This is a genomic window from Fuchsiella alkaliacetigena (genome assembly GCF_023227765.1).
In the GTDB taxonomy this organism is placed as follows: domain Bacteria; phylum Bacillota; class Halanaerobiia; order Halobacteroidales; family Acetohalobiaceae; genus Fuchsiella; species Fuchsiella alkaliacetigena.
This window is the reverse complement of the sequence record NZ_JALKBZ010000012.1, coordinates 1-57671: the sequence shown is the minus strand read 5'-3', so window position 1 is coordinate 57671 and position 57671 is coordinate 1. Positions and strand designations below refer to the sequence as shown.

The 57671-nt window shown below is 36.9% G+C and carries 57 protein-coding genes and 2 other annotated features (1 of these 59 running past the window's edge); of the genes, 2 read left to right on the top strand and 55 right to left on the bottom strand.

What is annotated here, in order from left to right:
• The 15 genes from dnaG to MWH30_RS05265 form a co-directional block, all read right to left on the bottom strand.
• On the bottom strand, nt 1-127 hold the beginning of the coding sequence (gene dnaG, locus MWH30_RS05335) for a DNA primase (protein ID WP_248663029.1). 1778 nt of this gene lie to the left of the window's left edge; the window shows 127 of its 1905 coding nt (coding positions 1-127); its start codon is at nt 125-127; the stop codon falls past the left edge of the window.
• A 19-nt stretch (nt 128-146) separates the two neighbouring features.
• Entirely contained in the window at nt 147-581 is a 435-nt protein-coding gene (locus MWH30_RS05330; protein ID WP_248663028.1) for a YaiI/YqxD family protein, read from the bottom strand.
• Between the two features lie 139 nt (nt 582-720).
• Complete coding sequence (locus MWH30_RS05325) at nt 721-1731, bottom strand: deoxyguanosinetriphosphate triphosphohydrolase (RefSeq protein ID WP_248663027.1); 1011 nt, start codon at nt 1729-1731, stop codon at nt 721-723.
• 2 nt (nt 1732-1733) lie between these two features.
• Nucleotides 1734-2327 carry a flavodoxin family protein gene (locus MWH30_RS05320; RefSeq protein ID WP_248663026.1) on the bottom strand — a complete coding sequence of 198 codons (594 nt, stop codon included), beginning with the start codon at nt 2325-2327 and terminating at the stop codon, nt 1734-1736.
• Nucleotides 2328-2472: 145 nt separating this feature from the next.
• Complete coding sequence (gene ppdK / locus MWH30_RS05315; RefSeq protein WP_248663025.1) at nt 2473-5118, bottom strand: pyruvate, phosphate dikinase; 2646 nt, start codon at nt 5116-5118, stop codon at nt 2473-2475.
• A gap of 1 nt (nt 5119) precedes the next feature.
• Entirely contained in the window at nt 5120-6121 is a 1002-nt protein-coding gene (glpX, locus tag MWH30_RS05310) for a class II fructose-bisphosphatase (RefSeq protein WP_248663024.1), read from the bottom strand.
• The gene (locus tag MWH30_RS05305) at nt 6122-6943 is read right to left on the bottom strand and encodes a pyruvate, water dikinase regulatory protein (RefSeq protein ID WP_248663023.1); all 822 of its coding nucleotides are present in this window, start codon (nt 6941-6943) and stop codon (nt 6122-6124) included. It lies immediately after the preceding gene.
• 15 nt (nt 6944-6958) lie between these two features.
• Nucleotides 6959-7609: a transcriptional regulator CcpN gene (gene ccpN / locus MWH30_RS13925; protein ID WP_504925960.1), complete on the bottom strand. Its 651-nt coding sequence runs from the start codon at nt 7607-7609 to the stop codon at nt 6959-6961.
• 269 nt (nt 7610-7878) lie between these two features.
• Nucleotides 7879-8682, bottom strand: a complete 804-nt coding sequence (locus MWH30_RS05295; RefSeq protein ID WP_248663022.1) for a pyruvate, water dikinase regulatory protein — start codon at nt 8680-8682, stop codon at nt 7879-7881.
• A gap of 25 nt (nt 8683-8707) precedes the next feature.
• Nucleotides 8708-10792 (bottom strand): glycine--tRNA ligase subunit beta, encoded by a 2085-nt coding sequence (glyS, locus tag MWH30_RS05290; RefSeq protein ID WP_248663021.1) that lies wholly within the window; start codon nt 10790-10792, stop codon nt 8708-8710.
• Nucleotide 10793: 1 nt separating this feature from the next.
• The gene (glyQ, locus tag MWH30_RS05285; RefSeq protein ID WP_248663020.1) at nt 10794-11675 is read right to left on the bottom strand and encodes a glycine--tRNA ligase subunit alpha; all 882 of its coding nucleotides are present in this window, start codon (nt 11673-11675) and stop codon (nt 10794-10796) included.
• A 68-nt stretch (nt 11676-11743) separates the two neighbouring features.
• Nucleotides 11744-11915 (bottom strand) — a binding site (T-box leader).
• Between the two features lie 97 nt (nt 11916-12012).
• Nucleotides 12013-12774, bottom strand: coding sequence for a DNA repair protein RecO (gene recO, locus MWH30_RS05280; RefSeq protein ID WP_248663019.1), 762 nt, complete (start codon nt 12772-12774; stop codon nt 12013-12015).
• 165 nt (nt 12775-12939) lie between these two features.
• A complete protein-coding gene (locus tag MWH30_RS05275) occupies nt 12940-13440 on the bottom strand; it encodes a Spy/CpxP family protein refolding chaperone (protein WP_248663018.1) in 501 nt (166 codons plus the stop codon).
• Nucleotides 13441-13530: 90 nt separating this feature from the next.
• Complete coding sequence (locus MWH30_RS05270) at nt 13531-15393, bottom strand: HAMP domain-containing sensor histidine kinase (RefSeq protein WP_248663017.1); 1863 nt, start codon at nt 15391-15393, stop codon at nt 13531-13533.
• Nucleotides 15386-16087 (bottom strand): response regulator transcription factor, encoded by a 702-nt coding sequence (locus tag MWH30_RS05265; RefSeq protein ID WP_248663016.1) that lies wholly within the window; start codon nt 16085-16087, stop codon nt 15386-15388. The genes MWH30_RS05270 and MWH30_RS05265 overlap by 8 nt, the downstream gene beginning before the upstream one ends.
• Nucleotides 16088-16233: 146 nt before the next feature.
• On the opposite strand from MWH30_RS05265, the gene MWH30_RS05260 reads away from it, so the two are divergent.
• A complete protein-coding gene (locus MWH30_RS05260; protein WP_248663015.1) occupies nt 16234-16983 on the top strand; it encodes a PHP domain-containing protein in 750 nt (249 codons plus the stop codon).
• A gap of 269 nt (nt 16984-17252) precedes the next feature.
• The gene (locus MWH30_RS05255) at nt 17253-17783 is read left to right on the top strand and encodes an FxLYD domain-containing protein (protein ID WP_248663014.1); all 531 of its coding nucleotides are present in this window, start codon (nt 17253-17255) and stop codon (nt 17781-17783) included.
• Between the two features lie 83 nt (nt 17784-17866).
• Here the strand turns inward: MWH30_RS05255 and deoC are convergent, their stop codons facing one another.
• From deoC to MWH30_RS05055, 40 genes are all read right to left on the bottom strand, one after another.
• Nucleotides 17867-18571 (bottom strand): deoxyribose-phosphate aldolase, encoded by a 705-nt coding sequence (deoC, locus tag MWH30_RS05250; RefSeq protein ID WP_248663013.1) that lies wholly within the window; start codon nt 18569-18571, stop codon nt 17867-17869.
• Between the two features lie 41 nt (nt 18572-18612).
• Nucleotides 18613-19521: a GTPase Era gene (gene era / locus MWH30_RS05245; RefSeq protein ID WP_248663012.1), complete on the bottom strand. Its 909-nt coding sequence runs from the start codon at nt 19519-19521 to the stop codon at nt 18613-18615.
• The gene (locus MWH30_RS05240; RefSeq protein ID WP_248663011.1) at nt 19521-20000 is read right to left on the bottom strand and encodes a GNAT family N-acetyltransferase; all 480 of its coding nucleotides are present in this window, start codon (nt 19998-20000) and stop codon (nt 19521-19523) included. Before MWH30_RS05240 ends, era begins: the two co-directional genes overlap by 1 nt.
• A gap of 3 nt (nt 20001-20003) precedes the next feature.
• Nucleotides 20004-20408: a cytidine deaminase gene (locus MWH30_RS05235; RefSeq protein WP_248663010.1), complete on the bottom strand. Its 405-nt coding sequence runs from the start codon at nt 20406-20408 to the stop codon at nt 20004-20006.
• A 27-nt stretch (nt 20409-20435) separates the two neighbouring features.
• A complete protein-coding gene (locus MWH30_RS05230) occupies nt 20436-21038 on the bottom strand; it encodes a DUF502 domain-containing protein (RefSeq protein ID WP_248663009.1) in 603 nt (200 codons plus the stop codon).
• 24 nt (nt 21039-21062) lie between these two features.
• On the bottom strand, nt 21063-22349 hold the full coding sequence (locus tag MWH30_RS05225) for a hemolysin family protein (protein WP_248663008.1): 1287 nt from the start codon (nt 22347-22349) through the stop codon (nt 21063-21065).
• Nucleotides 22350-22394: 45 nt separating this feature from the next.
• Complete coding sequence (locus MWH30_RS05220) at nt 22395-22853, bottom strand: diacylglycerol kinase family protein (protein WP_248663007.1); 459 nt, start codon at nt 22851-22853, stop codon at nt 22395-22397.
• The gene (gene ybeY / locus MWH30_RS05215) at nt 22850-23278 is read right to left on the bottom strand and encodes an rRNA maturation RNase YbeY (protein WP_248663006.1); all 429 of its coding nucleotides are present in this window, start codon (nt 23276-23278) and stop codon (nt 22850-22852) included. Before ybeY ends, MWH30_RS05220 begins: the two co-directional genes overlap by 4 nt.
• Complete coding sequence (locus MWH30_RS05210; protein ID WP_248663005.1) at nt 23259-25484, bottom strand: HD family phosphohydrolase; 2226 nt, start codon at nt 25482-25484, stop codon at nt 23259-23261. Before MWH30_RS05210 ends, ybeY begins: the two co-directional genes overlap by 20 nt.
• A 19-nt stretch (nt 25485-25503) precedes the next feature.
• A complete protein-coding gene (locus MWH30_RS05205; protein WP_248663004.1) occupies nt 25504-26454 on the bottom strand; it encodes a PhoH family protein in 951 nt (316 codons plus the stop codon).
• A 9-nt stretch (nt 26455-26463) separates the two neighbouring features.
• On the bottom strand, nt 26464-27675 hold the full coding sequence (gene yqfD / locus MWH30_RS05200) for a sporulation protein YqfD (protein WP_248663003.1): 1212 nt from the start codon (nt 27673-27675) through the stop codon (nt 26464-26466).
• 12 nt (nt 27676-27687) lie between these two features.
• Nucleotides 27688-27969, bottom strand: coding sequence for a sporulation protein YqfC (yqfC, locus tag MWH30_RS05195; protein WP_248663002.1), 282 nt, complete (start codon nt 27967-27969; stop codon nt 27688-27690).
• Nucleotides 27970-28157: 188 nt separating this feature from the next.
• Nucleotides 28158-28745: a molybdenum cofactor guanylyltransferase gene (gene mobA / locus MWH30_RS05190; protein WP_248663001.1), complete on the bottom strand. Its 588-nt coding sequence runs from the start codon at nt 28743-28745 to the stop codon at nt 28158-28160.
• Nucleotides 28746-28764: 19 nt separating this feature from the next.
• A complete protein-coding gene (locus MWH30_RS05185; RefSeq protein WP_248663000.1) occupies nt 28765-29805 on the bottom strand; it encodes an FAD:protein FMN transferase in 1041 nt (346 codons plus the stop codon).
• Nucleotides 29806-29870: 65 nt separating this feature from the next.
• Nucleotides 29871-30407, bottom strand: a complete 537-nt coding sequence (locus tag MWH30_RS05180; RefSeq protein WP_248662999.1) for a hypothetical protein — start codon at nt 30405-30407, stop codon at nt 29871-29873.
• 108 nt (nt 30408-30515) lie between these two features.
• Nucleotides 30516-31817 (bottom strand): glutamate-1-semialdehyde 2,1-aminomutase, encoded by a 1302-nt coding sequence (hemL, locus tag MWH30_RS05175; RefSeq protein WP_248662998.1) that lies wholly within the window; start codon nt 31815-31817, stop codon nt 30516-30518.
• Between the two features lie 20 nt (nt 31818-31837).
• Nucleotides 31838-32329, bottom strand: a complete 492-nt coding sequence (gene ahbB, locus MWH30_RS05170; protein ID WP_248662997.1) for a siroheme decarboxylase subunit beta — start codon at nt 32327-32329, stop codon at nt 31838-31840.
• Entirely contained in the window at nt 32319-32816 is a 498-nt protein-coding gene (gene ahbA / locus MWH30_RS05165; protein ID WP_248662996.1) for a siroheme decarboxylase subunit alpha, read from the bottom strand. Before ahbA ends, ahbB begins: the two co-directional genes overlap by 11 nt.
• Complete coding sequence (gene nirJ2 / locus MWH30_RS05160) at nt 32809-33807, bottom strand: putative heme d1 biosynthesis radical SAM protein NirJ2 (RefSeq protein WP_248662995.1); 999 nt, start codon at nt 33805-33807, stop codon at nt 32809-32811. The genes ahbA and nirJ2 overlap by 8 nt, the downstream gene beginning before the upstream one ends.
• A 3-nt stretch (nt 33808-33810) precedes the next feature.
• The gene (gene hemB / locus MWH30_RS05155; protein WP_248662994.1) at nt 33811-34797 is read right to left on the bottom strand and encodes a porphobilinogen synthase; all 987 of its coding nucleotides are present in this window, start codon (nt 34795-34797) and stop codon (nt 33811-33813) included.
• Nucleotides 34790-35986 (bottom strand): putative heme d1 biosynthesis radical SAM protein NirJ1, encoded by a 1197-nt coding sequence (nirJ1, locus tag MWH30_RS05150; protein ID WP_248662993.1) that lies wholly within the window; start codon nt 35984-35986, stop codon nt 34790-34792. The genes hemB and nirJ1 overlap by 8 nt, the downstream gene beginning before the upstream one ends.
• 368 nt (nt 35987-36354) lie before the next feature.
• The gene (gene cobA, locus MWH30_RS05145; protein ID WP_248662992.1) at nt 36355-37860 is read right to left on the bottom strand and encodes a uroporphyrinogen-III C-methyltransferase; all 1506 of its coding nucleotides are present in this window, start codon (nt 37858-37860) and stop codon (nt 36355-36357) included.
• The gene (gene hemC, locus MWH30_RS05140) at nt 37860-38804 is read right to left on the bottom strand and encodes a hydroxymethylbilane synthase (protein WP_248662991.1); all 945 of its coding nucleotides are present in this window, start codon (nt 38802-38804) and stop codon (nt 37860-37862) included. The genes cobA and hemC overlap by 1 nt, the downstream gene beginning before the upstream one ends.
• 533 nt (nt 38805-39337) lie before the next feature.
• Nucleotides 39338-40021 (bottom strand): precorrin-2 dehydrogenase/sirohydrochlorin ferrochelatase family protein, encoded by a 684-nt coding sequence (locus tag MWH30_RS05135; protein ID WP_248662990.1) that lies wholly within the window; start codon nt 40019-40021, stop codon nt 39338-39340.
• A gap of 38 nt (nt 40022-40059) precedes the next feature.
• The gene (locus MWH30_RS05130; protein ID WP_248662989.1) at nt 40060-40464 is read right to left on the bottom strand and encodes a cytochrome c-type biogenesis protein; all 405 of its coding nucleotides are present in this window, start codon (nt 40462-40464) and stop codon (nt 40060-40062) included.
• A gap of 246 nt (nt 40465-40710) precedes the next feature.
• Nucleotides 40711-41541, bottom strand: a complete 831-nt coding sequence (ccsB, locus tag MWH30_RS05125) for a c-type cytochrome biogenesis protein CcsB (protein WP_248662988.1) — start codon at nt 41539-41541, stop codon at nt 40711-40713.
• A gap of 1 nt (nt 41542) precedes the next feature.
• Nucleotides 41543-42820: a glutamyl-tRNA reductase gene (hemA, locus tag MWH30_RS05120; RefSeq protein ID WP_248662987.1), complete on the bottom strand. Its 1278-nt coding sequence runs from the start codon at nt 42818-42820 to the stop codon at nt 41543-41545.
• Nucleotides 42821-42975: 155 nt separating this feature from the next.
• Entirely contained in the window at nt 42976-43704 is a 729-nt protein-coding gene (locus MWH30_RS05115; RefSeq protein ID WP_248662986.1) for a NapC/NirT family cytochrome c, read from the bottom strand.
• Nucleotides 43705-43837: 133 nt separating this feature from the next.
• Nucleotides 43838-44848, bottom strand: coding sequence for a polyprenyl synthetase family protein (locus MWH30_RS05110; protein ID WP_248662985.1), 1011 nt, complete (start codon nt 44846-44848; stop codon nt 43838-43840).
• A gap of 8 nt (nt 44849-44856) precedes the next feature.
• The gene (ubiE, locus tag MWH30_RS05105; protein ID WP_248662984.1) at nt 44857-45603 is read right to left on the bottom strand and encodes a bifunctional demethylmenaquinone methyltransferase/2-methoxy-6-polyprenyl-1,4-benzoquinol methylase UbiE; all 747 of its coding nucleotides are present in this window, start codon (nt 45601-45603) and stop codon (nt 44857-44859) included.
• Between the two features lie 168 nt (nt 45604-45771).
• Nucleotides 45772-45951 carry a DUF362 domain-containing protein gene (locus MWH30_RS05100; RefSeq protein WP_248662983.1) on the bottom strand — a complete coding sequence of 60 codons (180 nt, stop codon included), beginning with the start codon at nt 45949-45951 and terminating at the stop codon, nt 45772-45774.
• A gap of 38 nt (nt 45952-45989) precedes the next feature.
• The gene (locus tag MWH30_RS05095) at nt 45990-47297 is read right to left on the bottom strand and encodes an RnfABCDGE type electron transport complex subunit B (RefSeq protein ID WP_248662982.1); all 1308 of its coding nucleotides are present in this window, start codon (nt 47295-47297) and stop codon (nt 45990-45992) included.
• A gap of 91 nt (nt 47298-47388) precedes the next feature.
• Entirely contained in the window at nt 47389-47967 is a 579-nt protein-coding gene (rsxA, locus tag MWH30_RS05090; RefSeq protein ID WP_248662981.1) for an electron transport complex subunit RsxA, read from the bottom strand.
• A 55-nt stretch (nt 47968-48022) separates the two neighbouring features.
• The gene (gene rsxE / locus MWH30_RS05085; protein WP_248662980.1) at nt 48023-48604 is read right to left on the bottom strand and encodes an electron transport complex subunit RsxE; all 582 of its coding nucleotides are present in this window, start codon (nt 48602-48604) and stop codon (nt 48023-48025) included.
• A 22-nt stretch (nt 48605-48626) separates the two neighbouring features.
• Nucleotides 48627-49583 (bottom strand): RnfABCDGE type electron transport complex subunit G, encoded by a 957-nt coding sequence (locus MWH30_RS05080; RefSeq protein ID WP_248662979.1) that lies wholly within the window; start codon nt 49581-49583, stop codon nt 48627-48629.
• On the bottom strand, nt 49583-50494 hold the full coding sequence (locus MWH30_RS05075) for an RnfABCDGE type electron transport complex subunit D (protein WP_248662978.1): 912 nt from the start codon (nt 50492-50494) through the stop codon (nt 49583-49585). The genes MWH30_RS05080 and MWH30_RS05075 overlap by 1 nt, the downstream gene beginning before the upstream one ends.
• A gap of 11 nt (nt 50495-50505) precedes the next feature.
• The gene (gene rsxC, locus MWH30_RS05070; protein WP_248662977.1) at nt 50506-51885 is read right to left on the bottom strand and encodes an electron transport complex subunit RsxC; all 1380 of its coding nucleotides are present in this window, start codon (nt 51883-51885) and stop codon (nt 50506-50508) included.
• A gap of 293 nt (nt 51886-52178) precedes the next feature.
• The gene (locus MWH30_RS05065) at nt 52179-52679 is read right to left on the bottom strand and encodes an SPOR domain-containing protein (RefSeq protein ID WP_248662976.1); all 501 of its coding nucleotides are present in this window, start codon (nt 52677-52679) and stop codon (nt 52179-52181) included.
• Nucleotides 52680-52781: 102 nt separating this feature from the next.
• A complete protein-coding gene (locus MWH30_RS05060) occupies nt 52782-54077 on the bottom strand; it encodes a bifunctional folylpolyglutamate synthase/dihydrofolate synthase (RefSeq protein ID WP_248662975.1) in 1296 nt (431 codons plus the stop codon).
• Nucleotides 54078-54570: 493 nt separating this feature from the next.
• Complete coding sequence (locus tag MWH30_RS05055; protein WP_248662974.1) at nt 54571-57222, bottom strand: valine--tRNA ligase; 2652 nt, start codon at nt 57220-57222, stop codon at nt 54571-54573.
• A gap of 55 nt (nt 57223-57277) precedes the next feature.
• Nucleotides 57278-57503: a binding site (T-box leader), on the bottom strand.
• Nucleotides 57504-57671: the final 168 nt, after the last annotated feature.

Sequence of the window (57671 nt, the reverse complement as noted above, 5' to 3'; positions counted from 1 at the left end):
CGTGAAAAGGACACAGTCCCTTATAGTTTTTACCTGCTTTTTCTAAACGCAGATACTCAGAAACTACATCTATAATATCATTAGTCTCCCGAACTTGATCTATAAAGTCTTCATCGATATACGCCAATCTAATTCACCCTTAATTTCTATAATAATATCTTGAAATTATCTATAAATCTATTTTTGTCTATTTGTGAATATTTATGAGACCCTTTAATATACTCACCACCTCGTCTCAACTTAGCAGTATGATGTCTCTTAGCTAAGAGATAGTCTATATTATTATCATCAAAAATCTTTCCTCGAGGTGAAATAACCTGTACCTGCTTAGGTAATAAAAGGGCAGCTAAACCATAGTCTTGAGTAACAACTAAATCACCCTTTTTAGCTAAATTGACTATCTTCATATCCACCGCTTCTGGGCAACTATCAACTGTAATAGACTTTACAAAATCATTATCATACTTAGCAGACCAATGAGCTAAGCTACTAATAAATAATACTTGGCAGTTAGCCTTAGCAGCTAAATCGATAATTAAGTCTTTAATCGGACAAGAGTCTCCATCAACCAAAATCCTCATTTATTCAAAACTCCTTTAAAAATTATACAGCAATAAGAAAATTTCGAGAAAAATTCTTAAACTCCTGCTTATTTAGTAATAAAAATAAAAATAATTCTGTATTCAAGTTTATCTTTTCCAATATATATAAATCTATACATTAACTAGGCCAAGCTTGAGGTAAAAATAACTCTTGGGCCTTATTTAAAGCATATCTATCGGTCATTCCTGCTATATAATCAATCACTATTCTATCCAGTTCAAAATCCCCTAACTTATTTCTAAACTCCGTTGGCAACCTTTGGGGGTTTTGATTATAATAATTAAAAAACTTTTTCAAAAGATTTTTGACCTTATCCTCCTCTTCTTTAGCCTGAGAACCGATATATACTTCAGCATACAGGAAGTCACGCAAATTATTAGTAGCTTTTTTTACAGTAGGACTCATTTGAATTTGCTTAGCTTGATAGCTATTCTCTACTATATCCCTGACCATTCTATTAATTCTTAGTGAATGGCTTTGACCTAAAACTTCTAAAGCAGATTGAGGAAGATCAGATTTAGAAATAATTCCTCCTCGCAAAGCATCGTCAATATCATGGTTTATATAAGCAATTCGATCAGCTATTTTAACAATTTCCCCTTCTAATGTGATAGGTTTTTGCTTGCCAGTATGGTTTAATATTCCATCTCTTACTTCATAGGTCAAATTAAGTCCTAAATAAGCCGCTTTCTTAAACTCTAACAGCTTTACTACTCTCAAACTATGCTGATTATGCTCAAAACCCGGAGTATAAACTTCATCCAAAGCCTCTTCTCCAGCGTGCCCAAAGGGAGTATGGCCCAGGTCATGGGCCAAAGCTATAGCCTCCGTCAAATCTTCATTTAAAGCTAAAGCTTTAGCAATACCACGCGCTACCTGGGCTACTTCCAAAGTATGAGTTAGACGAGTCCGATAGTGATCACCCTCAGGGGCAATAAAAACTTGAGTTTTATGCTTTAAACGTCGAAAAGCCTTAGAATGTATAATTCTATCTCTATCTCGTTGAAAAACAGTCCGCAGTTCACACTGTTCTTCTGAATGTTCTCTTCCTTTACTATTAATACTTAAAGCAGCCTGGGCAGCTAAGTTTTTTACTTCTAACTCCTCTAATCTCTGGCGATAATGCATATTTAGCGAAGTTCACTAGTGGCTTTAGCTACTTTAGCTACCCTTCTACCAATAATTTCTGCTCTCTCTTGAGCTTCACTATCATCAGCAGCCATTATTCGACCGGCAGCTCCTTGATGTCCAGAATCGCTTTCGCTATCACCATCACCTACAACTATCATCCCTTGCACTAACATCATATCGTGAATAGCCTTTAAAGTAGTCTCTTGACCTCCAAATCTAGCCGCTCCAATAGCTAAGGCGCCTCCAACTGTATTTAATAAGCCCTGTTCTTGTCTTAAGTTTCTGGTCATATCCCAAAAGGACTTCAACTGAGCACTTACAGTACCAAAATAAACTGGGCTACCTACAAGCAAACCATCAGCTTCTGCTAATAATTGATACTGTTCTTCTAAAGCAGTATCCTGATAACAGTCAGCACTACAAGGATGTGAACAAGCAGTACAATAAGGTTTAGCTAGTTCTGATAAGCTCTCAGCAGCCGAAATCAGCTTTGTCTCTGCTCCATCATCCTCTGCTGCTACCAAAGCCTTATTTAACAGCAGACTAGTATTTCCATCGTCGTTCGGACTACCATTTAAGCCTACAATCAGCATTAAAAATCATCCTTTCACTTTTGGATTTTTACATACCATGTTTATATTATTATTACAAGATAATAATCAGAACTCCTTTAAAAAAAGAAAAATATAGAAAAGAGATAAGGTGCTGCACCTTATCTCCCTTCCAATAGTTCTTTAATTACTCACTTTGAATCTTAGCTTGAGCAGCAGCTAAACGAGCTACTGGCGCTCGATAAGGTGAGCAACTTACATAATCTAAACCATACTCTTGACAGTAAGCAATAGATTCTGCTTCGCCTCCGTGCTCACCACAAATTCCTACCTTTAAGTCATCATTAACTGCTTTACCATCTTTAGCAGCCATTTTAACCAACTTACCTACTCCCTTATTATCTAAAGTAATAAAGGGATTAGCTTCGATAATCTCTTCATCTACATAATAATGTAAGAACTTACTTTCAGCATCATCACGGCTGAAGCCAAAAGTAGTCTGAGTTAGGTCGTTAGTACCAAAGGAGAAGAAGTCTGCCTCTTTAGCTATCTCAGCAGCAGTTAAACAGGCTCTAGGTAGCTCAATCATAGTACCTACTTTATAATCTAACTCCTGTCCAGCTTCTGCCAATAACTGATCAATCTCCTCCTCTACTTGTTCTCTTAAAATTTTAAATTCATTCACATGAGTAACTAAAGGAATCATAATTTCCGGTTCTACAGCAGCTCCTTCTTCTAGTAACTTCAAAGCCGCTTTGAAAACAGCTCTAACCTGCATTTTATAAATTTCTGGAATCATAATTCCCAATCTACAGCCTCTAAAGCCTAACATAGGGTTAGATTCACTCATATTTTTTACCTTGCGTAATAGTTCTTCTTTTTCTCTCAACTTCTCCTGCTTACCTTCAATCCGCAGTTCAGTGACCTCTTCAATTAATTCTGGTAAATCAGGTAAAAATTCATGCAAAGGCGGATCTAAAAGCCTAACCGTTACTGGTGCCCCTTGCATAGCTCTAAAGATCTCTTCAAAATCACTACACTGCATCGGCTCCAGCTTAGCTAAAGCCTCTTCAGCTTCAGCATCAGATTCACTGAGGATTAACTTCTGCACAATAGGCACTCTATCGGCAGCCATAAACATATGCTCCGTTCGACAAAGCCCAATCCCTTCAGCTCCAAACTCTAAAGCTTGACTGGAATCAGGGCCCGTATCAGCATTAGCTCTAACTCCTAAATCTCTAATTTCATCGGCCCATTCAAGTAGCTGCTGACACTCCTCACTCAAGTTAGGTTCAATCATATCCACATGGCCTACCATTACCTCACCAGTACCACCATTAATGGTAATATGATCTCCTTTATTGATAGTTTGGCCTCCAGCACTAAACTCCTGAGCCTCAAAGTCTATCTTCACAGCTTCACAACCACAGACACAAGGCTTGCCCATTCCTCGAGCTACCACTGCCGCATGACTAGTCATTCCCCCGCGAGTAGTCAATACTCCTTGAGCAGCTAAAACACCGTGGATATCTTCCGGAGTAGTTTCTAAGGTAATCAGTACTACCTTCTCACCTTCTTCAGCTAATCTTTCAGCTTCATCAGCAGAAAAAACCGCCTTTCCGGCAGCCGCCCCTGGAGAAGCCGGTAAGCCTTTAGCAATCACCTCAGTTTCAGCATCAGGATCAATCTGACTATGTAGTATTTTCTCAATATGTTCTGGCTCTACTCGCAATAAAGCCTCTTCTTCATCTATTAATCCTTCAGCTACCATATCAGCAGCTATCTTAATAGCAGCTTTAGCCGTTCTTTTACCGGTTCTAGTCTGTAACAGATATAGATTTCCTTTTTCAATCGTAAACTCTATATCCTGCATATCTTGATAGTGCTCTTCTAAAGTTTCCGTTACTTCTACTAGCTGTTCATAAACCTCTGGTAAAGAGTCAGCTAAACTACTGATAGACTTAGGAGTTCTAATTCCAGCTACTACATCCTCACCCTGAGCATTTAATAAGTACTCACCATAGAGCTCATTCGCTCCAGTAGATGGATCACGAGTAAAGACTACTCCTGTTCCTGAATCATCTCCCATATTTCCAAATACCATTGTCTGAATACTAACAGCAGTTCCTAAATCATGATCGATATCATGAGCATCCCGATAAACTATAGCTCGTTTATTATTCCAAGAACTAAATACAGCTTCCACAGCAGTAATTAACTGCTCCATCGGATCTTGAGGAAAATCAATTCCAGCTTCTTGCTTAATAATACCTTTAAATCTACTTACTAACTCCTGTAAATCTTCCACAGTTAAATCTAAATCATCATCAGCTCCCACCTCATTCTTCAACTCATCCAATTTTCTACCAAATTTATGGGAGTCTATTTTCAACACTACATTTCCAAACATTTGAATAAATCTTCGATAACAGTCATAAGCAAAACGTTCATCTTCAGTTTCCTTAGCTAAGCCCTGCACAGATTTATCATTCAAACCTAGGTTTAAAACAGTATCCATCATGCCGGGCATAGAAATAATTGCTCCAGAACGTACTGATAATAGTAAAGGATCATTGTCATCTCCAAAGTTTTTATCCGTCTTTTCCTCTAACTCTTTTAAGTATTCTTCAATACCTGCTTCTAAAAAGTCCGGTAGTTCTTCTCCTTTTTCAAAGTAAAGATTACAGGCTTCAGTAGTAATAGTCATCCCCGGCGGTACCGGCAGATCTAAGCTAGTCATTTCTCCTAAACTAGCTCCCTTACCTCCTAAAATTGGTTTTAAGTCTAAGGATGCTTCCTCAAATGAATAGATGTACTTTTTGTCTGATGTCACTTTAATTATTCACTCCTTCTTTAGATTTACGAATCCCATTTTGAAAGTAATTAGGTTTTTGTTTAATCTTATGCTGAGCTTTGATATTCCTGACAGTCCCAGTTTTGCTCCTCATCACTATAGAGTGAGTTTCTGCTCTCTCTCCTCCATAGTACTGCACACCTCTTAATAATTCACCATTAGTGATGCCAGTCACTGAGAACATAGCGTCATCACCTTGTACTAAGTCTTCAACGCCAAAAATCTGCTCTATATCTTCAATCCCCATTGCTAAAGCTTTTTCAGTCTCAGCTTGATTACGGGGTGCTAGACGAGCCTGCATATCTCCACCTAAGCATTTTAGAGCAGCAGCAGTTAAAACTCCCTCCGGAGCTCCACCGGTTCCAATCAGCATATCAACTCCTGTATGTTCTAAGGCTGTAGCAATTGCTCCAGCCACATCACCATCACTGATCAACTTAATTCTAGCTCCTGCTTCTCTAACCTCTTTTATGATTTCTCTATGTCTATCTCTATCCAGTAAAATTACTGTCATATCAGTAACCTTCTTACCTTTAGCTTCAGCTACAGATTTTAAATTCTCAGTAGGTGAAGCATCAAGATCAATTGCTCCTTTAGCATCGGGCCCGGTTGCTACCTTCTCCATATACATATCCGGAGCATTGAGCAGATTACCTTTAGGAGCAGCAGCCACTACAGCTAAAGAGTTAGGTAATCCCTTAGCTACCAAAGTAGTACCTTCTACTGGATCTACAGCAATATCTAGCTCTATAGATTCACCACAACCCACACACTCTCCAGTGTACAGCATCGGTGCCTCATCTTTTTCACCTTCTCCAATCACTACAGTACCTTTGATATTGACCGTATCAAAAACGGCTCGCATTGCATCTACAGCAGCCTGATCAGCTCCTTCTTTATCTCCTTTCCCCATCCAAGGAGCAGCAGCTAAAGCAGCAGCCTCTGTTACTCTTACAAATTCTAAGGTTAATTCTCTCTCCATTTATAACTCACTCCTCTCAGCTAATATCTCACTAGCTGTTTCCTCAATAGATTTATTGGTTACATTAATTATCAAGCAGCCTAACTTCCTCATTAAACTTTCAGCATAGTCCAACTCATCTAAAATCCTGTCAACTTTTGCGTAAGCAGCTCCACTATTAAAACGCATAGACTTCAATCTTTGTTGTCGAATTTCTTTTAAAACTGGAGCATCAATAGTCAAACCTACCATTTTTTTGGAAGGTATCTCAAATAACTCTGGCGGGGGATCTACCTCGGGAACTATAGGATAATTAGCAGCCTTATAGCCTCGATGAGCTAAGTACATACTTAAAGGAGTCTTGGAAGTCCTAGAAACACCAACTATTACAATATCTGCTTCTTTTACTTTTTTCATATCCTTACCGTCATCGCATCTAATAGCAAATTCTATGCAAGCAATCCTCTCAAAGTATTCCTGATCTAGCTGATGATTTAAGCCTGGTTTCAATTTAGGCTGCTGACCTAAAAGTTGGGAAAACTTAAGCAAAGCCGGGCCCATTAAATCTAAAATAGGAATTTCATATTTAGCAGCCATTTTAGTTAAATACTCACATAATTCAGGTAAAACTATAGTATAAACTATCAATACATTTTCCTGTCTAGCCCTAGCAATTATTTCCGATAACTTAGCAATACTAGTTACATTAATAAATTTTTTAAACCCTACTTCATCACTATCAAACTGACTAACTACAGCATCAACTACAGTTTCAGCAGTTTTACCTATAGAGTCTGAAACAATATATACAGTTAATTCATCATTTTTTTGATCGCTTAGCAAAGACTCTTCCCCTCCTTAAGTATCCAAAGCAAAGTCAACAAAAGCTTTAGTAATATCGGTTTTGCTAACTCTTCCCACTACTTTAAGTTTTCCATCATCTTCAGCCTTTGATTCAGCATTTAAATTTTCAACTACAGGCAAAGAATCTACTTCATAATCCACAATTCTTTGAGCAGCTGTTAAAATAGTGTTTTCAGCACTAACAGTAATTATATTAGGCATTCTAGTCATCACTATACTGACTGGAATCTGGTTTATATCAGTTTCTCCAATCATTATTTTAAGTAGATCCTTTCTGGAAATAACTCCAGCTAAAGCTTCATCCTGTTCACCTATTACAAATAAAGAGCCAACATCCTCTAAAAAAAGAGTTACTATAGCTTCATAAACTGAAGTTTCCTCTTTAATAATTGTAGGTACTGACTTAATTTCAGCTACTTTTTGACTATACAATTCATCAAGATCTTTTAAATATAAGCTATTATGAGTACAAAAATAACCCACATTTGGTTTAGCTTCTAAAATACTGGCCATAGTTAATACTGATAGGTCAGAGCGGAGGGCACCTCGAGTTAAATCTAACTTTTCGGCTATCTTTTGGCTAGTAATAGGTTCATTATTTTTTACTATCTCTATTATCTCCTTTTGTCTTTCGCTTAAATTAATTTCTATCCCCCCTAGTATTAAAATGTATGCTGAATTAATTAGTTAAATGAATATATCGTGTACATTACTTAAGAATACAGCACAAAAAAGAATATTATATTTAATCCTTTTATATATTTAATACTATATTTAAGTAACTTTTCCTGCTTATTAAAACAGGTTTTCAAAAAATATTATAATTATGCATCATAATAGCTCTTTGTAAAAAAATCAAAGAAGCAAAACTAATAACTTCTCAGTTACTAGTTTTGCTATATAAAAAAATAATTTCATTTGTTAATCAACCCTAAAATCTGATTTGCTGATTCTTCTACGGACTTATTAGTTACATCGATTATGGGACAACCAATCTTACCCATAATCCGATTAGCATAGTTTAATTCACGATTAATTCTTTTTAAAGAAGCATAGTCAGAAGTTAAGTTTAATCCCATTCCCTTTAACCTAATCATCCTAATCTCATTTAACTGTCGCGGATTAATTGTTAAACCTATTACCTTGCGTCTAGGGTTAGAAAATAAGATATCCGGAGGATCCACTTCCGGTACTAACGGAATATTAGCTACTTTATAGCCTCGGTAAGCTAAATAAATAGATAAAGGTGTCTTTGAAGTTCGAGAAACTCCTACTAAAACAATATCGGCTTTTTTAATTCCAGCAACATCGTTTCGATCATCATATTTAACCGTAAACTCAATAGCGTCTATTTTATCGAAGTACTCCTGATCTAGCTTACGCATCAAGCCTGCTTCTAACTTTGGAGAGCTCTCCAACACTTTGCTTAGAGATTCCATCATCGGGCCCATAATATCTACATACTCTATTTGCGCTTCCTCAGCTTTAGTAATTAACTGTTCTTTAAATTCAGGATCAATTAAGGTAAAAACTAAAATACTTCTTTCATTCTTAGCTTCCAGAATTATTCGTTCTATATCATAAATACTATCCACATAAGAAAACTTCTTAGTTTTAACTGCAACCGAACTATTAAACTGGCTAAGTGCAGCTTGAACAACCTGTCTGGCTGTTTCACCAATGGAGTCAGAAATAATAAAAACGGTAGCTTTATCCATCCTTTATCAACTCCTAACAGAGCTTTTAATCCTCTACGATCTGGCCTAGATCAGCCACCTCCATAAAGATATTAACTACTTTTTTCAATAAAGCTAAACGATTATCTTTAATCTCCTCCTTATCAGCCATCACCATTACTGAATTGAAAAAGTTATCAATTGCTGGCTGTAGTTTAACTAATTCACTCATAGCCTCAACATAGTCCTGTTGAGCTACTAAAGAATCTAAGCTTTCCTTAGTATCTAAATAAGCAGTATAAAGCTCCTGCTCAGCTGCATCAACAAATAGTTCCTGATTTATCTCTTCAGTTTGAGCCTTAGTTGCTAAATTACCAGCTCTATTATAAGCTGTAATCAAGTTTTCAAACTGATCCTGAGTCCTAAACTCCATCAAGGCCTGAGCCCTAAGCAGAGTATCATTTAAATCACTAAAATTCGTAGCTAAAACAGCAGCTCTAACATCATAACGAATCCCTTCAGCTTCCATGATCCTCTCCATGCGCTGCTTAAAGAAGTTCAGCACCTCACTTCTCACTTCATCAGCATTTCGCTTTAGCTTATCATTATTAACTAATAACTCTAAGGCTTTATCTATTAAATCAGCTAAGTTAAGAGGAAGTTCAGCAGTCAAAATAATCTTGGCAATACCCTGAGCTTGTCGGCGCAGAGCATAAGGATCTTGAGAACCAGTAGGTATCAAACCAACTCCAAAGCAACCCACAATATTATCAATTTTATCAGCTATGCTAACTAATTTACCAGCAGTACTGGCCGGCAATTCATCATCAGCAGAACGAGGTAAATAATGTTCAAAGATAGCCTCAGCTACTGCTTGTTTTTCACCAGCTAGCTTAGCATACTCCCGGCCCATAACTCCTTGCAGTTTAGGAAACTCCGTTACCATCTCCGTAACCAAATCAGCTTTAGAAAGATAAGCTGCCCGCTTTACTGACTCCACCTCTGCTTGAGCTAAATCAAGGTTTTGAGCAAATTTCTCACTCAACTCCACCATTCTCTCTACTTTTTCGTAGATAGTTCCTAAGTCTTCCTGAAAAATAACTCCTTTTAACTGTTCTACTCGCTGAGCAAAGTCCTGCTGTTGATCTTCAGCATAGAAAAACTTAGCGTCTGCTAATCTGGCCCTTAAAACCTTCTCGTTTCCTTCGCGCACCTTATCTATATAGTCAGCAGAACCGTTTCTAACTGTAATAAAACGAGGCTTCAATTCTCCCTCTTCATCAATCACTGGAAAATAACGCTGATGTTCACGCATAGAAGTAATTAAAACCTCACGCGGCAACTCCAAAAACTCTTGATCAAAGCTACCCATTAAAGCTGTAGGATACTCTACTAAGTAGTTAACCTCTGTCAATAAGTCTTCCTGAATTAAGACCTCTCCTTCAACTTCTGCCTCTAATTCCTTGATCTGCTCTACAATCATAGTTTCTCTTTTTTGCTGATCGACTATTACCTGCTCCTCTTCTAAAGTAGCAAAATAATCATCAATAGAAGCAATTTCAATCTCACCTTGACTGAGAAAACGATGGCCTATAGTATAGTCAGCTGATTGGACACCTGCTAACTCGAAGTCTATCCTTTCTTCACCATAAAAGGCTAAAAGCCACCTAATCGGTCTTACAAACTGCATTTCCTGATCTCCCCAGCGCATAGTCTGAGCAAAGTTTAGCGCCTTAATCAACTTAACTAAAAGCTCCGGCAACAGCTGAGCAGTTTCCTGCCCCTCTTCGGTAGATACAGCAAATAAATACTCTCCATTCTCAGTATCCCTAACCTCTAACTCATCCACACTCAGTCCTTGTCCTCTAGCAAAACCCTGAGCTGCTTGAGTAGGATCACCATTTTCATCGAAGGCAATATTTTTAGCTGGCCCTCGAATCTCTTCAGTTAAATCCTGCTGAGTAGAATCAACTCCCTTCACCAACAGAGTTAAACGGCGTGGAGTCCCATAAACCTCTATAGCATCGATCTCAATCCGCTGTTGAGCAAATAAACGCTGACTATGCTTCTCTAGTTCTGCAAAAGCCGGCTCCATAAATCCAGCTGGAATCTCTTCAGTACCAATCTCCAATAATAAGTCCTTTTTACTCACTTTACTTCCTCCTTTCTTGTTTCAGTAAAGGATGTCCCATAGCTTCCCTTTGCTCCACATAAGCTTGGGCACATAGATTAGCTAAATCTCTAACTCGTTTAATATAGCTTGTCCGTTCAGTAACGCTAATTGCTCCTCGAGCATCCAATAAATTAAAGGTATGGGAACACTTTAATACGTATTCATAGGCCGGCAACACTAAATCAGCCTCTACAGTTCGTTTAGCTTCAGCTTCATAAAGATCAAAAAGCTTTAATAGAGTATCTACATTGGCCGTTTCAAAGTTATAAGTAGAGTGTTCAACCTCTCCTTGATGATGTACATCTCCATAACTAATTCCAGCTACCCACTCAATATCGAATACACTATCCACATCCTGAAGATAAACTGCTATTCTCTCCAAACCATAAGTGATTTCTACTGAAATGGGCTTCATATCAAAACCGCCTACCTGCTGAAAATATGTAAACTGAGTAATCTCCATACCGTCCAACCAAACTTCCCAACCTAGGCCCCAAGCACCTAAAGTAGGGGCTTCCCAGTTATCTTCTACAAAGCGGATATCATGCTGCAAGGGATCAATTCCTAAGGCTTCTAGGCTCTCCAAATAAATCTCCTGAATATCATCAGGAGAAGGCTTCATAATTACCTGGTACTGATAGTAATGCTGAAGTCGATTAGGATTTTCTCCGTAACGACCATCGGTTGGCCGCCGACTAGGCTCAACATAGGCTACATTCCAATCCTCAGGGCCCAAAGCTCTTAAAGTAGTAGCAGGATTCATAGTTCCAGCTCCCACTTCAATATCATAGGGCTGCTGAATAATGCAGTCCTGTGCGGCCCAAAACTCATTTAAAGCATGGATCATATCCTGAAAGTTCATCTTCTCAACTCCTCCTTAATTTATTATTAAACACAAAAACCTCATCGCTGATAGTCAGCAATCTCACTATCAGGGACGAGGTTTCCCGCGGTTCCACCCTGCTTAGCCGCCTACGAAAGACGGCCCACTCAGTATTACTGCTCCAAAGCGCCCTTCACCAAGCAATTATACTAGGCTTCCACCTTCCCTAGCTCGCTTTAATAATTAACTCCGGCTACTCTTCTTCTTCAACGCAAGCATATCGATTTGTCTTAAATATATCAGACCTGTTAACTATTGTCAATATTAATTTCTACTTAGTTCTACAGACTAATTTTTCAATACTAATCTATATTTTTTAATTACTTCCCTGAGCATTTAAAACTCGAATAAAGTCCAAAGTCTTCAATGGTTTTTCTAAAATAGACTGTAAGTAATTAGGAATTACTTTAGCTAATTGCTGCCTAGACTTAACAGGTAACTTTAATCTATTTAAATGACGATAATCAATCTCCAATAAGCGATTCATAATAGCTACTGAACCTTTACTTAAATACATAGCATACTGATCCTTAGCACTACAATCTCCACAAATAACTCCTCCTTGTTGAGAGCTAAATTTAAGTTTAGTTAACTCCTCCAAAGCTGTATCGCATTCTACACAACATTTAAGCTCTGGTTGATAACCCAATAATCTAAGTAGTCTTAATTCAAAAAATCTAACTACCAACATTAAATTTTCTTCTTTACTTAAAAGATTTAAACTAGTTAATAACAGAGCAAATAAAGCTTGATCTCTTTCCTGATCAACTGTAAGTTCATTAACTAACTCAGCTAAATAGGAAGCGTAACTCATCTGCCACAGGTCAGCTCTCAAATCAGCAAAAGACTTTAAAACTCTCACCTGATTTACTTTAGCTAAAGACTTGCCCTGATAAAGCTGTAACTGATTATGAGTAAATACTTCCATAGCTCCAGCCAAACGGCTGCGAGTCTTACGCACTCCCTTAGCTACCGCTCTTACCTTACCCCGCTCTTTAGTATATAAAATAGCTATCTTATCTGCTTCTCCTAACTCATAGTGTCTAAGTACGATTGCTTCTGTTTGATAGAGGGACATTAAAATCAATCCTTTACTTTTTAAGTGTTCATTTGTAGTTTTCTGGGAAAATTAATAAATCCCTCTTTTTCAAAGTTAGTATTCCTCAATTGATTAATTACTATTCTATTAAAATTAGGCTACCCCTGAAAGAATAGCCTAATGTCTTAAAAGTTATTTATTTAGCTACCTTAATAGAGATCCCCTACTGCTTCTGCCTCTGGTATAATCTTCATCACAGTATAAACAGCTTGAGCGATCCAATTTTTCTAACTGTTCAGCAGTCAATATTTCTCTTAAAGATAAGCGTTGTTCATCTTTTAATTCCATCAATTCAGCTCTTAATCCATCAATCTCATTTTGTAAACTTCTTAATTCGCCATCACTTGCCTCGCTATCATAGTAAAGCTCACGCAGTTGAGCTCTTTTATCCCACATCTCTTCTCTAACTAATTCCGACTTTTCATAGTACTCAATCTTTAAATCTTCAAGTTCTCTTTCCTGTTCTTCTGTTAAATTTAAATCTTCTCCATCTAATCTACTCCGTCCTCTATCACAGTCTACCCCTCTCATTCCATAATCTCTACCCATCATTCCCTGACCTCTACTACCAATTCTAGCAAAAGCTAATGAAGAGAGACCTAAAACCAATACTAAAATTAAAACTACACTTACAGTTTTTTTCATAATTAACTCCTCCTTATTTTCAATTTCTAAATATAGTATAAGGCAAAGTTATTAAGAAAGCATTAAGGAATCCCTAAGATTTCTTTAAGATTACTTTACAACTTTAGGTAAAGTAATCTTAAATTCAGTTCCTACTCCTTCTTCACTAGCCACCTCTATCTTAGCATTCAATCCTTCTATTATCTCTTTCACAATAGCTAAACCTAAACCGGTACCTTGCTTATCTGAACCCCGGGCCCGATCCACTTGATGAAATCTCTCCCAGATATAAGGCAGTTCTGAATCAGAAATTCCAATCCCATTATCAATGATCTTAACTTCAACCTCCTCTTCAGTCCCAGTAATACTAATCTCTATTTTACCTTCAGTTTCTGTAAACTTAATTGCATTACTGAGCAGGTTAATAAATACTTCCTGTAACCTATCATAATCCGTCTCAATTATCAGCTCTTCTTCACCCTCGATAATAACCTCTCTTTTTCCAAGCTCAGACTCCAAATTAACCACTACCGACTCAATTAAAGAAGTTAACTTTACCTTCTCCAACTCAAACTCAATCTGTCCCGACTGCAATTGAGCCAAATCAAGGATATCAGTCACTAGCCTAGTCATCCGATCAGTTTCACTCAATACTCGTTGCAAATAATCCCGTTGCAGCTCTACATCCTCCACCAAACCATCTAAAATAGCCTCTAAATAGCCCTGAATAGCCGTTAAAGGAGTCTTCAACTCATGGGAAACATTAGCCACAAACAGTCTCCGCATTTGATCCAGCTTTCTAATCTGAGTTAGATCCCTAACTAATAAGATAGCTCCCCATAAACTATCATCACTCTTTTTAACCGGGGCCCCGTGAGCTAGAATAACTTTATCCTGCCACTCAAACTCCTCTTTTAACTCCTCTTTCTCTGTCAAGACTGCTTCAGTTAAATCAATCAGTTCTTCAGCTAAGAATGATGCTGGAGCCTGCTCTAAAATCTCAGCTTCAATATCAAATATTTTCTTCAATCTAGGATTAGCTAATAGAACTTTTCGTTCTACCGAAACTCCTAATACACCTTCCCCCATACTATTTAGCATACTTCTCATTCTACTCTTTTCAGTATTTAAAGCATTAATATTTTCAGATAGTCTAGCCGAAAGATAATTAAAGCTTTCTCCTAACTCGCCAATTTCATCCCCAGGTAAGTTTTCTATTTTAGTAGCAAAGTTTCCTCCCGCCATCTGTTGAGCCTTTATCTTCATTTCCTTTACTGGTTGACTAATTCCTTTAGAAATAAAGTAACCCAATAGCAAGGCTAAGAAAACCGCTCCTAAAGTCACCTGTAAAGTTAAATTTCTAACCTTTAACACCGTTTCTTGTAGACCTTCCACCGGAGATATTAAAAAAAGAGCCACTTCCGTGGAAAGAGGAAAAGCCACCCCAATAATAGATTCATCCACCAACTTACTATCACTACGAAAGCTTACCCGCTCTCCTGTTAAAGCCTTTTCCAACTCACTTTCTAAATCTGTTAATCTTTCAGTTACACAACAGCTATCACCTTCCTGCTGCTCAGAAAAACCAAAGTCCAACTCCGATTCTCGTCGCCCTCTTCCTCTCATATCTCCTCGTTCTTCTCTCATGCTTCCTCCATGATGTTCTTTCATCATTCTTTGCATTCTAATTCCTTGATTAATAATCTCGCTTTCTTTATTAACTAGCAATAAACTAGTATCCACTAAGTCTTCAGCTATCATTAATAGTTCACTAAGTTCTGCTTCCTGAGCTCTTTCTTGTTGATAAGATAATAGCTGAGTTACCATCTCTCCTTTATCGAGCAGTTCTTCTTCTTTAGCCTGTACAAAATAATCCTCTAAATACTGCGGTAATAAAGTCAGCAGAACTAATAAAATTAAAATAGGGATTATAATATAACTACCCATAATTTTAGTAAATAATCTATTAATCATTTTGAGGCACCTCAAACTTGTAACCTACTCCCCAAACAGTACTAATATAGCCTAGTTCTAACTTATCTCGTAACCAGTTAACATGAACATCTACAGTTCTCATATCTCCATAGTAGTCTATTCCCCAAACCTTTTCACATAAACGCTCCCGTTTAAATACCTGATTAGGATTTTGAGCCAAAAGTAATAAAAGTTCATACTCTTTAGGGGATAGCTTTACTACTTCACCCTGAACCTCCACTTTGCGTTCTTTAGTATTAATTCGCAATTGCGGATATTCTATTAACTCAGAAGAGCTTTTTTCCTCCCCTAAACCCACTTCACCTTTACTTACCCTTTTTAAAATCACTTTTACTCTAGCTACTACTTCGCGAGGACTAAAAGGTTTAGTAACATAGTCATCGGCTCCAATCTCCAAACCCAAAACTCGGTCAAACTCTTCTCCGCGCGCCGATAAAAGGATAATCGGCACCTCACTTTTCTTACGCAACTTTTTACAAACTTCTAAGCCATCTAATTTAGGCATCATAATATCAAGAATAATCAAATCAATTTCAAACTCTTTCGCCTTTTTAATTGCTTCTTCGCCATCCCGAGCTACAACTAAGTCATAATTTTCCTTTTGCAAATAAAGACTCAAAATTTCAATTACATTTTCATCATCATCTACAATTAAAATCTGCTTCTCATTCATTAAAAACCCACCTTCAAAGTCTTAATATTAATAATTGAACTTATTATAGCAGAAAGATATTAAGAAATCATTAAGAAAAATATTTGTAAAACAGTCTTATTATTGATATAATATAAAAAAGATTATATATAAAAGAGGAGAATAAAATGCTAGAAAACAGCAAAGTTCCGGCTCTATTCAAAAAATCCTTACCTTTTTTCAAAAGTTCTTTACCTAGTAAGGCTTGGTCTTATTTAGACTTTCATCTGCATACTGATGACACTGATGGCTTAATTACCACTGATTTTCTAAAAGGTTTTTTAAAAAATAAGCCTCATTTAATATCTATCACTGATCATAATTCAATTAATAGTTGTTTGGAACTATATTCAACTCCAGGCCTTAATATCATTCCTGGCATAGAAGTAGGATGTAGAGACGGTTTTGAATTTTTAATTTATTTTGAAAAGATTGAAGATTTAGAAAAATTTTATATCAATAGTGTAGAACCTGTTAAACATAGTTATAAAATTGCTAGGACTAATGCAGCCTATCCTTATTTTTTAAAAGAAGCTAGAAAGTATGATTCTTTTATTGTAATTCCTCATATTGCTGGGGTAGCTCAAAAAAATTACTTACAAAATAAGGATTATATCCATCAAGTTACAGCTCAAGTAGATGGCATAGAAACATATAACCACTCTATTCCTAGGAGTAGAAATCGCAAAGCAAAAAGAGTGCGTGAAATTAGAGGTAAGTTTGCTACTTTTGGCAGCGATGCTCATATTGAACAAGAAGTTATATCTTTTTATAAATTTCAAAATAGTAGCTTTTCTAAGTTAGCTTATTTTAAAAAGAATATCTTCAATATTTGTGCAGTGCTACTCTTGTTTGGCAAGCATCTCCATCTCTATTAAAAATCTACTATCCAAAATAACTATATAAATACAGGTAGGTCTTTCTTAAGAAAGACCTACCTGTATTTATATCTAAAAAGCAGCTTATTAATGAAAGCTCAATTCGAGATATTTCTATCAAGCTAATTAAAATCCTAACAGATAACTAAAATAAAACTTTATTAACTATAAAAAATAATATATAATTATAGTAATGATTGGAACTTCATGAAGGGGTCGACTACTATATATGTTGCTAAAAAATATTTTAACAAAAGGAAGTGGAGCTTATGAAAAAAAGACTAGTTTTAGTTACCATCTCTATTATCCTTGTTTCCAGCCTTACTGCTTTAGCTCAAATAGCACTTTTCATCAGCACTGAAGAAGGTAAATTAAAATCAAGCCCAAACGGAGAAACAATAGTTAAACTAAAACAAGGAACAGAAGTAAGGGCTTTAAGAACTCAAGGTGACTGGGTCAGAGTAAGCGTAGAAGGTTGGTTGCATAAAGATTCAATTACTATGGATCCAGAAGCAATTGAAGAGCCTAAAGAAGAAGTTAAAGAGGATTTTAGTTATGAAAACTTAGAACTTAAATCGCTCCACGGTACAGCACAGATTAAAGGGAAGATCAAAAATCAATCAGGACGTGATTATAGTCAAATCACCTTCGTAGTTAATGCTTATAATAATAGTGGCAGAAAAATCGGTAATGGTTACATTACCTTTAGAGACTTTAAAGATGGAGAAATCAAAGACTTTCAAACCCGATTAGGAGCTAGATATTCTCAAGTTGACAGCTATGAAATTAAAGTTCAATAAAGCAAAAAATCAAAGAACAGCGGAGGGAACTTGAAAATAGTCCCTCCTTTATTTAGTTTTCAAACTCATGCATTTAATAGATATTACTCTTCTTCCTCAGCTTCTACTCTTCTTTTTCCAGTTACAATATCAATTCCGCTACTAGCTCCAATTCTATTAGCCCCAGCATCTAACATATCCAAAGCCTCATCAAAATTTCTAATACCCCCACTAGCCTTAACTCCAATACCTCGACCTACAGTTTTCCGAATTAAACTCACATCTTCCACAGTAGCTCCCTCGGGAGCAAAGCCTGTAGAAGTTTTAATGAAATCAGCTCCTACTTCTTTAGCTATCTTACTAACTTCCACTTTTTGCTGATCAGTTAAATAATAAGTTTCTAAAATCACCTTAGTTATTACATCCTTAGTCACTCCGGCTATCTTAGTAGCATCTACTACCGCCTTTATTTCATCGCGAACTATGTCCAGTTCACCTGATTTAACAGCTCCTACATTAATTACCATATCAACCTCTTGCGCTCCATTTCGAAGAGCATTTTTAGTCTCAAAAGCTTTAACCTCTGGAGTAGCAGCTCCTAAAGGAAAACTAATCACTGTACAAACCTTAACTGAACTTTCCTCTAAAAGTTTAGCTGCCAGGGGTACAAAAGCAGGACTAACACAGACAGAAGCAAACTTATATTCCTCTGCTTCTTCACACTTCTTTTTCACCTCTGCTACTGTAGCATCTGCTTTCAAAATAGTATAATCGATCATCTTAGCCATATCTTTAGGTTTAATCGCCATAATTATCAACTCCCCCACTGATCATTTAATTTATTAATAAATTAACCTCGATAACCTAACATTTTCAAGGCCTCATCCTTATCGCGCCAATCTTTTTTAACTTTAACCCATAAATCCAAATAAACCTGTGTTCCCAAAACTTTTTCTATATCATGACGAGCTCTCTTGCCTACTTCTTTAAGCATTTTACCATTTTTGCCGATAATAATCCCTTTTTGTGAATTGCGCTCTACATATATATTAGCACTAACATAAATTAACTCACCATTTTTACGCTCCTCCATCTGTATAATCTCCACAGCCACTGCATAAGGAATCTCTTCTCTAGTTAGATACATAATCTTTTCTCTAACTATTTCAGTAATGATAAACTGTTCAATTTGATCGGTTATCATATCCTCGGGATAATACATCGGCCCTTCCGGTAGTAGTTCCACCATTCTCTCTGTCAACTGCTCAACATTATGACCTGTCTTGGCAGAAATAGGAATTAAATCAGCATAATTACCTAACTGCTCTCCCTTTTCTATTATAGTAGCTAATTTAGCTTTGGAAATGCTATCTATCTTATTTAAAACCATAATCACCGGAGTATCTAAACCCGTTAAATGTTGATTTATTTTCTTATCTAAAGTTCTAATCCCCTGCTTAACATCGACTAAAAACAGTACCAAATCAATCTTATTTAAAGAACGATAGGCTACCTCAACTAAATACTCCCCCATATTATCTTCCGGAGTATGAATCCCGGGCGTATCAATAAAAATCAGTTGAGCATCATCTCTAGTTAAGATACATTGAATTTTATTACGAGTAGTCTGCGGTTTAGGAGTAGTAATTACTATCTTCTGACCAATTAATCTATTAATTAAAGTAGACTTACCTACATTAGGTCTACCTATTACAGTTATAAAACCAGACTTAAAATCATCTTTTTGTTCTAACTCCATTATTTTTCACTCCATCCATCTGTTGATAGTTCTAAACTCATTACTAATCTAGGTTCATTTCTACCGTATTCGGCTGAACGATACTCTTCCTCTGCAAAGCCAAACTTATCCTTATAAAGATGATAAGCTACTTTATTATCGGGAGCTACAGTTAATTCCACTCTTTTGAAATCCTGCTGAACCAGCCAATTAAGAGTATAATCCAACAGTTTAGTACCTAGGCCTTGTCCCTTATACTCTGACTTAATAGAAAAGCCAAATATATAGGCTAATTCGGGACTGCTAAAGTCTCTTAATAACTCCAAAAGGCCTATTGGCTCCTTTTGATTATAAAGCACAAATACTCGACCGTGATTAATAAAAGGCACTAAGTGCCATTTATTTAAAGCTCCTACTCCAAAAGCTTCTGTTTCTAAAGCTACTAATTGATCCAACAGCTCCTGCTCATAGTCTGTCAATAGTTCAATCTGATAATTCATAACCTACTCTAAATCCTCTTTAGCAAAAGGAGTAGTTAATAACTCTGCTAATTCTTTAATTAACACATCTCCTTTTAGGTTAGCCATAATCACCTGTAATTTACCAACTCTAAACTCAGCCATAACCTGTAAACAAGCTCCGCAAGGAATACAAGGGCCCGCAGTAGCCCCAACTACAGCCACAGCTTCAATTTCAACTTCCTGCTCAGAAATAGCCTTAAAGATAGCCGTCCGCTCAGCACAGTTACTTAAGCCATAAGCAGCATTCTCAATATTACAACCAGAGTATATACTTCCCTGCTTGGTTAATGCTGCTGCTCCCACAGCAAAATCTGAATAAGGCGCATAAGCTGCTTGGCGAGCTTCCTTAGCAACAGCTATTAACTCTTTTACTAACTCTTTTTCCATTCTATCTTTCCTCCAGTCTGACTATTACTAGCTAATATTAACCTTATCGGAAGACGCTACAGTTCCCCCAGAAATAATAAACTTCAAACCTTCTTCAATAGTCATGTCTAAATATATAACCTCCTCCTTAGGAACTAAAATCAACATTCCCGAAGTAGGATTAGGAGTAGTAGGAATAAAAATATTTACTACTTGTTGAGGGGTTTTTGTTTGAACCTCACCTGCATTACAACTAGTCAAAAAACCTACCTGATAAAGCCCCTCCTTGGGATACTCTACCATCACCACTTCTCTAAAAGCCGTTTTATTTTTCCTAAACAGAGCATTAATAATCTGCTGAACCGTTATATATATATTTCTAATTAAAGGAATCCTAGTTAGTAGCTGTTCCCCAAAGCTAATCAACTTTCTGCCTAGTACATTAGTACCAATAGCTCCGACCCCAATAATAAAACCTAAAGTTAATACAAAACCTAATCCATAAATGGAGCGCCCTATAATAAGTTCGAAGATAGGTCTTAAAAAGCCATCTACAGCTGTAAACACAGTAGTTACTATATAGATAGTCACCAGTAAAGGTAATAAAATAATCAAACCAGTAATCAGATAGTTCCTCAGCACCTTTAACATCAATACTGCCTCCTAATTAAAAAACTACTCTTCAATCTGCTCAATTGCTTGCTCAGTTCCTGTATCAATAATTCTTACTTTAGAAATTCGGCGCTGAATAGTCTCCTCAATAATCAAAGTTAGACCTTCAAAAGTAATTTCCTCTCCTTGCTCAGGTACATAGCCTAAAATGCTAAGAATAAAACCACTGATTGTATCGTAGTCTTCTGCTGGCAAATCTACATTCAAAGCCGAATTCACCTCTGCAATTCCTGCTCTAGCATCTACTATAATTTCTTGCTGCTCTTTAATAGTCTTAACTTGTTTTTCCTCTTCATCATATTCATCCTGAATATCACCTACAATTTCCTCTAATAGATCTTCAATAGTAACTAAACCTTCAGTCCCTCCATACTCATCGAGAATAATAGCCATATGAATTTTTTCCTTTCTAAGTTCAGTTAATAATGTATCCACTTCTTTACTTTCTGGAATATAATAAACTGGCCGCATAATTTTTTTGATATCCACTGCTTGGTCTGTATTAAAAAATTCAAGTAGATCTTTAGCATAAACAATGCCTACTATGTTATCTATAGTCTCGTTATAAACTGGTACTCGCGAATAACCCTTATCTACAATAATATCTACCAGTTCATTAATAGGTGTATTAATTTCTACACAGACTATATCTATTCTAGGTACCATAATCTCTTTTACTATAGTATCATCAAAGTCGAAAATACTGTTAATCATTTCCTTTTCGTCGCTTTCAATTACTCCTTCTCTCTCTCCCACAGTTACAAACTTCCTGATTTCTTCTTCAGTCACTAAAGGTTCCTTACGATAAGGTTCTCCTCCTAAAGCTCTAATTATGAAGCTAGTAATAAAAGTCAAAATCTTTATTAAAGGAGTTAAGAGCATAGAGAATATCTCTATATATCTAGCCACAGCCATAGAAGCTAATTCAGAGTTCTGAGTAGCAAAAGACTTAGGCGTTATTTCCCCAAAAATAAGAATAAATAAGGTAACTCCACCGGTAGCAATCCCTATTCCTGTAGAACCAAATATTTCAATAGCTAAAGCAGTAGCAATAGCTGAGGCAGCTACATTTACCAAATTATTTCCTACTAAAATAGTAGTCAACAGTCTATCGGGATTATCCAGTAATTTATCCACAGTTTCAGCCTTCTTATTACCCTCCTGGGCCAGATGTTTGATTTTAACTCTATTTACTGACATCAAAGCTGTTTCTGAACCCGAAAAAAATCCTGAAAGAATAAATAAAAGCCCTAAAGCAATTAATTCAAAAATCTGTCCCAAACTATCCATTTCAGCCCCCCCTGATCAAACTAAATTCTGCGAAAATAAGCTTGATTAATCTAAAAATTTTAAAAAAAGTTTAGCTAGCAATACTAACAGTAGTCCCGATAAGAAAATATACTTAAACAAATTTAAATCAACTACTAATAACTCATTTAACTTATCGAAAAAGACTAAATAAGCAACTACCACAGCATTCACAGAAGCTACTAGCACTGCTCCTGCTCCAATATCTTTAGCTAATTTAGCCTCCCTTTTAAATTCATCAATATAAAGATCAACTGCATACTCCACAGCAGTATTCATCAGTTCAGCCACTATAACTAAAGTAATAGTCAATAGCAAAACTAGCACCTCTAAACTACTAAGCTCTAAGCGCCAAGCTAAAAATAATACCAAAGCTGTAGCTAAAAAATGAATTCGCAAGTTCTGTTCCGAGCTTAAGGCCTTGATAATTCCAGTTAAAGCATAGTTAAAGCTCTCCCCTAAAGTCTTAATATTAAAAAACTTCATTCTCTACTCAAGTCCAGTTCAGCCAGTATCTGCTCTTCTTTTTTTCGCATTACCCTTTTGCTTTGCTGATCTTGATGGTCATAACCTAATAAATGTAACATTCCGTGCACAGTCAAAAAACCTACTTCTCTAGCTAAAGAATGTCCGTATTCTCGAGCCTGACTCTCAGCTCTGGGTAAAGAAATAATAATATCTCCCAAAAGCTCATCATCTTGCGGAAAGGAAAGCACATCTGTAACCTGATCTTGCTGACGATACCTTTTATTTAACCTTTGAATGTGCTCATTGTCAACTAAAGCTACACTAACTTCACCTGTACTTATAGACTCCTCCTGAGCAGTATTAGTAATAAGCTCAACAATCAAAGCTTCTAGCTTAGGATCAACCTTTAGTTCATCTTGCAAGTTATTGATCATTACTTCCATTTTCTTCTTGCCCCTCCATTTCTTCAGCTAAACTATCCGGATACTCTACTCGGTTATGAAAAATCCCGGTTAAAATATTGACAAAGGAATTAATTATTTTATCCAAATCTTTAAGTGTCAAGTCAGACTCATCTAATTGGCCATCAGCCAGCTTACCTTTAATTATCTCTCTTACTAAAGCTTCTATCCTATCTGGATTAGAATGAACTTCAGTTCTAGAACGAGTAGTAGCCTCTACCACATCAGCCAACATAACTATAGCTGCTTCCTTAGTTTGTGGTTTAGGGCCTTCATAAACAAAGTTTTCCTTTTTTACATTATCATACTTATCATCGTGCAGAGCTTCTTCATAAAAGAAAGAAACCAAGCTTTTAGCATGATGCTGTTCAATAATATCGATTACACTTTTAGGCAGATGATACTTTCTAGCTAGCTCTACCCCATCCTTAACATGAGAAGTAATTATTAAAGTACTCAAATTCGGTGATAGCTTGGAATGAGGATTCTCAGGGCCCAATTGATTTTCACTGAAAAAATAAGGTCGCTTAATCTTACCCACATCATGATAGTAAGCCCCTACTCTAACTAACAAAGAATCAGCCTCTACAACATCAGCTGCTGCTTCAGCCAGATTACCAACAATTATGCTATGATGATAGCTACCCGGAGCCTCCACCAATAACTTTTTCAATAAAGGTTGATTTGGATTGGAAAGCTCCAATAATTTAACTGGAGAAACAATGCCAAAAGTGTTCTCCAAATAAGGTAAAAGTCCATTAGTTACCACAGCCGAAATTACACCATTTAGTATACCCAAAGCTACTAACTTTAAAGTCAGTACCAAGTCTACAGGCGGTATGCTTAATTGAAAGGCTAAAATAGTCAAAGCACTAGCACCACTAACATAAAAACCGGCTCTTACTAAGTCAGAGCGCTGGCTTACTTTGGTCACACTATACACCCCAGCCAAACCACCAATTAAGAGCACTGCCACATCAACCATGCCCCCATTTACTACTATACCCACTAAAAAACTAATAGCTAAAGTAACCATAATTGCTAAATCATACTTGGTCAAAACAGTTAATAACATAGCCAGTCCAGCCACCGGTACTAAATAAGCAGGTTTCTCAATAGGAAAGAAGGTCATTATCTTAGCAAATAGAAGAATTAAAATAGGCAAAATACCTAATAAAGCCACTACTCCTTCATCAGCTAAAACTTCCCGCTGATACTGGTATAAATAGATCACAAAAATAGTAATAAAGATAAACACCACTAAAGTCAAACCGATAATTATCAAAAAAGTAAGTTCGTCCTCTCGAGCTATCTCTAGCTCCTCTAATAAATCCATCTTTTGTTGAGTCACTGTCTCGCCTTCACTAACTATAGATTGACCTTGTTCAATAATCTCTTTTACAGGCTCTACTTCTTCTCTAGCCTCAGCTTTTAACTCTTCAGTCTTTTCTAAATCTAAAATTAAATTTGCTTGCAACAAGTTATTTCCTAACTCTTCAATCACATATCTATAACGACTAGTGATCGGCAAGTCCTCAACTTCTTGACTGAGTTCTTCCTGTGCTTCCTCTAGTTGATCACTCTTGATCCCAGCTTCAAAATAACTATTAATAATTTCTTTAGTCTTCTCTTCTACATACTCAAAGGTCTCAAGATCAGCCAATAAAAGATAACGTATCACTTTATCAGGAATATAAAAATCAATATTTTCTTCAACTATATCTAATTTATTAGCTAAAGATAATGATTCTTTGAATTCCATTTCATTTTCCAACTGCAGCTCTGTCAATTCTTCTAATGAAGGTAACTCTTCAGTTTTTAACTCAACTTCAAAAGTTTCATTTAGCAGCTTGATTAATTTAAAAAAATCGCTTAGTTTAGCTTCAACCTCCGTTCTTACTTCTTTATCTTCAATATAAACACTTTCAATTTTTTCAGCAGCTTCAGCTCTGCGCTCTTCAGTTCTTTCTTCATCTATAAACTCCACAGTATGAGGAGCAACTATCTCTTCAGGGCTCGGCTCTCCCACCTGTAAAGACTTCTGATCAGGAATAAAATCGATAGTTAAAATTAGGGTTAAGACCACAAAAACTACTATAATCCAAATCCAGCGCTTAACCGATTCATCTTGTTGAAAGTTAAATTCACTATTTGCAACTTTTTCTTTAATTTCATCTAAAAAACCCATAGCTCCACTCCTTAAATTGTTAAGCTTGAGTTTCATAAGCTTCAATTATTTTTTGCACCAATCGATGTCGAACTACATCACGATTAGTTAAATAGATAAATTCGATTCCTTCTATATCAGCTAACAGCTTCCGCACCTGATTTAAACCTGAAGTCTGTCTAGTAGATAGATCGATTTGAGTCACATCACCAGTAATTACTGCCTTTGAATTAACTCCCAATCGCGTTAAAAACATCTTCATCTGCGCAGAAGTAGTATTTTGAGCCTCATCTAAAATCACAAAAGAGTCTTTGAGAGTTCGACCTCGCATATAAGCTAAAGGAGCAATCTCAATTACCTCTTGCTCCAATAGTTCATTTACCTTTTTAGCTCCTAATATACTGTACAAACTATCATAAAGCGGTCGTAAATAAGGATCTACCTTTTCCTGTAAATCCCCTGGTAAAAATCCTAACTCTTCTCCAGCTTCAATGGCAGGCCTAGTTAAAATAATTCTTTTTACTTTGTTACTTATCAAGGCCTTAGTAGCCATCACCACCGCTAAAAACGTCTTCCCGGTACCAGCCGGCCCAATTCCAAAAACAATATCCTTCTCTCGCATTGCATCTATATAGACCTTCTGCCCCCAAGTCTTAGCCTTAATCTTTTCACCTTGATAGGTAACCTGTACTACATCAGCATATATATCTGCTAATTTAAATTTATCTTCCTTAGCTAAGTCAGTAGCATACTTAATTTCTCGTTTATCTAAACTATTATCCTTTACTACTTTACTAAGCTCCTCAAATAAATTAACAGCTTGTTCTACCTTAAACTTATCTTTTCCTTTAATTTTAACTTTATTACTTCGAGCAAATATCTCAACCTCAAGCTCTTCTTCAATCACTCTTAAGTTTTCATCCTGCTTTCCAAATATCTTTCTAGCAATTTCATTAGTTGCCAAAGTTATCTCTTTTTGATACAAAACCAATATAACCTCCTAATGGATATTTTTTTGTTCTCCTATTTCCTCTTTAGTAGTAATCAATACTCTAACCTGCACTGATTCAGCAGATTCTTCTGTAGATAGTACCTCAAACTTTTTATCTATAACTGCCGCCTCTTCATCTGCCGTAGCTAATATTCTTTCTTCAGCCTGTTTAAAAGCTAACTCTTTAGCTTCTTCATAACTCAGTCGTTCATTTAACTCTCTTAGCTCTATATATCTTCTTCTAATTATTTCGATAGGAAAATCGATATTCCTCCATAACGATAAAGATTTAAGCTCCTCTTCTACTTTAAAATTAGCAAAAGGAGGCTTATCGGGCCCGGAAAGAGAAATTTCTCTATCACCCAAGCGCAGCTTAAAGCTATCAACTACTCTGCTAGTCTGCTGTTGATAAAATCTATTTAAAGCTACTTCATTATGTTCTTCATACCAAACTTTAGCTCTAACTATTCCTTCAGCCATTACCCTTTTAGTCTCTATAGGCTCCAACTCTTCCTGCTCTTCTTCAAGTTGAGGATAAACCTTTACTTCGCCGCTAATTAGCTTTTCGCCAAGCTCCACCATTTCTCCTTCTTCTACCACCGCTTGACCCTCTAAAACAATCAATTCCTCAATTAAGCCAGACTTTTTAGCTACCACATCAGCTTGTTCTACTTCCTGCTCCGGTAAAGCTTCCTTTTCAGCTACTTCAACTAATAGTTTTGTTCCTTTAAGCTCCACATCAGCCCAAGAAATTTGGGGATGTTGATTAAGTTGCTCCTCCACCGTTTCTAAGTCTACCCTATACTTCAATACCCCTTGCTCAAAGCCTGCCTCTGCTAATAAGGTAATTATTTCATCCTCACTTAACTCTTCTAAACCTTTAATCTCAAGCAACCAAATAAAAGAAGAAAGAATATAAATAGTTAAAACTGCAGTAGCTAAGCCTACTATCAAACCCTTTCTAACTTTAAAACGCTTTAATAAAAAAGGGAGTCCTTCTTTAGCTTCTATACTAACTTGACAGTTTGCTTTCCTTACCATCTTTCTAATTTTTTTAAAATCACTAGCCTTCAACTTAGCAAGAAAATAATCATTTTCTTGACTAATATCCCAAACTTGTAACTCACTTCTAATCAAATAATTAATTAATTTCTCAACTCCATAGCCTTCAATCTTAATAATCACGTAACCTTTAAAATAGTATAGGAGATTTGAAAGCAAATAAACCCCTCCTTAATACTTAAACTCAACATTTGTTATCTGCCCATTAATTTCAACTGTTTCTTTAGTCAGTTTTTTAATAATCAGCTCCTCACCCAAAATAACTAACTGTCCTTGATAAATTCTAATTCTAATCAGCTCCCGTCCATACTCTATAATTCCACAGTGGTTTTCCAAATTTAACTCGAAATTACCTAGCATAAATATTCTAGGTTCATCAAGTACTACATCCTTCGGAAGTTCAAAAACATCTGCAAACTTATTTTTAAACTTATCGCTTAAACTATTTTTCAATCCCTCACCTCCAAAGGCTTTTGTACTAACCTTATGCTTAGAATAGTTTAATAATCACTGTAAATTATTGAATAGCCGACAAAATTATAAAATTGGAGGAATAATAAAACTGATTAAATAAAAATTATCTATAGCTACATAAAAGAAGCTATTTACTTATATAAGTAAATAGCTTCCAAAAAAGTGGATTATTCGTTTTCAGTTAGTAAATCCAAAGCTTGCTGATAGTCCTGCCTATTATTAACATTGAAAAAGGAGTTAAGCTGTGGATCAATACTTCTAATCTTTTCTTCTTCAATATACTTAACATCTATTTGATCCCAAAAATCTATAATTTTAAACTTACCTTTAGCAATAGCCTTTTCAATTTTAGGAACACAGCTCTGACTATAAATAGTATGCAAAGGCTCTAACTTGCCATCTATTTTCGGTACCAAAACATCGACTACTGGTTGCTTTAACATATATCTCACTAAGTCTAAATTCAATAAAGGCATATCACAGGCTACTATAAAGTTATATTGATCCTCACTAACCTTTAAGGCAGCATGGATTCCACTTAAAGGTCCTTGATGCTCAAACTCATCAATTGCTAGTTGTACATCATAATCGCTATAAAGTTCAGGCTGCTTAGTAGCTACAATTACATCCTTAAATAAAATACTCAATTTATCTATTAAGTGTTGAATCATCGTCTTATTACCTAATTTCATTAGCGGTTTATTAGCTCCTTCCATCCTAGAGCTTTTACCACCGGAAAGTATTATCCCTGCCATTCTTTAATCTACTCCTTTCTTACTCAGCCTTTAACTTTTCAAAACCTTGACTCTGCCATATCTCAAGCTCCTCAGTGATAATCATACCTTCTAAGTGTTCTTTACTTTCAATGTACTCCTTAGCCTCTTCAAAGCCCATAATAAATAAAGCTGTAGATAAAAGATCAACTTCCATTAAAGTAGTATCTGTAATTACAGTTACACTAGCTAAACCTCGCACCGGATAACCAGTTTTAGCATCTAATATATGATGGTACATTTCACCGTCTTCTTCAAAATAACGTTCATAATCACCAGAAGTAGCCATACTAAAGTCAGCCCCTCTAACTGCAGTCACATACTGTCCTCCAAATTCATTGTCAGCAAATTTATCGCTCTCTGGTCTAGGATTCCTAATAGCTACTGTCCATTCTTCCCCATCAGGTCTAGTCCCTAAAGCTCTGATATCACCTGCTCCAATTAGTGCCGATTCAATTCCATATTCTTTTAAAGTTTCAATCCCTTGCTCGATAATATATCCTTTAGATGCTCCTCCTAAATCAAGTCTCATTCCTTCCCGAGCCAACATTACCGTACTTGCTTCTTCATCGATAATTATATCTTCATAGTTAACTAACTCTAGCCTCTCAGTTATTTCTTCTTCACTAGGAACTCCTGGAGTACCACTACCAAAACCCCATAAGTTTAAAACAGGAGCAATAGTTACATCAAATCCGCCTTGGCTTAGCTCTCCATATTCTTTAGCATTTTGAATTATAAATAAAACCTCTTCGTCTACCTCAACTGCTTTTTGACCAGCCTGTCTATTTATTTCATTCAGCTGATTATCATCTCGATTAATATCAATCTTATCAGCAAGTTCGCGCATCCTTCTCAACGAGGCTTCAACTGCCTCTTCAGCATCTTCACCACTAACCCTGATATTAACTACAGTATCCATTAAGAATTCCTGTACTTCATGATCCTCAACTGATGGCGAAGATGTCCGCCAAAACCCAACTGCCAAAACTGCAAGCACAAATAAAGTAGCTAAAACTACTGGTATTTTTTTATTTTTCATGTTTACACCCCTAATTTTAATAGTTTAACATCTATATCTTATCATAACTGAAGCTAATAATCTAATTAAGTGTTAGCTCTATCCTCCTTAACTAATACTACCAAATTCCCGAGCTGCATAGAAAATAAATTAATCAAAGTAAAGCTTAAAATAATTATCAATACTTGAGTATCAGAGATAGCAACTAAAAAACTAGCTACTACTGTATCAATACTGCTTACAATGGATAAACTTAGTAAATCCATTAGCTGTTTATTTCCTTTTAAATTTCTTAAAACAGAGCTTTTATTTCTACTCCCTTGGGCTAATCTTTTTTGAATATTAAAGCCGATTTTTGATTTACTAGCTATGCTTAAGTAAAACATAATACTACTAAATAATAATAAAGCTACACTAAACAACTTAGCCAATTCTACTCCCAATAATGAAACTACTCCTTTACCTAAAAAAACAGCTAAACTAAATAGCAATAGATTATAAAGTCCAATCAATAACAGATTACGTCTATTGATTTTCCCCCACAGCTGTTGATACACTGCTCCAGCATAAAAGTTATCAATGCTCACCAATAAAGCTAATAAGAAAATAGTAGATAGTTGCAAGTTTAGCCCTCCCCTATGCGCCTAAGCTATAATATTATATGTTCGGCATAGGAGAATGTGTCAGCAAAATAAAGACCCGGGCTCAACAGGGCCCAGGCCTAAATTCTACTATTTACTTTCTTCAACCGCTTTTAGAGCCGAATAATTAGCTTCTATAGTTTTAGTAATATCTTCTTCAGTATGAGCTAAAGAAATAAACCCAGCTTCAAACTGAGAACAGCCTAGATAAATACCTGCCTCTAACATCTTCCTAAAGTAAAGAGCAAAGGCTTCGGTATCACAAGCTTTTACCGTCTGATAGTCAGTTACCTCTTCTTCAGTGAAGAAAAGACTGAACATCGCCCCTTCTCGAGACTGATAATAATTAAGCCCTAGCTCTTCCAAATTATCCTTAATTCCTTGATTCAGTTGAGCCGACTTCTCTTCTAACTGCTCATAAACTCCTGGCTCTTGAAGTAACTTTAAAGTTTCAATCCCAGCCGTCATAGCTAAAGGATTTCCCGATAAGGTTCCTGCCTGATAAACAGGACCATCAGGAGCAATATGATCCATTACTTCCTCTTTACCACCATAAGCACCTACCGGTAATCCTCCACCAATAATCTTACCTAAACAGGTGAGATCTGGAGTTACATCATACTTCTCCTGTACTCCTCCGTAAGCCACTCTAAAGCCAGTCATTACCTCATCAAAGATCAATAAGGCTCCATTATCTTCGGTAACTTCTCTCAAACCTTCTAAATAACCCTCTTGGGGCTTAATTACTCCCATATTACCTGTTACTGGTTCTAAAATAATAGCTGCTATATCTTCACCGTACTTCTCAAAAATAGCTTCTATAGCTCCTAAATCATTAAAAGGAGCAGCAATAGTTTGTTGAGCAATACTCTCTGGCACTCCCGGACTGCCAGGAATCCCCAAAGTAGTAATTCCTGAACCAGCATCAATTAGCAGACTATCACCATGCCCGTGATAACAACCAGTTATCTTAATAATCTTATCTCGGCCTGTATAACCTCTAGCCAAGCGTAAAGCACTCATGGTAGCCTCAGTACCTGAGTTAACCATTCGTACCTTCTCAATAGAAGGTACAGCCTCTACCACCAGTTCAGCCATTTCCGTCTCTAATTCTGTAGGTGTCCCAAAGCTAGTTCCTTTAGCTGTAGCTGCTTGTACTGCTTCTACTACCTGCGGATGAGCATGGCCTAAAATCATGGGGCCCCAAGAAGCAACATAGTCGATATATTCATTACCATCAGCATCCCGAAGCTTAGAACCCTCAGCTTCTTCGATAAAAATAGGCTCAGCCCCTACAGAACTAAAAGCCCTAACTGGACTATTAACACCTCCGGGAATACTCTTTTTAGCAGCAGTAAATAATTCCTGTGATTTTTCCGTTTCTATATTCATAATTATTAACATCCTCCTCTCTAATTACTATCTTCTTCACAAAAGTACTTCATACTTACTTTCTTTAACTCTTCGGTACTATATAAAACTCTATAGTCTTTAATTCCCGTTTTCTGAGAAATCTCCTCCAAAATACCCTCAACTTCTGCTTGACTTTGCCCGTGTACCATACTAAACAGGTTATAAGGCCAATCGGGATAAGTAGGACGCTCATAAACATGGCTTATCTTTTGATAGCTAGCCATTACTGCTCCCACCTCTTCTATTTTCTCAGCAGGAACAATCCAAGCTCCCATCCCATTAAACTCATAACCTGCCTGGCGATGATAAAGAATAACTCCTAAACGTCTCAACTTACCTTCTTGCTTAAGTTTCCTTAATCTATCCAATAACTCCTCTTCACTAATTTCCAATCGTTGAGCAATCTCTAAATATGGTCTTTCTACTAAAGGTAACTCTGCTTGTACTTCCCTAATAATAGCTTTATCTAACTCATCAATTTCAACTGCCATTCTCTTCCCCCCGATCCTGCTCCTTGCTCTGCATATCCAGATTTACACCTAATTTATATAAGTTTTTGGCTGGTAGATTTCGTAGTACTTTAACTCCCTCTAAATCAGCAATTTCTGCTAATTGGGCTTCCAACTTTGCTGAGGAAGAAACTATTAAGGTAAACCACAGGTTAAAGTCATGATTACGACGATAGTTATGGGTTACCCCTGGATATTGATTAATCTTTTCAGCGACTTTATAAAATTTATCCTCTTCTACCTTAGTAGCCACTAGAGTACTCACATAGCCTAACTCTTTAGAACTAAAAATCCCACCCAATCTACGAATATAACCCTGTTCCTTTAATTTTTTAATCCTATCTATCACTTCACTTCCCTCTATGCCTAACTTTTCTCCAATTGCCTGATATGGTTTAGAAGTAATAGGAAAGTCACGCTGAGTTATATTTAAAAGCTGTTGATCTAGATTATCCAGTTCTTTATTCACTACTACCACCTCTATTACACCAAGGTTCCCCAGCCATATAATCACCGTCTGAATAATAATAAGCCCTAGCCCGACAACCACCGCAGATTTCAGTATAAACGCAGCTACCACAACTACCCTTGTAATCTAAGCTTCTCAATTCTTTAAAGATTTCAGAATTCTCCCATAGTTGATCAAAAGGCGTCTCTCTAACGTGACCTACTTTAACTGGTAAATAAGGGCAGATATGCACCTCTCCATTAGGTAAAATACAGCAATAGTCCGTTCCAGCCAAGCAGCCCCGAGTAAAGCGCATCTCCATTCCCTTTTCTTGAGCTACGGCCATAAATTGAGGAGCACAGGTAGGCTTTAGCTCTATCTCTACCTCTTTTTGCTTTTCCATAATCCTTTCAATCAATTCATGATATCTGCGGGCCCGCACCGAGTCCTCTTCAATCTCCTTACCCCGACCAGTAGGTACTAAAAAGAAAGGATGATGAGCTCTAGCCCCCAACTCGACAGCTAAATCGGTAATTTCTTCAAACTCATCGTAATTTAAATCACTAATAGTGGTATTAATCTGTACTGGCAAACCTACTTTAACACAGTTTTGAATACCTTTAATAGCTTTTTCCCAAGCTCCTTCAAACTGCCTAAACTCATCGTGAATTTCAGGCTCAACACTATCAAGACTAATTCCCATTCCGGCAGCTCCTGCTTCCTTCAACTTTTGAGCCATCTCTTCAGTAATATACATTCCGTTAGTACCAAAGACCGGTCTTAAACCCTCTTCTACAGCACATTCTACTAATTCATATATATCATCACGTAACAACGGTTCTCCTCCGCTAAAAATTATAATTTTAAAACCGGCCTTAGCTATCTCAGCCAGTAGTTTTTTTCCTTCAGCGGTACTCAGTTCATCAACTTCCTTTTCATCCGGGCCCGAGTCCCGATAACAGTGTTTACAGTATAAGTTACACTCTTTAGTAGTATTCCAGGAAATAAGCATTTTTTACCCCTCCTTTAGCCATTTAGCTACCTCTTTAGCAAAATAAGTCAGTATCAAATCAGCACCGGCTCGCTTCATGCTCAGCAGCATCTCCAGCACAACTCCTTTTTCATCCACCCAGCCCTGCTTAGCCGCTGCTTTAACCAAAGAATACTCTCCACTAACATTATAAGCAGCTACCGGATAGTTAAACTCTTCCTTTAAACGATAAATAATATCCAGATAAGATAAGGCCGGCTTAACCATTAAGATATCGGCTCCTTCTTCAATATCCAACTGCGCTTCTTTAATAGCCTCCCGACTATTAGCAGGATCCATTTGATAAGAACGACGGTCGCCTTTCTGCGGAGCTGAATGAGCTGCATCGCGAAAGGGCCCGTAGAAATTAGAAGCATACTTAGCCGAATAGGCCATAATCGAAACTTCCTTAAACCCTTTTTGATCTAAAGTCTTCCTAATGGCCCTTACTCGCCCATCCATCATATCCGAAGGAGCTACCATATCAGCTCCTGCCTGAGCATGAGAAAAAGCTACTTTAGATAATAGCTTTAAAGTAGAATCATTTTTAATCTTTCCTTCATCCAATACGCCACAGTGACCATGCTCAGTATATTGACAAAGACAGACATCGGTAATCACTAATAACTGCGGAAACTCTTCTTTAATTAAACTACAAGCTTTTTGCACTATCCCGTCTTTAGCCCAAGCTCTACTTCCTTCCTCGTCTTTATTTTTAGGTACTCCAAAGAGAATAATAGCTCCAATACCTAACTTAACTACCCTCTGTACCTCTTTAAGTACTAAATCCAGAGACCAATGATAGTTACCCGGCATTGAAGGAATCTCTTTTTTTATATTTTCTCCGTTAACTACGAATAAGGGATAAATCAAATCACTAACATCTAAGCCAGTCTCTTTTACCAATTGACGTAGCTTATCCACTCTTAATCTACGGGGTCTTTTAATCAATCCTGGAAACAAGCTATTCATCTCCCTTCTTTTCAGTCAGTCCAATCTCTTCATCGGTTAAATAGCAAGCCGGATCTTCTTGCCAAAAGTCACCATGTACAGCCTCAGCTCGAGGTCGAAAGTTACCATTACAGACCTCTAGCCACTTACATTTAGCACATCTACCCTTAAGCAAAGGCTTTCTATCTTTAAGCCCAGCTAAAATCTCATTAGTTGAAGTATCAGTCCAAATCTCTTTAAAGCTTCTTTCCCGCACATTGCCAAAGGTATGGTTTTGAGTAAACTGATCCGGATGCACATCACCTACCCAGTCCACATTGGCAATCGCAATTCCGCTCCGATTACCACCATTTAATTTAAGTAGCTCTAAAATTTCTTTAGCTTTTTGCGGCTGTTCTTCCTTCATCCGCAGATATAAATATATCCCATCAGCATGGTTATCCACTGTTAAAATCTCTTTATCTAATCCTTTAGCTTGAAAATCTAAAGTGCGATCTATAATAATATCCATTGCCTGGCGAGACTCAGCTAAAGAGATATCCTCCTTCATCATTTCACTACCTCGTCCAGAATAGACTAAGTGATAAAAACAAGCTCTAGGTATTCCTTCCTCTTCAATCAGATCGAATATATCATTTAATTCTGCAAAGTTATGACGATTAATAGTAAATCTCAATCCAACTCGTTGCTCTATTTCTAAACAGTTATGCATTCCTTCTAGGGCCCTATCAAAGGCTCCCTCTTTACCTCTAAACTTATCATTAGTCTCCGGCATGCCATCCAAACTAATGCCTACATAACCTACGCCAATATCCTTTAAGCGCTGAGCTACCTCCTTAGTAATCAAAGTTCCATTAGTAGAAATGGTAGGCCTAATCCCTTTTTGGGCTGTATACTCAGCTAACTCAAAAATATCCTCGCGAATTAACGGTTCCCCACCAGAAAAAAGTAAAACCGGCACCTTAAAATCAGCTAAATCATCAATAAACTGCTTAGCCTCTTCAGTACTCAATTCACCATCATAGCTCTTATTTTCTGAATCTGAATAACAGTGAGTACAGCTTAAGTTACAGGTTCTAGTCATATTCCAGACGACCACAGGCCCTCTACCTTGACGAGTACCATGCTTTTGATTCTTGGACTTTAAGCTATATCTCAAGCTATCACCGAACTTTTCTTTTCCTCCTAATAACTTTGAAACACCAATCATAATTAATCCCACCTTGCTTTTCAAATTTTAATAATCTAGTTAACTTATCCTTTTTTAGAGCAAATAATAAATAATAAATGATAGAAGATAGATAAAAACATAAGCTCAAGAGATAAAGTTCAAATTCTATTAGACACAGCGCCCTGAAACGATGCTTGGCCTTTAGCTAGTCATTACTCTGGGAAGCGTTTTTTGCTTCTTGAGGAAGTACTATTGGGATGACTAAAGTCCGACTAAGTTCAGACTAAAACATTAGTACATTAAGAACTTGAAATATTTATTTTTTTATTTTGTACGCTTTAGTCAGATTTTTGTCAGAACTTAGTCAGCGTCAAATTGCTTTTGAATTTGACTTTGAACTTCAACATTTAACTATCTAAAATAGCCTCCACTAAACCTTCAATAGTATATTCCTCAGCTACCACATCAACCTCTAAATCTAAATCCCTCGCCGTAGCAGCTGTAATCGGGCCAATGCAGGCAATCTTTACCTCTTCTAATAACTGCTGATAATCTCTATCACCTAACATCTTAACAAAATTCTTCACTGTAGAAGAACTAGTAAAGGTCACAATATCTACTTCCTGCTCCTCAATCATTCGCAAAGCCTCTTCATTTCCTTCGCCAGTCACTGTTCTATAAGCCGTTACATTGTCTACTATAGCTCCCTTTTCCTTTAACCCTGCTTCCAAAGCCTCTCGAGCAATATCGGCTCTAGGTAGTAAGAACTTCTGACCTGATAAGTCATCAGCTAATCCCTCTATAATCGATTCAGCTACATACTTTTTAGGAATATAATCCACCCGCAAGCCTGAATTTTCTACCTCTTGAGCCGTTTTAGAGCCGATAGCAGCAATCTTAGCCTCACCAAAGGCTCGGACATCCTTGCCTAACTCTTTTAATCTATTCCGTACAGCTTTAACGCCATTTACACTAGTAAATACCACCCAGTCATACTGATCAGCCTCAGCTAAAGCACTATCTAAAGGAGCAAAGTCCTCAGGAGCTACTATCTTAATCGCCGGACATTCCACCGGCTCAGCTCCTAACTCATACAGCTGCTTAGAAAGCTTACTAGCCTGAGTACGAGATCTAGTCACTAAAATTCGCTGACCAAATAACGGCTTATTATCAAACCACTGCAACTTCTCTCGCAAGGATACCACTTCACCAACTACAGTAATCGCTGGCGGTTTAAGTCTTGCTGCTTCCACCTTTTCTACTATATTATCTAAAGTACCTACTACTGTCTCCTGTTTAGGAGTAGTTCCCCAGCGAATCAAAGTAACAGGAGTTTCAGCAGCTCGACCATGTTTCTTTAATTGTTCCACATTATTTGCTAAATTACCTACTCCCATCAAGAAAACCAAAGTACCAGTAGCAGTAGATAACTTCTCCCAATCCAAGTTAGACTCCTCTTTAGTAGGATCCTCGTGTCCTGTTACAAAAGCCACCGAAGAATTAAAGTCTCGATGAGTAAGGGGAATACCAGCATAAGCTGGGACAGCAATCGGCGAAGTAATACCTGGCACGATCTCAAAATCGACTCCATGCTCTCGTAAATACTCAGCCTCTTCTCCGCCTCGTCCAAAAATAAAGGGATCTCCGCCTTTTAAACGAGTAACTATATTGCCAGCCTGAGCTTTAGCAATAATTATATCGTTAATCTCTTCCTGAGAATAAGTATGATCTCCAGCCTTTTTACCTACATAAATAAACTCTGCTTCCTCACTAGCCTCAGCTAAAAGCCTAGGATTAGCCAAATAATCATAAACTACCACCTCGGCCTGCTGAATAGCCTCTAAGCCTCTCACTGAAATTAGCTTAGGATCGCCTGGGCCAGCCCCAACCAAAAACACCTTTCCTCTCTCCATTATTTATCAGTCTCCTGTCTCACTCTTTTTAAAATTTCTTCTGCACCTTGCTCTATCAATTCTTCAGCCAACTCTACTCCTAATTCTGCTGCCTGATCAACACTACCTTCTTTGGCTCCACTCAAATATCTCTCACCATCTAAAGTAGACACCATACCTTCTAAACTAATACTTTTACCCTGCACCTCAGCTAAAGCACCAATAGGTACTTGACAGTCACCTTCTAAATGTTCTAAAAATGCCCTTTCAGCTGCTAAAGAATACTTAGTAGATTGGTCATCAATAGCTGCCACAATCTCATTAATTCTATCATCTTCTTTTCTAGTCTCAATAGCCAAAGCTCCCTGTCCCGCTGCGGGCAGCATAACTTCAGGCTCCAAATACTGAGTGATTTTATCTTCCCAGCCCATTCTCAATAGACCAGCTACTGCCAATACAATAGCATCTAAATCCAGCTCATCATCCTTTAATTTCTGCAAGCGAGTATCTATATTACCTCTGATAGGTACTATCTCTAAATCAGAGCGATATTTTAATAATTGAGCTGTACGCCGTAAACTTCCCGTGCCAATTCGGGCCCCAGTAGGTAGTTCATCAATTGTAACTCCTGATTCAGAAATCAAAGCATCCCGATAGTCCACTCGCTGAGGAATAGCTGTAATTGCTAATTCCGCTGGCAACTCTGCAGGCATATCCTTCATACTATGAATTGCTAGATCAATCTCTCCTTGTAAAAGTGCTACTTCTAGCTCTTTAATAAAAAGTCCTTTACCGCCTATTTCAGCTAAGGATCTGTCTAATATCTGATCACCCTTAGTGGTAATCTTTTTTAGCTCAATTTCATAGTTCGGTAATACTTCAGCCAAGTTATCAGCCACTTTTTGCGTCTGACAAACGGCTAATTGGCTACTTCTAGTTCCAATGATTATCTTTTTATTCTCCATTTGTCGCCTCCTTTAGCTAAAACTAATTATTATCAATTTTTAAATTAGTATATTCTTTAATTAATTTGTGTCTTAATCATAAAACGCAATTAATAATTAAACTGCAAAACAATATCGGTCTATTGCTTCGTTCAGAGTACAGAGAATAAAGGATAAAGGATAAATTAAAATCTAAAGATAAAGTTCAAGTTCTATTTGACACAGACTAAGTTCCGACAAAAATCTGACAAGACCTTAAAACCTTTAAATTCTTTGAAACCACTAATCAACACTAATGAACACGAATAAGTTCAAAGCATTAAAATTATTTAAAGGTTTTATTCAGCCCAAGACTACTTCTTCAAGGATTATCATCCTTTCAGGGCGCGTATTGATTTGTGCTCATTCGTAGTTCCAAGGTTTTGATTTTATTTTTTAGGATTTTAAATCAGAATTTAGTCAGATTTTAGTCACCCCAAGGGTACTTCTACGGGGCACTGCGTCAAATTAGTTTTGACTTTGAACTTTATCTGTCCTCTATCCTCTGTCCTTTATCATTTGAATGAAACAATGTATTTACCTGATTCCAAAAACTCAACTCCAATCCCGCTCGGTAAAATACCATTTATTAATTCCTCGGCTTTTTTAAACTTCTCTACCTTTAAAAGTTCTGGTACTTGTGAATAAGCCAAGTCTTTAAAAATTTTTCTCCGCTGCTCTGCTGTTGCTACTTGATTAATAATCTTACTACGCAAATCACCTAATAAATTTAAAAAAATCTTATACTCTTGACCATACCTTGCTTGTAGTTCTCTTCTCAATTTTCCCGAAAGAGCCGGACTTTTACCAGCAGTAGAAATACTAATTGTCAAATCACCCTGTCTAACTACAGCCGGCACATTGAAGTTTGATAGCTGCGGTTGATCCACTACATTAACTAATTTGCCCGCTGCCCGAGCATCTTGAGCCACCTGCTTATTAACTTTAGCCTGGTCAGTAGCTGCTATAATTAAAAAGCCGGCCTCCACATCTTTACTTTTATATTCTCTTTTTTCATAAGCAATTAATCCCTCAGCCACCAACTCAGCCAGCTGAGAATTTAACTGTGGACTAATCACTTTGACTGTCGCTTCAGATTCTATTAGACTTTTTACCTTTCTAACTGCTACAGTGCCTCCACCAACTACTATTACCTGCTCTTCTGTTAAATCTAAAGCTATCAAATAGTCTTGACCCAACTGCTTACAACTCCTTTATCAGTTCTCAATTATTAAAGTTAATAATTAGGATTAGCTTTCATGTCATAATTTTGATGTAAGAGATCATCTATCTCCGCCTGACTCTTACCTTCATTTAAATAATGAACGATAAATTCATGTAACTCTTGAGCGCCTTGCGGAGTAGAGCAGTCACACTCATACAGGACCATATCCTCACAATTACCACAGTTACATATATAGCTCTTGGTTATATCTTCGAAAATTCTTCGTTGCTCCTGAGTAAGATTCATAGTAGTTTGATCTTGTTGTTGAGTAACTTGCTCTTGTTGAGCAACTTGCTCTTCTTGTGGGCTAACCTCTGTACCACCATTATTGCTAACAGTTAAAGTAATTACCACCGTTAATACGATCACCATTACCCCTAAAAATACCAAGGGCACTACCTTATTCGATTTATCCATTACCTATCCCTCCCAATAATAATCTAAATTAATAAAAGATACTTTAAGCATCTAGATGCCCTATTAGCAGTACTTATTATATTCTAGATAGCTAAAAAATCTCCTTTCATTAAAATTTGAACAATTTGTATCCTCACTCTAAAATCAATATTAAAACATTAATAACTCAAAAAATAAGATCATTGATATCGTTGCTAAATCAACGATAAACAATGATCAGTTTCTTTTAATAACTCTTATTAATATTTAGCTTTGAGTAAAATCATGAAACTCCACAGGTAAAAATGCTAACCCTAAATAGGTAAACAAAATAGCTAAAAAACCAATTATAGTAATATAAGCACTCTTTCGACCTTGCCAGTTCTTAGAAAAACGATTGTGTAGATAAAGTGCATAAATTAACCAAGTAATAGTAGTCCAAATCTGTTTAGCATTCCAAGTCCAATAAACTCCTTTGATTTCCCCCGACCAAATAACACCTGCTAAAACACCAATTGTCAACAGGGGAAACCCTATCATTACCAAGCGAAGACTAAGCTTATCTAACTTATTTAGAGCAGGTAAGCGATAATAAAACATGGATGGCTTTTTTTCTTGTAACTGTTTTTCTTGAATTAAATAAGCAACACTTACACAAAAAGCTAAAGTAAAAACACCATAACCAAAAAAGATCACTGAAGTATGAATACTTAGCCAAATACTGCGCATCTCCATTGGTAAATTATCTACATTATTAGGTAAAAAAGAAGCATAAAAAATAGCTATTGTATTTAAAGGAATAATAAAAGCACCCAAAACTTTAAATTTATATAAATATTCAATTAAATTATAAATAATAACTATAGTCCAGCTAAATAATAACAAAGTCTCATAAAGGTTTTTAATCGGCAGATACCCTGTTTCCAAAATTATAGCCAATAAGCAGAAGGTATGAATTAAAGCTCCTAGCTGAAATAAATAAGCTATCTTCCTATTATTATTTTGTTTAGCCTGAATTAACTCTTGTTTAATATAAATTATACTGCTGAAAAAATAAATTGCTAGGGTAAGCCACAGTAAGCCTCGAGACCAAGCCATTTTATTGCTCCTCCTCACTTTCCAATCCGAATAATTTATTTACTGCCTGTAAATAAACCTGACCATCCTCTACATTAGCAAACTCCTTTACTTGTACCGTCGGAGTATGCAGTAGCTTATTAATAATCTTATAAGTCAGACTTTTAATTACATCCTTTTCTTCTTCATCAATATCATCCAGCTTAGCTAGGGCCCGCTCCAGTTCTTGCTGGCGAATTTCTTCCGCCTGCTCTCGCAAAGACTTGATGATAGGAACTACATCCCTAGTATTTCTCCATTGATCAAAACTTTTAACCTCTGCTTTAATAATCTGATTTACATCTTTAATGGCTTTCTCTCTTTCCTGCAAGTTAGCTTCAACTACTGACTCCAAATCATCTATATTATAAGCATAAGCATTATCCAGATTATGAATTTCTGGCTCAATATCTCTAGGTACAGCAATATCGATAAAAAATAAAGGTTTATTCTTGCGGTAAGATAAAATTCCAGCTACCATCTCCTGTCTAATAACATAGTGAGGCGCTCCAGTAGAACCAATTACTATATCAGCTTTATGCAAGCAACTTTCTACCTGCTGCCAAGGAATAGCCTCTCCTTCAAAACGATCAGCTAAAGCAACTGCTTTAGAAAAGGTCCGATTAGCAACTATTACTTCTTTAACGCCATGGTCAACTAAATTTTTCAAAGTTAATTCACTCATCTCACCAGCACCTAAAACTAATACTGTTTCTTCTTTTAAGTCACCAAATATCTTATTAGCTAATTCCACCGCAGCATAACTAACCGAGGCTGCATTATCGTTAATGGAAGTCTCAGTGCGGGCCCTCTTCCCTACTTTAAAGGATTCAGTAAATAAATGATGTAAGATAGTATCTATACTCTCTTTTTGCTTAGCCTCAGTAAAAGACTCCTTAATCTGACCTAAAATCTGTTCCTCTCCTAATATCATTGAATCTAAACCAGAAACAACCTTATATAAGTGAGTTACAGCATCTAAATTAGTATAAGTATATAAAACACTATTTAATTTTTCAATTGATAAAGTAGAAAAATTACTCAATAATTTCTTAATAAATCCTTTAGCCTTCTTCAATTGAGAAGCTACCACATAAATCTCTGTTCTATTACACGTAGATAAGACTAATCCTTCCTGAACATCATTAGTCTCAATAATACTTTCTAACGCTGTCTCTTTTTCTTGCGAAGTAAAAGATATCTGTTCTCTAACCTCAACTGGAGCCGTTTTATGGTTTAATCCCATAATTATTATATTCACTTTAAGGCCTCCTTAAAAATTACTTATAACTATATCTTAAAAAAAGAATTAGGATTACTAGTTTTAGATAAAACTAGTAATCCTAGTATTTACATATATTATATAATCTAAAACTTAATTAATCAAGTTTTAATCAAAAGATTCTTTCTTAATCATTAAAAATCAGTATGACAAGTAGCACATTCATCCGAAGCTCCAACATCATGACAGGCAGTACAATCATCATGTTTTGGCCCTTCTACTTTAAAGTCTTCATTAGTCTCTACTGAATGACAGTCTGCACAGTTATCTAAGCCAAAGGCCTCTTCATGGTAGTCGTGAGTATATTTGATACCATTAATTTCCTCCGGTATATCTTCTGTGCTATGACAGGTAATGCAGTTATCAGCATCTTGGACATCATGACAGTCCATACAGTCGCCTTTATCCGGGCCCTGATAAGACTCTAAATCTCTAGCATGACCTGCCTCATGACAGTCAGTGCATTTCAAATCAAAGCCTTCTGAATGAAATTCGTGCGGATAAACTATTGCTCCTGGCTGATCAGGAATAGCTGCTTCCTCATGACAGTCAGTACATCTATGGTTTGGTACCTCAGATTCTAGTTCTTCCGGAATATTATCAGTTACTGTTAAATAAAGCTCCTTTAAACCATTGATCTTAGTCTCCATAGTTCCTACAAACCCACCATCAGAATGACAGTCCATACAAGTAACCTCACTATGTGACGAAGCCTCCCAAGATTCATAAGGCTCATCCATTACGTGGCAGCTAGCACAAAAGTCCGGGTGAGATGTATGCTTAATGGCAGCATTAGAGAAAATAACTAGAAAAACTATAACTACTAAAATAACCTTCCAATTTAAAAGCTTTTTAAGCCCCATTTTATTTTAACCCCTTTCCTTATGTAGATTTACTCCTTTCTTCAAATAAGCTTCCCCTCATCTAAGCTTATCCTTGCTCATATCTTAGCTAACTTTAACACTGTATAATTTATATCTTAGTTAATTCAAATCCTTAGCCTTCCGCTCCGATCTCCAAAGGTTTTAAACCCTTATAAGAATTAATTACATTTTGAGCAATTAACTGTAGTGAGTTTTTAGCCGTAGAATCAGCAAATAAATCCAAACATTCTAAAGCTCTATTGATATATTGCTGACTAAACTCAATCGAAGACTCTACCGCTCCAGAACTTTTAATGATTTCTAAAGCTCTCTCTATCTCTTGAGTAGAGTTTTCCTGTTTAGCAATTACCTCTGCTAAAAAATCAGCCTGTTCAGCAGATTCTAAAGCAAAGATCATCGGTAAAGTCAAAGTTCCCTGCCGCAAATCATCTCCAGGCTCTTTACCTAAATCATCCTTTTCAGCTACTATATCATTTAAGTCATTAATAATTTGAAAAGCAATTCCTAGCTGTTCTCCATAAGTCTCCATAGCAGCTATCTGTTCTTCGCTAGTTCCTGAAACCATAGCCCCCAGCTTACAACTAGCAGAAATCAGCAAAGCTGTTTTCTTAGTTATTCTTTCTAAATAATCTTCTAAACCTTGGTCTAAATCATAATTAGTCACCGCTTGTTTAGCTTCACCCTCACAGATTAAAGCTACTACATCCAGCATATAAACTAATAAATCCTGAGTTTCATACTCAGTAAGCTGCTTCAAAGCGCGAGTATATAATAAGTCACCGCTAAGTACTGCTACTGTATTACCCCAGTCCTTATTGATTGTAGTCTCACCTCGGCGATGAGTAGAGTCATCTATTATATCATCGTGAATCAAAGTAGCCATATGAATCAGCTCTACTGAAGAAGCAGCAGGAATGAGTTGTTCAGTTAAATCAAGCTGACTTAAACGGCCTGCTAATAAAACTAATAAAGGTCTTAACCTCTTACCTCCAGCCTGCAATAACCTATTCGAAATTCTATATAATAGGCTAAACTTGCTTTCAGTTAGCTTTTGCAATTCATCCTCAACTTTTTGCAATTCATTACTTATATCGCTCGACTGCAATAGTTCCGATTTAAACATTATCTCACCTACTCTACATTTAAATTCCTCATAATTTTGCAAGGCTTTTCACCAATATGAGCAGCAACAATTCCTCCAGTTAATTCTATATACCTTACCCTAACTAATCCTACATCTTTGTGCAGTTTCGATAACTGATCTTGAGCTGGAAAGTCTTTTAGTGATGCTGGCAAATAATCATAAGGCCCTCGCTTCCCATAAATAAGTCGTCCTAAATAAGGTATAAACTTATTCAAGTATTTATAATAGAAAAAGCTAAAAACCTTTGATTTAGGTTTAGCTAAATCCAAAGATACTACTCTTCCCCCAGGCTTAACAACCCGTTTCATCTCCTTTAAAACTGTAGAAATATCCTCCACATTTCTTAAAACTAAAGCATTAGTAGCAGCATTAAATTGGTTATCAGCAAAAGGAATATCCATAGCATCTCCACACTTAAAACTAAATAAATCATGATATTCGCTTCTTTGTAAATCTTCTTTAGCCTTCTTCAACATATTTTCACTAAAATCCATACAGACTACTTCACCAGAATTATCGAGCTGTTTAGCTAATTCCAAACTTAGCTTTCCAGTTCCTGCTCCTACATCTAAAGCTCTATCTCCAGGCTGCAAAGCTGCCTCTCTAGCAACTACCTTTCGCCAATACTTATCAATACCAAAAGACATTAAAGTATTCATTAAATCATATTTAGGAGCAATTGATTGAAATAACTGATAGACATAACTCTTTTTACCTTCATTATTAAATTCCATTACTGACTACACTCCAATAATTCCCAAGTATCTAGCTAACTAAATATAAGGCTATACTTAGTGTATTCTTATTATTTAGCTTAATCTCCTGCTTTAAACTATTTTTTATTTTAACTTTTAAATTAAAGAGGAGCTTAATTAATAAAGCCCCTCTTTATTAACTGTAATTTACTCTTTAACTATAATTGCTTCAGTTGGACATTCATCTATACAGTTATCACAGCCTACACATTCCTCATTATCAATCACATAAATTTCTTCTTCATCACTAATTGCTTCCACAGGGCACTCCTCTATACAGTTATCACAAGCTACACACTCATCAGTAATTACATATTCTTCTGACATTTTTCATCCTCCTCAATATTTTCTTTAATTGTAGTAACTTACGCTTCCTTTTCATCTGCCCAGACAATTGCTTCTGTTGGACATTCTTCTATGCAGTTTTCACACTCCACACACTCATCCTGATCAATTACATAAGGCTCTTCTTCATCACTGATAGCTTCCACAGGACATTCTTCTATGCAGTTATCACAGGCTACACATTCTTCTGTAATTACCAGTCCACCAGTTGCTTCTTCATCTTCATCGTCTTCTTCAACTGCAGCAGCTTCCTCTTCTGCTTCGGCTACCTCTTCCTCTGCTTCATCGGCCCAGACGATTGCTTCCGTAGGACATTCTTCTATGCAGTTTTCACACTCCACACACTCATCCTGATCAATTACATAAGGCTCTTCTTCATCGCTGATAGCATCTACAGGACATTCTTCTATGCAGTTATCACAGGCTACACATTCTTCTGTAATTACTAGCCCACCTGCCCCTTCATCCTCAGCATCATCTTTTCTTTCTGCCCGCAGAGCTTCAATATCCACATCCTCAGTTCCTAAAACCTTAAAAGGATCCCGAGGACATACTTCAGCGCAGACTCCACAGTTAACACACTCTTCATAGTCCATTATAGCTAAATTATTCTCTATGCTTATAGCTCCTGTAGGACATTTTTTAGCACAGACACCACAACCAATACAGCCTACAGTGCACACATCTTTAACTGTCTTTCCTTTTTGAGTGGAATTGCACCTGATATAAACTAACTTATTTTCCGGTACTAAAGATAACATGTCGCGTGGACACTCATCAATACAGGTATTACAAGCTGTACAGTTTTCATCATTAACCACTGGTAAACCATTTTCATTAATCTCAATAGCATCAAAGTTACAGACATTCACACAGTCTCCAAAACCTAAACAACCATAAGCACAAGACTTATCACCATCAGCAGCAACAGTAGCTGCTTTACAGCTCTCAATTCCATCATAACTAGATCTCCTATAAGTCTCTATCTTACCACCCTTACACATCACTCTAGCTATATCGGGAATCAAGGCTTCACCGCTATCAATGCCCATGATTTCTCCAATCTTTTCAGCTACTTCACTTCCCCCAACGGGACAGGCAGTTACTTCAGCATTACCAGCTACTACTGCTTCAGCAAAACTACCACAACCAGCTTGCCCACAAGCACCACAGTTAGCACCAGGTAAAACCTCATCAATATCCTCTACTCGAGGATCAATTTCTACTGCCAATTTAACCGATGCTATAGTCAAACCAGTAGCAAAAATACCTCCCAAAATACCCATGCCTATAATTGAATTCTTAATCAACTCTACATCAATATCCATTAATTTTCTCACCTCCACCTAACTAAAGAAGGACTATTATATTACAGTTAATACTATACCTTATTTAGCAGTTTAGATCAATTCTATTTAATTACATAGCTACAATGCCGCCGAAACCCATAAAAGCTAAAGCTAACAGTCCGGCTATAATCATAGTCATCGGTGCTCCCTGAAAAGGCTGAGGCACATCAGCAAACTTCAAATTTTCTCGCATTCCAGCCATTAAAACTATAGCTAAAGTAAAACCAGCTCCAGCTCCAAAGCCAAAAATTACACTTTCAATAAGATTATAACCTCTTTCCGGAATCAAAAGAGCTAAACCTAAAATAGCACAGTTAGTAGTAATCAAAGGCAAAAATATACCTAATGCTTTATAAAGTGGTTCACTAATCTTTCTAACTGCCATTTCCGTTAACTGAACAAAAGAAGATATAATGAGAATGAAAGACATTGTTTGTAAAAACTCTAAACCTAAAGGTTCTAAAACAAACCCCTGTACAAACCAAGCAACTATAGCCGAAGTAGTCATTACAAAGGTAACAGCCATCCCCATACTAAAGGCTGTCGGAACCTCTTTAGATACACCTAAAAATGGACAGATCCCCAAAAACCTAGCTAAAATAAAGTTATTAGCCACTGCTGCCCCAAAAAATATAAGTAATAGTTCCATTCTGTTTTTCAACCTCCCCTAACTATCAGAATTTTTTAATAAATCTATAAGTAACCTATCCTTCACTAATATTGTTAAAGACTCCCAATACAACTCCCATAGTCAAAAAGGCTCCAGCCGGTAAGATCATAACTACCCAAGGAGTAAACCAGTCTCCTAAGATCTGCAATTGGAATATACTACCAAAGCCAAAGAACTCTCTAATTCCACCTAAAAGAGTTAGACCCCAAGTAAAACCAACTCCCATCCCTATAGCATCAATAATAGCTAAATGAATAGGATTATGAGTAGCAAAAGCCTCTGAACGACCTAAAATTAAACAGTTAACTACAATTAAAGGAATGAACAGTCCTAATACAGAATGGATCTCGGGAAAATAAGCACCTAATACCATATCTACAATAGTCACAAAGGTAGAAATTACCACAATATAGCAGGGTATTCTAACCTTTTGAGGAATTATATTTTTTAATAAAGAATTTACAACTCCCCCGCCTATTAATACAAAGGTAGTAGCTAAACCCATAGCCATTCCGTTAATAGCTGTAGTAGTAACTGCTAATGCAGGACACATTCCCAGCAGCAATCTCCAAACTGGATTTTCCTCCCATAAGCCTTTGATAAACTCTTTAAACATATTTAATCACCTCCAGTTCTCCTTAGTTAAGACCTTTAGCCTTTTCTACAGCATCTCTAACTGCCTCTACAAAAGCTTCAGAAGAAACAGTAGCTCCGGCAGCTCCATCAATATCTTCATCCAACACAAATTGATCTGTTAAAGATTTGCCTATAAACTGCTCTTGGAAATCAGCTTCAGCAATTACATCTCCTATACCAGCAGTCTCGCTATGATCAACTACAGTAACACCTAAAATTTCTTCTAAGTTAGGATCTATTCCTACTTTTAACTCCATTACCCCACCGTAGCCATCACCTTGAACAGGAATTACATAACCTGCTAAGTCACCAGCAGCATCATATCCTTTATGAAGCTCTATTCCGTCCTTAGTTACAGTTTCATGCTCCTCAGTTCCAGGAAGTACCTCCTGAATCAAACCAGCTATATACTCTTCCATACCTCCAGCCAGAGCAATCTCAATTCTATCTATGCTATCGCTTACTGCAGCTCCTACAGCTTGAGCTGAAAGAGTAGCACCCGCAATCCCCTCTAAATCTTCATCAATCAAAAATTCGTCACCAAAAGGCTTTTCTTTGAACTGCTCTATAAACCAACCTTCTTCAATTCGAGCTCCTAAACCAGGCGTTTCTTCATGTTCTAAAATTCTAACAGATAAAACTTTATTATTATCTAAGTCTAAACCTATCATTAAACCAACCGGGCCTCCATAACCAGAACCATCTCTCTCAATAGCAGTTCCAACTACATTACCATCTTCATCAAGACCTTCATATAAAGTCAAACCGTCCTTTTCTATTTCACTATAGTCTACAGCACCCGGTAAAACACCTAAAATTGCTTCTTCTCTCCGTTCCTCACTAACAGCTTCAATTTGCGGTTGAGTGACACTGTGAACTAAACTTAAAACCGTCGCCGAAGCAATTGCAATTACAGTTAATACTATAATCATTGCTACTTTCGAATCTTGCTTAGCCATTATTCACTCACCTCCCCATAGATGGCTGGTACCGTATATCTATCAATAATCGGTACAAACATATTCATCAATAAAATGGAGAACAGCACTCCTTCAGGATAGTTAGCATAATTACGAATTACTACTAACAAAATCCCTGCTCCAATAGCAAAAATCCAACGTCCCTTTCTAGTAATAGGAGTAGTAACCATATCAGTAGCATAAAAGAAAGCACCGATTAGCAAGCTTCCAGCTAAAACATGAAAAACAGGATCTCCTCCTAAAATAGCAGTTAATATAAAGGCAGTCCCTATATAACCAACTGGAATTCTCCAATCGATATAACCTTTATACAATAAATATAAACCACCAAGTAATACAGCTAAAGCAGAAGCCTCTCCTAAAGAGCCAGATACATTTCCTAAAAAGAGATAAGCATAGCCAGCCTCTCCTCCTTCTAAAGGAGTAGCACTAGTTGCTGCAAAGGAGAAGGGTTCAAACCATTCAGTCATTGCAGCTGGAAAGGCAGCTAATAAAAAAGCTCGCCCAACTAAAGCTGGATTGAAATAGTTATAACCTAGACCCCCAAAAAGCTGCTTACCTAAAATAATTGCTACTAAAGTACCAATTACAGCCACCCATAACGGTAAGCGCGGCGGTAAGCTCAAAGCCAATAACAAAGCAGTTACTAAAGCACTACCATCGCTAATGGTAATTTCTACTCCTCTAACTTTTTGAGAAACTGCTTCAGCAACTAAAGCGGTTACACAACAAGTTATAATTATCAGTAAAGCAGATAAACCAAAGTGAAGAACGCCTACAACTAGAGTTGGTATCAAAGCCAAAATTACGTTAAACATTATCTTAGAGACTGAATCATCATCTCTAAAATGAGGCGATGAAGTTACTGTTAAGTCACTTCCTCTATTCATTCTTTACCCTCCTATTCATCATTTTTTCTCTGTTCTGCCACTAAAGCATTTTTACCTAATCTAATCCAATGCAGTAATGGTATCTTAGCTGGACAGATATAAGAACAAGAACCACATTCAATACAGTCGAAAACATTATACTCATCTAACTTGTTAATCATTTCAGTCTGCTCCATCTTAGATTCAGCTACCATATCTGCCTTAGCAAACTTATATAAAGCAGTAGGTAGTAAAAAGATTGGACAAACATCTACACACCTAGCACAGCGAATACAGTTTTTAGGTTCATATTTACTTATCTCGTGACTTCTTAGAGCTAAAATACCTGAGGTTCCTTTGGTAGCAGGAACATCGACATCGTGCTGAGCATTCCCCATCATTGGACCACCTAACACAACTCGATCTACATACTTTTTCAAACCTCCACACTGCTCAATTAGCTCCTTAACATTAGTTCCTATTCTAAAAACTAAGTTTTGAGGCTTCTTAATTCCTTCTCCACTAACAGTAACAGTTCGCTCAATCAAAGGCTTCCCTTCTTGAATAGCCTCAGTTATAGCTACAGCAGTACCTATATTATTAACTACAACTCCTATATCCAATGGTAAACCTCCAGAAGGTACCTCTCTGCCTAAACAAGCATCAATCAACTGTTTCTCTGCTCCTTGAGGATATTTAACCTCCAAGGGAACAACTTTGATGTTAGTTTGATCACTAGTTGCTTCCTGCATAGCTTCAATAGCATCAGGCTTGTTTAACTCAATACCAATCTGACCTTCTTTAGCATCGGTCATCTTCATAATTGCTTTCAGCCCATAGACTACTTTCTCCGGCATTTCTACCATAGTTCGATGATCTACCGTTAAATAAGGTTCACACTCTGCTCCATTGAGAATAACCGTATCCACACTCTTATCTTCCGGTACAGCATACTTAACATGAGCAGGAAAGGTTGCTCCACCTAAACCTACAATACCAGCTTCATAAACAATATCTCTCAATTCAGCAGCTGATAAGCTTTCTAGGTCCCCCTTAGGCTCTACACTTTCGTGAAACTCGTCCTTTCCATCAGCAGCAATAGTAATTGCCATAACTTCCTGAGTGGTAGTCATTAGACCAACCCCGGTCACCTCAACCAGACCAACATCAGTCACTTCTCCGGAAATACTGGCGTGAACTGGAGCCGAAACAAAAGCTTCGCTCTCGCCAATCTTCTGCCCTACCTTTACCTTATCACCTCTCTCGACTAATGGTTCACAAGGAGCCCCAATATGTTGTTGTAAAGGAATTACTACTTCGCTCGGCAACTCAGCCGGCTTTAAGCTTTTATCTTTAGTAGCTTCCTTTTTATGAGGCGGGTGAACTCCCTGTTTAAAAGTTTTAGCCTTCATTCTTTCACTCCTTTTCTTATTTGATAGCAATATATTAGCAGAATAAATCGTCTTAGCTAAGCAAAATAAATAGTTGAAGCTTCAACTATCACAATTTTTTTGAATATTCTGCTAATACTTGCGCAAAACTTCACTCCATTAGATACTTTTCTATAAACTTTTCAAATCTCCTTTTTATTTATCTAAAAATTCTCTTAAAAATACTTTTTTAAAAAATATGTTCCTCTTCCTAACTAAAAACTAAAAAGACCTACTCAATAGTAAGCCTTTTTAGTTGCTAAATTATTATATTTTTAATTAGAGATAAAAAAATTAAAGCCATCCTCTTCTAATTGCTGACCTAAATTTTGAGCCGATTCTTTATCTTCAAAGGCGCCAACTTGAACTCGATAAGGATCTTCAGATGTAATATAAGCTGAGTATCCTAAGTCTTCTAACTGTCTAACCATCCCTTGGGCATTATCCTCACTTGAGAAGGCTCCTACTTGAACTTCATAGAGGCCTTCACCCATAGTCTCTTGTGGTTCTAAGTCTTCTAGCTCTTCACCTTCCTCAGCAGCATCTAAATCAACAGCCTCTTCAAGATCACTTTCTTCTTCCCCATTTTGTGAAATTTCTTCCTCTAAAACTACTTCTTCACTAGGAACCTCATCCATTTCCTCTTCAGGAGCAGTTACATATTGAATCATCCAACTCCCCAAAAAATAACCTACCACGCTAGCTAAAATGGACATGCTAATTATCATTGCTGCCAAAGAAAAACCAGACTTTAATCTAGACCTATCAAAGTTCATTCACACCACTTCCTTTAATAAATTTTTAAGCTTACTATATCGTAATTTTTAACCTTAAAGTTTTATAAAAAACTCATCTTTATTACTAGAATATTATGCAGGCTATTTTTGATTTATTATATCTTTTACTAAAAACTTTCTAGCCTCGGCTACAGTATACAAGGAGCCACTAATACTAACTAAGTCCTCGGCTGCTGCTAATTTAAGAGCTTCTTTTACAGCAGCTTCAACCTCAGGAATAACTTGCACCTCTATTCCTTTAGCCGCCAACAACTTAGCTACCTGCTCAGGAGCGGCTACTCTTTCGTTAGTATTTTGAGTAATAATAATTTGATCAGCAATAGGAGTAATAATCTCCAGCATTTCCTCTACATCCTTATCGCCCAAAATACTTAAAACTAAGATTAAACTCTGATAATCTAAATCTTCTTCAATAACCTTGCGTAACTCTCTAATTCCCGCCGAATTATGAGCTCCATCTAAAATAATTAAAGGCTTTTCACCTAATAACTCCAATCTGCCCGGCCATTCTACTACTTTAAGTCCCTCTTCTATAGCTGACCATTCAATTTCATATTTAGCCGGTAAGGCTTCAATTACTGCTAAGGCTAGATTTAAATTCTGCCGTTGATATTTACCTAATAAAGGGATCTGTACCTGAGCAACCATCTGCTGACTCTGTACTTTAAAGCTCTGACCAGCTAAGCTTCTATCTAACCTCTCCACTTTTAATGCTTTGGAAGCCTCAATTAATTCTGCCTCTCGCTCTTTGCAAATCTCTTTTAACTTAGCCAAGGCTTTTTTATCTTTAACTCCGGTCACTACCTTGCTGCCTTCTTTAATAATTCCTCCCTTTTCAATAGCCACTTCTTCAATAGTATCTCCTAAATACTCAGTATGTTCTAAGCTAATATTAGTAATAGCTGCTATTAAGCCATTAACCACATTAGTAGCATCCAACTTGCCACCTAAACCAACCTCTAACACTACTATTTCTACTTCTTGCTCAGCAAAATACTTTAAAGCTATAGCAGTTACTACTTCAAAAAAAGTAGGATGCTCTAAACCTTGATCTTCAATCCGCTTTAAATAAGGTTTGATCTCTGACGTTAGGCGCTCTAAAGCTTCTGGCTCCATGTATTCACCGTTAATTCTCATTCTTTCATAAAAAGAAACAATTTCTGGTGAATTATAAGTCCCCACCTTATAACCTGCTTTACTTAAAATAGAGCTGATCATTACTGAAGTTGAACCTTTCCCATTAGAACCAGCTACCTGAATAGTATCGTATTCCTGTTGAGGGTTACCTAGATACTCCATTAATAGTTTTATTCTTTCTAAACCAGGATTAATACCAAATTTATTTAAAGAGTTAAGATAATCAACTGCTGAATCCATATTTATCACTTCCTTTTCTCTACTTATCAGTTTTTGTAATCTTTAGACTATAGTTTAAAATTCTATACTTTAATTTCGAATCCCTTGTTTAAAGAGAAAAAAGCTAATACCAGCTATTTGATATTAGCTATTCAAGTTATTGATTTACAACAATATCATTCTATTATTTCAGAGGATAGATGATAAATTAAGATCAAAAAATAAAGTTCAAGATCTGTTTGACACAGACTAAAATCTGACTAAGTTCTGACTAGCCATTAAAACATAAGTTCAAGAAATTATTTAAAGGTTTTTATTCACCCCAAGAGTACTTCCTCAAGAAGCAAAAAACGCTTCCCAGAGTCTTCCCAGAGTAATGACTAGCTAAAGGCCAAGCGTCGTTTCAGGGCGCACTGTCAAATAGGTTTTAATGTCTTGAACTTATCTATCCTCTCTCCTCTGTCCTCTATCATTTGAATAAAACAATATACCAACATTGCCTAATAAACTCTAATTAAGAGTTCAACATCTCTAAACGATCTAATAACTGCTCCTTCTTATCTTTATACTGAACAACCTTCTCTTTTTCTTTCTCAACTAATTCTTCTGGAGCATTATTAACAAAGCCTTCGTTGGCTAACTTGCCCTGAGCCCTATTAATCTCAAACTCTACTTCCTCTAACTCCTCCTCTAATCTAGCAATCTCCTTATCGATATCTACCATTCCGGCTAAAGGAAGAATCACTTCCACTCCGTTTGTAACAGCTGTTGAAGCTTGAGTCGGCTTCTCTTTCAATTCTTCCTTAATACTCATTTCTGAAACTTTGGCTAAATCAGCAATATACTCCCTACCATTAACTAAAATTTCAGCCCTATCAGCACTTCTGGGGTGCAAAATAGCCGTTATCTCTCGACCAGGATTCACCTTCATCTCGTTACGAATATTTCTGATAGCTCTAATCACATCCATCAACACATTCATCTGCTCTTCGGCCTGCTGGTCTAGCTTTTCTTCCTCGGCACTTACCCAGTCAGCTAACATAATACTTTCACCCTGCTGAGGTAAACGCTGCCAGATTTCCTCGGTAATAAAAGGCATAAAAGGATGTAAGAGTCGTAAAGTCTTTTCTAAAACTGAAGAAGCTACATATTGGGCCGTACTCTTAGCTACAGTATCTTCCTCTTGATATAAACGAGGCTTAATCAACTCTATATACCAATCACAGAATTCATTCCACATAAAGTCATATAGAGCTTGAGCAGCATTACCTAACTGATACTTCTCTAAGGCAGTAGTTACCTCCTCAGCCGTCTGCTGAAGGCGGCTAATGATCCATCTATCTGCTAAAGTATAGTTCAATTCTTCAACCTCTGTGGGTTCAAAATCCTCAAGATTCATCAATACAAAGCGAGAAGCATTCCAGATCTTATTAACAAAGTTACGACTGGCTGCTACCTTTTCCTGTCTAAAACGCATATCATTACCGGGAGTATTACCAGTAATTAGAGTAAAGCGCAAAGTATCGGCTCCGTATTCATCGATAAATTCTAAGGGATCAACCCCATTACCTAAAGACTTACTCATCTTACGACCTTGGGCATCTCTAACTAAACCGTGGACTAATACATCACTAAAAGGAGCCTCATCCTTAAATTCAAGACCAGAAAAGATCATTCTAGCTACCCAGAAGAAGATAATATCGCGCCCAGTAACTAGTACAGAAGTGGGGTAATAAAACTCTAGCTCTTCAGTCTTTTCAGGCCAACCTAAAGTAGAAAAGGGCCAGAGAGCAGAGCTAAACCAGGTATCCAGTACATCCTCATCCTGAGCTAGTTCTTCACTTCCACACTCAGTACAATCACTAGGCTCTTGGCGAGCTACAATTTCAGCTTCACAGTCCTGACAGTACCAGACTGGTATTCGATGTCCCCACCATAGTTGACGTGAAATACACCAGTCCCGAATATTTTCCATCCAGTTAAGATAAACCTTGGTAAATCTTTCCGGGATAAAGTCAGTCTCTCCCTCTTTAACAGCGGCAATGGCTGGTTCAGCTAGCGGCTCCATCTTCACAAACCACTGCTTAGAAACTAAGGGTTCAATTACCGTATCACAACGATAACAGTGACCTACGGCATGATCGTGCTCTTCAACCTCTACTAATTTACCCTGTGCTTTTAAGTCGGCTACTAACTCCTCCCGACACTGATAGCGATCAAAACCCTGATACTTGCCAGCAGCTTCAGTCATTACCCCGTGATCATCAATAACCTTAATTAGTTCTAAATCGTGTCGTTGTCCTATCTCAAAGTCATTAGGATCATGAGCTGGAGTTACCTTAACTAATCCCGTTCCAAACTCTGCGTCCACAAATTCATCAGCAACAATAGGCAACTCCCTTTCTAAAATCGGTAAAATAGCTGTTTCACCGATTAAGTGCTGATATCTTTCATCATCAGGATTAACAGCAATAGCCGTATCCCCTAACATAGTCTCTGGACGAGTTGTAGCTACTATTAACTGCTCTGAGCTATCCTGTAATTCATAAACAAGATGATAAAAATGACCAGCAATCTCCTCATGTTCCACCTCTACATCGGAAAGGGTAGTCTTACAGTCAGGACACCAGTTAATAATATAATCTCCTCTATAAATTAAGCCTTCCTCGTAAAGACGAATAAAGGCTTCAGTAACAGCTTTAGAACAGGCTTCGTCCATAGTAAAACGCTCCCGACTCCAATCACAGGAAGTACCTAATTTCTTTAACTGTTCGGTAATTCTCCCCCCATACTCTTCCTTCCAGGCCCAAGCTCTCTCTAAAAAGCCTGCTCTGCCTACATCTTCCTTTTCCAATCCTTCCTCTTCCCGCATCTTATCCACTACCTTAACTTCAGTAGCTATACTGGCATGGTCTGTCCCCGGCACCCAAAGAGTAGAATAACCCTGCATTCTCTTCCAACGAGTAAGTATATCCTGTTGAGTATTATCCAAAGCATGGCCTATATGTAGCTGACCAGTTACATTAGGCGGCGGCATCACAATAGAAAAAGCTTCTGCCCCTTCTTTTATATCACCGCTAAAGTAATCATTTTCCATCCAGAACTGATACCACTTATCTTCTACAGTAGCTGGATCATAAGTTGTTGCCATCTCATTCTGACTCATTTGATTTCCTCCTTTGAAAAATTGATTTAAAATCAAAAAACCTTCTCCATCCTTGGCTAAGGACGAAAGAAGATTTCATTTCCGCGGTACCACCTTAATTCTATAAAAGTTAAGCACTCTAACTAGATAACGGCTAGCAACCGAATAAACCTACTCTTTAAATTCAGTCCATCAGCTCCAGAGCTACTTCGATAACCTGAAAACTTAAGGTGTCTTGCAGCCTCAGAACACCTCTCTCTGTCAAGTTCAAGTTAGCTACTACTCTCCTTCACAGCCTTAAATATATCCATTTTTATATTATCTTACTACGAGAATTTTTATTTGTCAAGTTTAAGTATCAGGTGGATTGTGTCAAGTTTTTATAGGTAAAAGTCAGGGCAATCGCATGAATAAATTTTATTTTAAAACTCAATCTTATTTCTTATACTCAGTTTGAATTTAAAAAATGC

Coding starts and splice junctions, on each gene's coding strand:
- MWH30_RS05330 (WP_248663028.1), bottom strand. CDS start 581: ATGAGGATTTTGGTTGATGGAGACTCTTGTCCGATTAAAGACTTAATT.
- MWH30_RS05325 (WP_248663027.1), bottom strand. CDS start 1,731: ATGCATTATCGCCAGAGATTAGAGGAGTTAGAAGTAAAAAACTTAGCT.
- MWH30_RS05320 (WP_248663026.1), bottom strand. CDS start 2,327: ATGCTGATTGTAGGCTTAAATGGTAGTCCGAACGACGATGGAAATACT.
- glpX (WP_248663024.1), bottom strand. CDS start 6,121: ATGGAGAGAGAATTAACCTTAGAATTTGTAAGAGTAACAGAGGCTGCT.
- MWH30_RS05295 (WP_248663022.1), bottom strand. CDS start 8,682: ATGGATAAAGCTACCGTTTTTATTATTTCTGACTCCATTGGTGAAACA.
- glyQ (WP_248663020.1), bottom strand. CDS start 11,675: ATGAACTTTCAGGATATGATCCATGCTTTAAATGAGTTTTGGGCCGCA.
- recO (WP_248663019.1), bottom strand. CDS start 12,774: ATGTCCCTCTATCAAACAGAAGCAATCGTACTTAGACACTATGAGTTA.
- MWH30_RS05275 (WP_248663018.1), bottom strand. CDS start 13,440: ATGAAAAAAACTGTAAGTGTAGTTTTAATTTTAGTATTGGTTTTAGGT.
- MWH30_RS05270 (WP_248663017.1), bottom strand. CDS start 15,393: ATGATTAATAGATTATTTACTAAAATTATGGGTAGTTATATTATAATC.
- MWH30_RS05265 (WP_248663016.1), bottom strand. CDS start 16,087: ATGAATGAGAAGCAGATTTTAATTGTAGATGATGATGAAAATGTAATT.
- MWH30_RS05260 (WP_248663015.1), top strand. CDS start 16,234: ATGCTAGAAAACAGCAAAGTTCCGGCTCTATTCAAAAAATCCTTACCT.
- MWH30_RS05255 (WP_248663014.1), top strand. CDS start 17,253: ATGAAAAAAAGACTAGTTTTAGTTACCATCTCTATTATCCTTGTTTCC.
- deoC (WP_248663013.1), bottom strand. CDS start 18,571: ATGGCGATTAAACCTAAAGATATGGCTAAGATGATCGATTATACTATT.
- era (WP_248663012.1), bottom strand. CDS start 19,521: ATGGAGTTAGAACAAAAAGATGATTTTAAGTCTGGTTTTATAACTGTA.
- MWH30_RS05240 (WP_248663011.1), bottom strand. CDS start 20,000: ATGAATTATCAGATTGAACTATTGACAGACTATGAGCAGGAGCTGTTG.
- MWH30_RS05235 (WP_248663010.1), bottom strand. CDS start 20,408: ATGGAAAAAGAGTTAGTAAAAGAGTTAATAGCTGTTGCTAAGGAAGCT.
- MWH30_RS05230 (WP_248663009.1), bottom strand. CDS start 21,038: ATGTTAAAGGTGCTGAGGAACTATCTGATTACTGGTTTGATTATTTTA.
- MWH30_RS05225 (WP_248663008.1), bottom strand. CDS start 22,349: ATGGATAGTTTGGGACAGATTTTTGAATTAATTGCTTTAGGGCTTTTA.
- MWH30_RS05220 (WP_248663007.1), bottom strand. CDS start 22,853: ATGAAGTTTTTTAATATTAAGACTTTAGGGGAGAGCTTTAACTATGCT.
- ybeY (WP_248663006.1), bottom strand. CDS start 23,278: ATGGAAGTAATGATCAATAACTTGCAAGATGAACTAAAGGTTGATCCT.
- MWH30_RS05210 (WP_248663005.1), bottom strand. CDS start 25,484: ATGGGTTTTTTAGATGAAATTAAAGAAAAAGTTGCAAATAGTGAATTT.
- mobA (WP_248663001.1), bottom strand. CDS start 28,745: ATGGCAGGGATAATACTTTCCGGTGGTAAAAGCTCTAGGATGGAAGGA.
- MWH30_RS05185 (WP_248663000.1), bottom strand. CDS start 29,805: ATGAAAAATAAAAAAATACCAGTAGTTTTAGCTACTTTATTTGTGCTT.
- hemL (WP_248662998.1), bottom strand. CDS start 31,817: ATGAATATAGAAACGGAAAAATCACAGGAATTATTTACTGCTGCTAAA.
- ahbB (WP_248662997.1), bottom strand. CDS start 32,329: ATGGCAGTTGAAATTGATGAGTTAGATAAAGCTATTATTAGGGAAGTA.
- nirJ2 (WP_248662995.1), bottom strand. CDS start 33,807: ATGCTTATTTCCTGGAATACTACTAAAGAGTGTAACTTATACTGTAAA.
- hemB (WP_248662994.1), bottom strand. CDS start 34,797: ATGAATAGCTTGTTTCCAGGATTGATTAAAAGACCCCGTAGATTAAGA.
- nirJ1 (WP_248662993.1), bottom strand. CDS start 35,986: ATGATTGGTGTTTCAAAGTTATTAGGAGGAAAAGAAAAGTTCGGTGAT.
- cobA (WP_248662992.1), bottom strand. CDS start 37,860: ATGGAGAGAGGAAAGGTGTTTTTGGTTGGGGCTGGCCCAGGCGATCCT.
- hemC (WP_248662991.1), bottom strand. CDS start 38,804: ATGGAGAATAAAAAGATAATCATTGGAACTAGAAGTAGCCAATTAGCC.
- MWH30_RS05130 (WP_248662989.1), bottom strand. CDS start 40,464: ATGGATAAATCGAATAAGGTAGTGCCCTTGGTATTTTTAGGGGTAATG.
- ccsB (WP_248662988.1), bottom strand. CDS start 41,541: ATGGCTTGGTCTCGAGGCTTACTGTGGCTTACCCTAGCAATTTATTTT.
- MWH30_RS05115 (WP_248662986.1), bottom strand. CDS start 43,704: ATGGGGCTTAAAAAGCTTTTAAATTGGAAGGTTATTTTAGTAGTTATA.
- MWH30_RS05110 (WP_248662985.1), bottom strand. CDS start 44,848: ATGTTTAAATCGGAACTATTGCAGTCGAGCGATATAAGTAATGAATTG.
- ubiE (WP_248662984.1), bottom strand. CDS start 45,603: ATGGAATTTAATAATGAAGGTAAAAAGAGTTATGTCTATCAGTTATTT.
- MWH30_RS05100 (WP_248662983.1), bottom strand. CDS start 45,951: ATGTCAGAAGAATATGTAATTACTGATGAGTGTGTAGCTTGTGATAAC.
- MWH30_RS05095 (WP_248662982.1), bottom strand. CDS start 47,297: ATGGATATTGATGTAGAGTTGATTAAGAATTCAATTATAGGCATGGGT.
- rsxA (WP_248662981.1), bottom strand. CDS start 47,967: ATGGAACTATTACTTATATTTTTTGGGGCAGCAGTGGCTAATAACTTT.
- rsxE (WP_248662980.1), bottom strand. CDS start 48,604: ATGTTTAAAGAGTTTATCAAAGGCTTATGGGAGGAAAATCCAGTTTGG.
- MWH30_RS05080 (WP_248662979.1), bottom strand. CDS start 49,583: ATGGCTAAGCAAGATTCGAAAGTAGCAATGATTATAGTATTAACTGTA.
- MWH30_RS05075 (WP_248662978.1), bottom strand. CDS start 50,494: ATGAATAGAGGAAGTGACTTAACAGTAACTTCATCGCCTCATTTTAGA.
- rsxC (WP_248662977.1), bottom strand. CDS start 51,885: ATGAAGGCTAAAACTTTTAAACAGGGAGTTCACCCGCCTCATAAAAAG.
- MWH30_RS05065 (WP_248662976.1), bottom strand. CDS start 52,679: ATGAACTTTGATAGGTCTAGATTAAAGTCTGGTTTTTCTTTGGCAGCA.
- MWH30_RS05060 (WP_248662975.1), bottom strand. CDS start 54,077: ATGGATTCAGCAGTTGATTATCTTAACTCTTTAAATAAATTTGGTATT.
- MWH30_RS05055 (WP_248662974.1), bottom strand. CDS start 57,222: ATGAGTCAGAATGAGATGGCAACAACTTATGATCCAGCTACTGTAGAA.